The following is a 57,671-nucleotide window of genomic DNA, read 5'->3' on the forward strand; positions in this document are numbered from 1 at the left end:
GTACTAAAAAATGACTACCAATTCAATCGTTTCTTAACACGTGGCAAAAATAGTGTTAAGAATGAGTTCCTTCTTCTTTGTTTTGGTTTCAATATAAATAAATTGCATTCAAAAATACAAAATGATAGGTGCAAAAAACATCTTCATGAAGTAAAAATAGCCTAAGAGTAAGACAAAATTTCTCGAAAAAGTGTTAGGCTTATTTAAGTGCGTCAAAAAATCAAGAATTCATGAAAACTTGGAGTAATGGCCTGTTTTTATAATCGATTTTTATTTGAATACAAAAAAGGAGTGGAGCAAACTACTTTTTAAAGTAGTTTTGCGACACTCCCTATAAATTTAATTATTAAAAATATCTTTACTATTTTTAACAGAGGTGACTTATGAATATAGGTAAAAAGCAATGGCTAAATTACGAAAGAGCCATAGAAAAAGAATGGTTAATGGCTAATGGACGAAGTGGTTTTTGTGGTAGTACTGTAGTAGGAGCTAACTCTAGAAAATATCACGGATTATTAATAGGAGCTTTATCCTCACCAGAGGAAAGATATTTAATTCTTTCAAAGTTATGCGAAACTCTAATAATAGAAGGTGAAGAATATCCTTTATCTACAACTAAATATGAAGATAAAATAGATGAAGGATATAAATATCAACAAAGCTTTTATTATGATGGTATACCTATGTACAGGTACTTAGTTAAAGATGCAATTATTGATAAAAAAATAGTTATGGAGTACAAAAAGAACACGGTGATAGTAGAATATACTATCAATAATGGGGTTAATAAATCATCAATAAATATAGAACCTTGGATGTGCTTTAAGAAGCCTGAACAATGTAATAAAGAAGAGAATTTGAGGTTCATAGTTAATAAGCAAAAAAACGGCTTCCACTTAAAGCCTATGCTAAATAAAAATATTGATATAAATATATTTTTAACTGAAGTAGAAACTATAGTACATACAGATTATATTACAAATAAAGTTTTTTATGATGTAGATATAGCCACTGGAGATAACTATTTAGATAATTTTTATGTACCAGGCATTATGAAAATATCCTTAGAACCTTACGAAGTAAAAAAACTATACTTAGTTTGCACTATAGAAAAAGAAATAAATATTAATCCACAAAAAATAATGGCTTCTCAAAAAGAAAGAATAAATAAATTTAAAGCTATATTTAATGAAGATAGAATTTTAGCTAAATATCTTCCTTTAGCTGCAGATAGCTTCATTGTAGAAAGAGATTCTATAGATAGTAAGACAGTACTAGCAGGTTACCCTTGGTTTTTGGATTGGGGAAGGGATACTATGATAGCTCTAGTTGGACTAACTATGGTTACAAATAGGTTGGATGATGCTAAATCAATTCTAAAAAGCTTTAGCATTTATGAAAAAGATGGTCTAATACCTAATATGTTTCCTCATAATGGGCAAGATCCCATTTATAATACTGTAGATGCTTCCCTTTGGTATGTACATGCAGTATATAATTATATACTATATAGTAATAATACAACTGCTTTAGATTTTGTTAATAAAGAAATTTATCCAACTATTAAGAATATAATTAAAGCTTACGAAAAAGGAACGAAATTTAATATTAAAATGGATAAAGATGGACTCATATCCGCTGGTTCTGGCCTGGATCAAGTCACTTGGATGGATGTAAGATTTGATGATATAGTAGTCACCCCAAGACATGGAAAGCCTGTAGAAATAAACGCTCTATGGTATAACGCCTTAAAAATAGCTGCACTGTTAGATAAAAAATTTGGTGGAGAAGACTTTGAACATTATGAAGATTTATCTCAAAAAGTGAAAAAATCTTTTAATGAAAAATTTTGGAACGAAAAAGAACAATGCTTATATGATGTAATAAAAAATGATAGCTATGATGATAGTATAAGACCTAACCAAATTTGGGCTATATCCTTGCCCTTTACTATATTATCCAAAGAAAAAGAGAAATTGGTAGTAAATAAAGTTTTTGAAAATTTATATACCCCCTATGGCTTAAGAAGCTTAAGCAAAGATCATAAGGACTATCATGGCATTTATTCTGGGAAGCTACAAGATAGAGATATGGCATATCATCAAGGAACTGTTTGGGCATTTCCTATAGGAGCCTTCTTCAGTGCTTATTGTAAAGTAAATGACTACCATAAAGAAACTATGGAATTTGTAAATAGTCTGCTAAGAGACCTAGAAACCCATATGGAAGATCAATGCCTTGGTACTATAGCAGAAATATTTGACGGAGATTCACCTCATCTACCAAGAGGTTGCCATTCACAAGCTTGGAGTGTTGGAGAAATCCTTAGATTTTATTATGAATGTATCTTAGGTAACATTCACACATTAAATTCAAACTGTAAGGAAATTTTCTCTGCAATACATTGCTAAATTATATATTTATTAATGAGCTATGTGTAACTTTAAATATTAAAATGCGCATAAATATAAAATTTAAAAATCCTCTAAAACACCTCAGTAAAATTATACAAAATTTCATTGAGGTGTTTTAAATTTAGCTGCTAACTATCTTCCCGCCATTTATATGTATAGCCTGACCTGTAATAAAGGATGCATCCTCAGAAGCTAAAAAAACATAGGCCTGAGCTAGCTCTACTGGCTGTCCCGCTCTTCCCATAGGTGTATCTGAACCAAATTTCTCCACCTTGCTTTCATCAAAGGAGGAAGTTATTAGTGGAGTCCATATAGGACCTGGAGCTACTGCATTAACCCTTATATTCCTTGAGGCAAGGGATGCCGCCATGGATCTTGTAAAGCTTACAAGGGCTCCCTTTGTGGCAGAGTAATCTATTAAAAGCTCATCTCCTTTATAGGCTGTTATAGAGGTAGTATTAATAATACTACAGCCTGGATTGAAATGAGGCATTACAGCCTTTGTCATATAAAAAGCACTGAACACATTGTTCTTAAAGGTATGCTCTAGCTGTTCCTTAGTTATATCTTCAATGCTATTTTTAGGATATTGCTGGGCTGCATTATTAATCAAAATATCTACTTTCCCAAAATCTGTTATAACCTTATTTATTGCTTCATAACAAAAGTTCTCATCACTTACATCTCCATTGATAAGAAGGCATTTTCTTCCCGAGGCCTCAACCTTTTGTTTTGTTATTTCAGCATCTTGGTGCTCATCATAAAACACTATGGCTACATCTGCACCCTCTTTAGCATAAGCAACAGCCACAGCTCTTCCTATGCCGCTATCGCCTCCTGTTATCACTGCTACCTTGTCTTGAAGTCTTAAAGAAGGCTTATTATAATTTGGGTGATCATAAACAGGGGTAGGCTGCATCATATCCTCTATGCCTGGCTGCTTGTTCTGGTGTTGCTTCGGGAATTGTTTAGGAAAACTTTCACTTGCTATATTACTCATAGTACTTCCCTCCATAAATTATATTTATATAGAGAATTTCTTTTCTCATGTTCATAGTATTTATTTAACAGGCTCCAAAATATTCATAATATTTTTAGTCATCTGAGGAAAGCGGCAACCTTACATAACTGTAAGCTTAATCTTATATTTGTAATCTTATATTATGGATGGAAAAGCTTTTTTATTTTATTATTTATTATATAATTACTTAACGCGGGTGAGGTTTATGAGATTAAAAATAGAGGAATTGATAAAAGAGAGCAAATATATATTATTAGATAAAGTTAATATGAAGGATAATAGTACTTTTATTTCTAAGTATTTTAGAAAATTTACCTTGGTAACTTTCTGTGTAACTTTATTAATGATGGTCAGCTTTTATTTCATGTTAACAAATATACATAGTGTCAATCTAAGTATGTTTAAGATTATGAAAACTTTAATAGCATGCACTTTTACAGCTATAGGTTTTATCCCTGTTAAGAAGCTGATACAGTGCTCTTTATACAGACTGTTTGGGGCTAAAGATATTAGGTTTTATAGGCACTTTAAGCGTTTGTTTTTTAGCCCTGTAGCTGATAACTTTGTGTTATGTGGAAAGGAATATACTATAATTTTACTCGCTCCTATTTTCACCTTGTTTCTCATAGCTTTATGCTTTAGCCTATCGTTCCCAAATCATCATGCCTATGGCCTTCTCATGTTGTTGTTGAGCGTATTGATAAATAAAAAGGAAATGGCTTTATTAAACTATCTATGGTTAAATAAGGAGTATTCACTATTTATCTATAGTGATACCTATAAAAATAAAAGTTATTTCTATGCTTGTTTATAATATAAAAATTAGATTTAGGAGGAATAAAGAATGAAGAAAACTTGGAGCATAATAGTATTGGTTTTAATCTTAGCATTAGGATCTAGCTTTTTATTTGGAAACAAAATCCTATTTCCGTTGAAATACAAAGACTATATTCAGAAATATTCAGCTGAATACAAAATTGACGCTAATATCTTAGCCGCTGTAATAAATAAAGAAAGTGGTTTTAGAGATTTCAAATATGAGCAAGGTGAGAAAAACGGCTTAGGACAATTTAAGGATGAATCCGCCTTAGCAATAGCTAAAAAAATGGATTTAAAAGATTTTAAACCAGAAACCTTAACTGATGCAGAAACAAGCATTAAGATCACTGCCTGGTACTTAGCTGACAATAGAGGAAATAGTATTGATGACATGATTAAGGCTTGGGTAAATAGAAATAACGGCAATCCTTCAGAGGAATATATAGAGTTTTACAGAAAAGATCTTATGAAGGCAAAAGGTTGGTATAAGGTTTTTCATCCCAGTATAAAATAAATATGATATAAACTAAAATTCACAGGCATATAATTTTGCCTGTTATTTTTATATTAATGAGATGCACTTTATTATACTATTTTAGGTTTTAGAGTTAAAATTTTTATATTTTTGATGTAAAATATAAGTAAAATGTCAAAAGATTTATGAGAGGTGAAAAAATGTTTAAGATAATGATTGTAGAGGATGATCCTAAAATCAGAGGAATTGTTATAGAGAATATAGAACGTTGGGGCTTTGAATGTGTTTATGTTGAAGACTTTAGTGAAACCTTTAATGTTTTTGTTAAGCATCAACCTCATCTTGTTCTGATGGATATAAACCTACCTAGCTTTGACGGCTTCTATTGGTGCAACAAAATTAGAGAAGTATCTAAGGTTCCTGTAATATTTGTTTCTTCAAGAAATACTAATATGGATATAGTCATGGCAATAAATATGGGAGGAGACGATTTTATTCAAAAGCCTTTTTCACTAGAGGTTTTAATGGCTAAAATTAATGCCATTCTACGAAGAACCTACTCCTATACAGATACCTCCTCCGATGTAGTAGAGTATAATAATGTGTTTTTAAACCTAAAAGACAGTACTTTAATCTACAATGAGGAAAAGGTAGAGCTTACTAAAAACGAATTTAAGATAATTTATATTTTAATGAAAAACAACGGCAATGTGGTAAGCAGAGACAAGATAATGAGAAGTCTTTGGGAGGATGAGAGCTTTGTGGATGACAACACTCTCACTGTGAATATTAATAGACTTAGGAAGAAATTATCTGATGTAGGTCTTGAGGATTTTATTAAAACCAAGAAAGGGCAAGGATATATAGTCTAATGAAGCTTAGAGATTATATAAAAGATAAGAGATTCTTAATATATTTTATTACCTTTATAATGATTTTTATCTCTTTAGTTATTTACTTAGATGATTCTGTTAAAGTCTCTAGAGATAATGTTATATACATTAATGTAGTAGTTTTCATTCTTTTTATCTTCTATATGTTTTTTGAATTCATGTATTTAAAAAGATATTATTCCGCTTTAGAGGATATCATAGAAAATCAAAGGGATGAGATAACAACCTCTCTTCCTGAAGGCCTTACCTCTGAGCAAAAAAAGTATAATGCATTGATAAAAAAGGTATATAAGCTTCAAAATGAAAGATTAGAAAAGCTTTATGTTGATAAAATTGATAATTCAGAGTTTATCACCTCCTGGGTTCATGAAGTGAAAACCCCCATAGCTGTAAGCAGGTTAATAATTGAAAATAGCATTGGCAAGCCTATGGATGAGGTGTTAGATAACATAGACGAAGAGTTAGATAAAATTGATAATTACGTAGAACAGGCTTTATATTACTCTAAAATTGATGAGTTTTCTAAGGATTACTTTTTAAATGAAATAGAACTAGAAAAGCTGGTAAAGGACCTTATAAAGCGTAATTCAAAGATCTTTATACATAAAAGGATAAGGCCTAATATGCTTAATTTGGAGCTCTCCGTTCTTACAGATAAAAAATGGCTCTTGTTTATAATCAATCAAGTTCTATCAAATGCATTGAAATATTCAGAAGCGGGCAGTCAGATAGATATATATAGCGAAAAAGATGATAAAGAGAAGAGACTAATTATACTTGATAGAGGTATAGGTATAAAATCTGAGGATTTAAACCGTGTATTTGATAAAGGCTTTACAGGGTATAATGGAAGATTAAATAATAAATCTACAGGTATGGGATTATATCTAGCGAAAAAAATGTGTTTAAAATTAGGTCATGATATAAGTATAGAATCAGAATATGGTAATTACACTAAAGTAATTATCCATTTCCCTAAATTAATAGATTATTATAATGTAAGCAAGTGATTTAGTTTCATGGCTAGGAGGTAGCATGTTTCTTATAAAGCTAAGTTTTAAAAATATAAGCAGAAATGCATACAACTACATTTTGTATTTCTTTTCCATAGTTTTTATAGTTATGGTATACTTAACCTTTGCATCTTTACAAAATACTAATATAATACCAAGCAATGATGAGTTTTATAAGGTTATACAACCTGCCTTCTTCACAGCAAATTCTGCATTGTTTTTCTTCTCAGTGCTATTTTTATGGTATAGTAACTCTTTTTTTATAAAAAGAAGAACAAAAGAATTTGCATTATATTCTGTTCTAGGCGTTAAAAGAAATCATATAGGGCTCATTGTTTTCATAGAAAATCTATGTATAGGCGTATTAGCTTTGATATTTGGAATCTTTCTAGGCTCCCTATTCTTAAAACTATTTTTAATGATATTACTTAAACTAATAGGATTTTCCACTTCCTTAGCTAGAGTATATATATCAAATATTTCAATTTCAAATACCATAAAAAATTATTTTATAATATTCTTTATAATATCTATTAGAAATTACATTTCTATAAGAAAGATAAAGCTAATTAATTTATTTAGATATGATGGCTATGAAAATAAAAGGCCAAGAATATCTTTGCTATTATCTATAATATTTGCTCTTTTAATATCCTATGGATATTATGTAGTAATTAAATTTAAAGAGAATGAAGATTTAAGAATTTTTTTAGCCTTGCTCTTTATATTCATAGGCACCTATGGCTTATTTACTCATTTACTAGTATCCATAATCAATATATCAAAAAAATTAAAATTTCATTATTATAAAAATATAAACCTATTTGGTACTTCTCAAATAGGCTATAAAATTAAAAAAAATGCTATAACCTTGGCTACTATATCCATGCTTATAGCTGGAACCATACTGGCTGTAGGAGGAGCTTATAGCTACTATTACAGTTCCACTAAAGAAACGAAAAACACCTATCCATTTACCTTTGCCTTTGTATCATGGGATAAAGATTTAGATAAGGCTGTAGAAGGTGTCATAAAAAAGTATAGTGAAAACTCCATAGAGTCTGAGGTGGAAGTATACTTTGCAAGGCTAGATGCCATAGCTCCTGTGCTAAATGATCTTGCTCACAGCCCCTCTTTGGATAAAATTTCAGTTATATCTCAATCGGATTTTAATAAGCTTTGTAAAGGAGCTAGAATTAATGCAGAAGTAAGTCTTCCTTCAGATGAGGAAGTGGCAATAACTGATGGCTACTATAAGCGCTATAAAAATGATACATATATTAATAAAAACCTATATATAAAAAAGCTGGATAAAAATTTTATAATCTCTGAATTTAGACCTTATTTTTTAATGAATGAGAGTTTGATTTATAGGATTGTAATTGTCAGCGATAATCTATTTAAAACCCTAGCAAAGGATGAAGATTTATTTAGGTTTAGAGGTTATAATATTAAAAATGAAACTCACTCAAGAGAGGTCACCAATGAAGTGGTAAGCAATTTTAGAAAAGTAGTAGAGGATAAAAAGTTAAATGAAAATAGTAAGGGTTACCTTTTAAATAATATATCTTCTTATTACACCACTTATAAAGATCACTTACAAACTTCGGGCTTAATTATATTTATCGGTGTTTTTTTAGGCTTTATACTTTTAATATGTACTGGTAGCATAATATTCTTTAAGCAGATGTCCGATGCTATAGAAGATAAGGAAAGCTATGATATATTAGCAAAGCTTGGTACGCCTAAAAATATTATTGTAAAATCCATCTATAAACAGGTCATCTTCTTCTTTTTAAGTCCTTTAATAGTTGGAATCTGCCATGCATTACTTGCCATAAATCTTATAAATTTATATCTAGTTAATACAAATTTGATAAAGCCTATGATTCTATCCATACTATGCTATAGTTTAATATATCTAGTTTATTGCGTCATAACAGTAAACTCCTACTATAAAATAGTAACCTCAAAATAAATATTACATTAATGTAAGCTTTAAATATATTTTTGTTAGGTAAATAGATGGTTCTATTTACCTTATTTTTATAAAATGAATATGTAAACAAGAAAACATCAAGTTTTAAATATAGGAGGACAAATAAATGAATAATGTATTAGTAGCAAAAAATCTTAAGAAAGTATACGCTTCAAAAGGAGTTACCTACACAGCGTTGCATGATATAAATTTAGAGATAAAAGAAGGTGAGTTCGTCGGAATAATGGGGCCTTCTGGCGCTGGAAAGACTACCTTACTAAACATAATATCTACTATTGATAATCCAACCTCAGGCAATGTTACCATAGGTGGAGATGATATAACAAAAATGAATGAAGATAAGCTATCATCCTTTAGAAGAAAGAAGTTAGGCTTTGTGTTTCAGGATTATAACCTATTAAACACCCTTACTATAAAAGAAAACATAGTATTACCCCTTGCCCTATCTAAAGTTGGAGCAAAAGAAATTGAACACGAAGTGGCAAAAATTTCAGATAAATTTGGTATAAGTGATACTTTAAACAAATATCCTTACCAAGTGTCTGGTGGTCAGAAACAGAGAGCTGCTATTGCTAGAGCTATCATAACAAAGCCTGCTTTAGTTTTAGCGGATGAGCCTACAGGAGCCTTGGACTCAAAATCTTCCGCAGAAATTCTACAAACCTTAAGCGACTTAAATGAAAATGATAAGGCTACTATAATGCTAGTTACTCATGATGCCTTTGCTGCAAGCTACTGTAAAAGGATTCTGTTTATAAAAGACGGAGTACTATTTACTGAACTTAGAAAGGGAAATTCAAGAAAAGAATTCTTCCAAAAAATATTAGATGTATTATCCACTTTAGGAAATACAGTAACAGATATATAGCAAATATTTAAAACAGGGTGGTGATATTTTGTCTTTATTCAGTATTGCATTTAAAAATATTAAAAGAAACTTCTATAATTATTTTTTATATTTCATGGCTATGGTATTTAGCATAATGATATATTTTACCTTTACTTCCATTCAATATAATGAGGAGATTGCAAAGGCCATTGGCGGATCTAAAATGATTTACGGCGCATTTCAAGCATCCTCTATAGTAATAGCAGTGTTCTCAGCTATATTTATATGGTATTGTAACTCCTTTTTCACTAGAAAGAGAAAAAATGAAATTGCTCTTTACTCCATGATGGGGGTAAAGAAAAAACAAATAGGAAGAATGCTATTCTATGAAACCTTATGCATGGGTGTTCTAGCTCTTGCAGTAGGCATTATAATTGGTGGCCTTCTATCAAGACTTTTTATTAATATATTAGTTAAATTAATGGCCTTAGAATCTATAAAATTATCTTTTTCCCTTGTACCTAAAGCCGTTACTCAAACTTCCATTGTATTTTTAGTACTATTTTTTATAGCTTCTATTCATGCCTACACTATAATTTTTAGATTTAAATTAGTGGATCTTTTTAGAGCAGATCAATCTGGAGAAAATACGCCTAAAGCCTCTTTTATTTTATCCATAATATCAGTGATAATGATTGCTGCAGGCTATAGATTCGCAAACATAGATTATATGTTTAAGCTGTTTCCTATTTCTATATTCCTAGTTCTTGGCTTAACCATATTGGGCTCTTACTTATTTTTTAATTCCTGTGTAGTGTTTATGGTGAAAATGTCTAAAAAGAACAAGGGTAGATTCTACAAAGGTATAAATATGATCGGTACCTCTCAACTATTATACAGAATAAAAGGAAATGCTAGATCTTTAGCAACCATAGCTGTATTAAGTGCTACTACTCTCACTGCTGTAGGTACTACCTTCTCCTTTTATTATAACAACGAAAAAGTAACAAAGGATATGAAACCTTTTTCCTATGGCTTTGTTACTAAGGACTCAACACTTATAAAATCCATAGAGGATACTATGGCAAAATATAAAAATAACAGCATAATTGGATCAGAAAATGTAGATGTGACCTTATCCAAAGCTAAGGTTCCAGTGCTGCAGAAAAAATCTTCTAAAGAATATGAAGATAGCACAGTAAATGTTATATCCCTAAGTAAATACAACGCCCTTAATAAACACTTAGGACAAGTTAAGAACCTAGAGTTAAAAAATGATGAAGCCATATTGATAGACAGACAATACATGGAAAATTTTATGAAAAATCCTATTGGCGCTAAGTATACCCTTTACGGAAAGGATAAAAATATAGAATTGAAAATCTCTAGCCTTGAAAAGGAAAGCATCATAAATGATGACTTGCTCATGTTTACTTCAGTGCTTGTAGTACAAGATGAAATATATAATTTTGCTAAGAACAATAACAGCACTAACTATAATATAAGCCTTTATGAGGTTCAAAATGAGAAAAACGCTAAGGAGCTTTCTGAAGAGTTAAGAAAATTAGCTCCAAAAAGAACTAAAGAAGAAAAGGAGAAAACAGGTAATTATTCTAATGGATATTCGGAATTCTATGAATCCTATAGAGCTGGTCTAGAGGGTACTGGATTGATGATATTTATAGGGGCATTTTTAGGATTAGTATTCTTAATCTGTACCGGAAGCATAATATTCTTCAAACAGCTTTCTGAAGCTACTACGGATAAAGGAAACTATGCTATATTAGGAAAGATAGGTGTTACTAAAGGAGAGGTTAAAAGTTCCATTGCAAAGCAACTATTAATAGTATTCCTACTTCCATTGCTTGTGGGACTAACCCATTCTGCCTTTGCATTAAAGCTTCTTGCTCAAATATTAAATACAAACCTCGTAGCACCAGTATTGATATCTTATGCTGTATATTCAGTTATATATCTCTTATATTATATTTTAACTGTAAAATCCTATTACGGTATTATTATGGAGAAGTAAAAATACAACTAAGTTAGATGGAATGAAAAAACTCCATCTAACTTTTTGTGTTTGAGTCATAAAAATAACTATATTAAGCATCGCAAAAAAATAACTAATCAAAGATGCGAAGTATATTTTGGAGATGCCTTAAGATGCAATGATTGAAAATCTACTAACTGTGGTATAATAAGGTATATATAAAATGAAGGCGGTAATGGTCATGGATAAGGAAACCTTAATTATAGAAATGTCAAATTTTTTAAATTCAATTAGTAGAAGATATCCTATAAAGTTAGCCTATTTATTTGGGTCTATGGCTAGAGGAGATAATAATAATATGAGCGACATAGATGTTGCTATAATACTTGAGCATAAATACGAAGCTATGGAAGAAGCTTTTACCATAGGCGAAATCATTGACTTAGCCCAAGCTAAATTTAATAAAAAAGTGGATATAGTCCCCATGGAAAAAACCTCAGTGCTTTTTAAATATTTGATAGTAAAGGATGGAATAGTACTAATAGATTGTTATGAACGAGGAAGTATTGAATCTTTAATTATTAGAGAGTACTTTGATTTTAAATACTATTCTGATATTTATGATGAAGCCTTATTAAGTAGATATAAAGAGCAGAAAGGCGGTAAATAAAGATGGTTAAAAGAGATGTGATAATTTCTAGATTGGATAAACTCAATGAATATATTAAATATTTAAACTCTGTAAAAAACATTGATAAAGATAAATATTTAAAAGAACCAATGATTTATGGCTCTAGTGAGAGATTTCTTCACTTGTCCATAGAATGCGTTTTAGACATTGCAAATCATTTAATTTCCGACTTAAATTTTAGAAGACCAGAAAGTAATAGGGACATATTTGAGATATTATATGAAAATAGAGTTATTGATGAATTACTTAAAAATAGCTTATGTAATATGGCATCTTTTAGAAACATATTAGTACATGACTACTTAAAGCTAAACAGAGGAATAGTTTATGATATCATAATAAATAGTTTAAAGGATATAGAAAAGTTTGAAGGTATTATTATGGGCTACTTATAGGAAAAAAGCGACGAAAGTCGCTTTTTTCAAAGTACAGAGTAAAAAGTTCAGAGTACAGATTTTGAACTTTTTACTCTAAATAAAAATTACTTCGTAATTTTTATTTATTCAACCGCTCCTAAATTTAATACTATAGCCTTTGGCCTAGACATAGCCTCTATAGAGTATCTTATGCCTTGAGTTCCCATACCAGAAGCCTTTACTCCTAAGAATGGGAAGTGATCTGGTCCTCTTTCTGGCTTATTATTTACCTGTACTGTACCTACTTCTAACTTGTTAGCTATATAAAAAGCAGCATCTATGTTTTTAGTAAATACTGAACTCTGTAATCCATAGGAGGATTCATTAGCAATTCCTATAGCTTCGTCTATGGATTTAACCCTAATAACAGGAAGCACAGGTCCAAAGGGCTCTTCCCAAGCTAATCTCATATTTGTATCAACTTTATCGAAAAGGGTTGGATATACTATATTTCCCTCTCTATTTCCGCCTATTACTAGTTCTGCACCTTTTTCCTTTGCATCTTCTATCAATTCCATTACAAAATCGCAAGCCTTACCATTTATTAAGGGACCTACCACAGTACCCTCTTCTCTTGGATCTCCTACTTCCAGCTTAGCTACTTTAGTCTTAACCTTAGCTACTAATTCATCAGCCACAGAATCCATTACTAATATTCTCTTAACCGCAGTACAGCGTTGACCAGAATAGGAATATCCACCAGCTACTATATTGTCTGCTGCTTCATCTAAATCTGCATCCTCTAATACTATAGCTGCATCCTTTCCTCCTAGTTCTAATAGTACAGGCTTCATAGTAGTTATGTTTGATATACGCTTACCTACTTCTGTACTTCCTGTGAAGTTTATGAAATCTATATCTGGATGAGTTACGCAATAATCTCCTATTTCGCTTCCTCTGCCTGTAACAGTATTTAAAACTCCGTCAGGAAGTCCTGCTTTATTAAATATCTCCGCCAAATATAATCCTGATATACTACCTTGAGTAGGTGGTTTGAAAAACACTGCATTTCCTGCTGCTAAGGCTGGGGCAATCTTGGATGCTGCTAAGTTCACCGGATAATTAAAGGGTGATATAGCTAGAACTACTCCTAAAGGTACTCTTGTTACAAAGGATATCTTATTCTTTTTCGTACCTGGGAAGCTATCCCCCGGTATGGTTTCTCCCTCTAATTGTTTAGCAGAATCCGCAGTAAACTTTATATAATCTATAGTTCTATATACTTCTGCTATGGCTCCTCTTTTATCCTTTGCAATCTCTAATACTAACATCTCAGCCAACTCATTAGCATTTTGCTCAAGGATTTCAGCAGCTCTATATAATATAGCGGCTCTTCTATTAATAGGTACTTCCGCCCATAGCTTTTGTGCTTCCTTAGAATTTTTAATAGCTAAGTCTACCTCTTCTTTGCTCATGGATTGAACCTTTCCAAGAAGCTCTCCATTTATGGGTGATTTAATCTCTATGAGTTTATCTGAATTACTTTCTACCCACTTTCCATCGTATAAATTTTTATAAATCTTATCTTCATTAGAAATATCTTTAAAAGATACTTTGATTTCCATACTTTTACCTCCTTCTTATGCCTTATAACTATATGATTTAATATTCCAATAAACAATACTTTTTATAATAGGTTTCACAATTTTATACCTCATAGGGGTATAAACCTTAATTAATAATATATCATATTTTAAAATTTTTTCAATAGAAAATTATTACTCATAGATAATAATTTTCTATATAATTTTATATTACTTAATATAAGTTTTTTTGTGAATTTAATTTTTAGGAGTAGTTTTAAATCAGTATTGATAATTTACCTAAATAATAAAGGGCAAGCCCCCACTTACCCTTTATCATTTGTTAGGTTTACTACCTTTATTTATATTAATGATAAAACATTAAAATGCACCCTACCGTTGAGAAATTTTCAATATTTTCTCTCCAACTGAAGTGCATTTTACTATTAATTATAGGAAGAATAAATCTTATACCTTTATTCTTCCTATAATATTTAGACTACCTATAAGCCCATTCTCTCTTTAATAGTGAATATATATATTCATCCCATAGATTACCTTTATAACTTCCATGTTCTCTTAGCAACCCTTCTTGTTTAAATCCTAAAGTCTCAAGAATACCGCAGGAAGCTTCATTATTAATCATTACAAAAGCCTCTATTCTATTTAAGTTTAAGTCTTGAAATCCATAATTTATTAAAGCTTTTAAGGCTTCTTTCATAAAGCCTTTTCCCCAGAACTCCCTTCCAATTTCATAGCCTATCTCTCCAATAAAATCCTCTTGTTTTAATCCGCTATTAAATCCACAGGTACCTATAATTTTATCTAATTCCTTGCTATGAATAGCGAATCGTATTGCTTCATCTTCATTAAACAAGTTATTTAGAAGGTTTACCATATACATAACCTCTTCTAAGGATTTAAAGGAATTTATATTCATATACATAGTCACTGTATCATCAGACCAATATTCTAATAACTGAGCTATGTCATTATTCTGTATTTTTCTTAATATAAGCCTCTCTGTTTCAATAATAGGAAATTCTTTGTTCATACCTTTCATCCTTTCTTTTTTGTAAAATTCATGAGCTAAAGCTTCCCATCTATTTCATTAATCTCCCCTTTTAATAATGTTAAATTTAATTATATAGGTATAAATAAACAACTTCAACTAAACACCAAGGCTTCTGCTCACACAAGCAGAAGCCTTTCTGTAAAATAATGTAATTTATTAATAATCGTTATTAATTGTTCTTTGCTCTTGAATACTGCTCAGGCCACTCTATATCATATCTCAGTTCTTCTGCTGCTCTCATAGGCCAGTAGGGGCTTCTAAGTAATTCTCTCCCTATGAACACCAGATCTGCCCTTTCATTTTGTATGATTTCTTCACAAATTGAGGCGTTAGTAAGCAATCCTCCTGCTATAACTGGTAAATCACACATAGCTCTTATGGTTTCTGCGAACTTAACCTGGTAGCCTGGAAAAGCTTTTATGTATGCTGGAACCACTGCTCCTGAGCTGACATCTATAACATCAACACCTTCATCCTTTACTAAATTTATCAATTCCGCCGTATCCTTTGAAGTATTACCCTCTTCATTATAGTCCTCTGCAGATACTCTTACAAATAGAGGCTTCTCTTTTGGCCAAACTTCTCTTATAGCTCTTATGACTTCCTTTAAAAATCTTGCTCTATTTTCTGCAGTGCCTCCATACTCATCTTTTCTCTTATTAGTTAAAGGCGACATGAATTCATTTATAAGGTATCCATGAGCAGCATGGATTTCTATCATATCAAAACCAGCTTCCTTAGCTCTTAGAGCTCCCAGCTTAAAATCATTAATTACTGCCTTTATATCCTCCTTAGTCATTTCCTTTGGAGTCCTGCTGTCACTATCAAAGGCTATGGCACTAGGAGCAATGATATCTTCATCCTTTAATAGGCATTTTCTCCCTGCATGACCTAGCTGAATCCCGATCTTAATATCGTACTCCTTTATAGCTTTTACTAATTTTTTCAATCCTTCCACATGGCTATCTTCCCATATACCAAGATCTCTATCTAATATTCTGCCTCTGCTTTCTACTGCAGTAGCTTCTAACATAATAAGTCCTGCTCCTCCAACAGCTCTTGTTATATAATGAACATAGTGAAAATCTTGTATATGACCATTATCATCTGCACTATTCATGCACATAGGAGCCATTACTATTCTGTTTTTTAATTGCATATTTTTTATAGTAAATTCTGAAAATAATTTTGCCATTAGTACCCCTCCTAAAAGTTATTAGCCCAATATGGTTATTGTTTGTTTATAAAAAGATTTAATTCTTATTCTATGAAAACAAATATTTAATATTATTTGGAAAGTTTTATTAGGTATCGTAAAAAAATAGCTAGTCAAAGATGCGAAGTATATTTTGCGTAAGACAAGGACATAGGTTCCATTGATAGTGGAGCTATCAGTGGGTTCTGTGGACGCAGTATTGCGCAAAATAGACGAGTAGACTGACTAGTTATTTTTTGGAGATGCCTTAATTATATTTTACATTAAATTCTATTGTAATAAAGTAAATATTTATTAAAATCTAAAAAATCCTATTAAAAATAGAAAAGTATCCACAAAAAAACTATTGCTTTTATTTTAAATTATATATATAATTAATTCAGATTAAACCGATAGGAATTATATAAATAAACATGCTGACCAGGAAAAGTAAATTGATAGAATCATACAGAGAGGAGCTCCTAGGCTGAGAGAGTTCTATGAACGATATCTTTTGAAGTGCCCCTGCGAATGTTAGGTCGAATTCTTACAGTAGACTGCTACGGGTTCTCCCGTTATAGAGATAGGGCATAGCTTGTGCCTAAATTGAGATGGGCTTTTTTTAGCTTAATCAGAGTGGGACCGCGGAATTATACCTTCTGCCTCTGGATTTTTTCAGAGGCAGAGGGTTTTTTATTGTGTTAGGCTTTGCGCGCAGCCTAATATGTTTAATAAAAATTTTCCCTTTATATAATTCGGTTTAACCATATAAATAAAAATTTTAAATACTTTAAAATGGAGGAGAAATAAAAATGGGTATATTTTTATCTATATTAGCACTTGCTTTAATATATTTTTTAAAAACTAAAAAAGTCAGCTTTGGTAATAGAGTCCTTTTGGCTATGGTGATGGGGGTACTGCTTGGAGTTTACTTCAAAGCAGATGTGGTTTATGTAGAGCCCTTAGGTCAAATTTACGTTAATTTAATAAAAATGTTAGTAATTCCTTTAGTAACCACTGTTATCATATCTAGCATTACATCCTTAGAGGATCCATCAAAATTAAAAAGAGTTGGCGTTAAAACCATTGCATGGCTTCTATTTACTACTGCTATTGCTGCCCTATTAGGTGTAGTTGTTTCCCTTGGACTAAACTTAGGCTCAGGTGTGCAATTTGTTAAGGATGCTAGCTTCAAAGCTAGAGAAATTCCTACTTTTGCTAAGGTATTGGTGGACATGGTGCCTTCAAACCCAGTTTCTGATATGGCTAATGCTAAAATAATACCAGTAATAATATTTTCAGTATTAATTGCAGTAGCAATAACCATAGAAGGCTCAAAAAAGCCTGAATCAGTAAAGGCCGTTAAAGACTTTTTTAACTCCTTTGCACAGATTATGTTTAGAATAACTAAAATGGTACTTAAGGTAACTCCTTACGGTGTTTTTGGACTTATGGCTTCAGTTTCTGCTAAATATGGTTTTGCTGCATTGCTTCCTTTAGGAAAGGTAATACTTGCAGTTTATATAGCATGCATACTTCAAGTGGCAATAGTTCATGGCAGCTTATTAGCCTTTGTTGTAAAAGTAAATCCTTTAAAATTCTTTAAAAAAATATATCCAGCTCAAGTGGTAGCTTTCACTACAAGAAGCAGCTATGGCACCTTACCAGTTACATTAAAGTCCTTAACTAATGAAGTTAAGGTTTCTGAAAGAATTGCCAGCTTCGTAGCTCCTATGGGTGCTACTATGGGTATGAACGGTTGTGCTGGACTATATCCTACTATAGTATCTATATTTGTGGCTAATGTTTTTGGAATTCCAATGGACTTTTCTAAATACTTACTTCTAATATTAGTAACCACACTGGCTTCCATTGGTACTGCAGGAGTCCCTGGTACAGCTTCCATCATGGCTACGGTGGTATTATCAAGCCTAGGTCTTCCTATAGAAGGTATTGCCATGGTGTTAGGTATCGATACTATACTAGATATGGCAAGAACAGCTACTAATGTTACTGGTGCTTCTGTAGTTACATTACTTGTAGCCAATTCAGAAGGTGAATTTGATAGAGAAGCTTTTAACGCCTCATCCTTAGAAGAATTAGAGGTTACAGTATAAAATTAATATATATTTTAAAAATCTTCAGGTCATAAGTAATTATGCCTGAAGATTTTTTGTACTCTAAGTTTTACGTTATTCTACTATGAAATCTTTTAGATTAGAAAGCTGGTAAAGTAGCTCCTTTATATATTTCTTGTATTATCTTTTTAGTTTCTTCTGTTTGATAAGCTTGTATAAGTTTCTTTAATTTTTCGCTATCCTTATCCTTTGTTCTTACCGCAATTATATTAAAATAGTTTTTTACACTATCTTTTTTAGTATCTTCTAAGTAAATTGAATCTTTTAGTGGGGAGTATCCAGCGTCCACTGCCACTCCATTATTTATAACTGCTATATCTACATCCTCTATAGATCTTGGTATCTGCGTTGCCACTAATTCAGATATCTTAAGATTCTTTTTGTTTTCAACAATATCCTTCAAGGTAGGGGTTACGCCTGAGCCATCCTTTAGCTTTATAAGTCCAGCATCTTGAAGCAATATTAAAGCTCTCCCTAGGTTTGTAGCGTCGTTAGGAATGGATACCTTCCCACCCTCCTTTAAATCTTTTATATCCTTTATCTTCTTAGAATAGACACCCATAGGAGCTAATACCGTATATCCTAAAGAGGTTAATTCTAATTTTCTCTCTTTAATAAAATTATTAAAGTACACTATGGTTTGAAAGGCATTAGCATCAATTTCTCCTTCTGCTAAAGCCATATTAGGTCTTATGTAGTCGCTAAAAGAAACTAATTGCAGATCTATATTCTCTTTTTCAAGTTTTTTCTTTATCTCATCCCAAAGCTTATGTTCATCTCCTGTAACTCCTAATTTGATAACTTGTTTTCCTGCCTTTGAAGCACTTGTACTCTTATCCTTTGAAGAGCAACCTGCAAAAACTCCTGTTATTAGTACTGTACTTAATAACCCTATTACTATATTTTTAAATTTCATAATATTCCCTCCAAATTTCATATTTTAATGACTTAATCTTCTTAACAAATACTCTCCTAGTGCCTGTATTATATTAACTACAATGAGAAGAATTATTATAGTTACCACCATTACATCGGTTTTAAAATATTGGTAGCCATATCGTATAGCAAAATCCCCTAGGCCCCCTCCTCCTACAGTGCCAGCCACTGCTGAGAAACCAATTAAGCTCACAGTGGTTATGGTTAAGGCGTAAACTATTCCAGGCAGCCCTTCTACAAGGAGAACTCTAAATATTATCTCTAGGGAGCTTGACCCCATTGCTTTAGCAGCTTCTATGACTCCCTCATCTATTTCTAGTAATGCGGATTCTATCTGCCTAGCCACAAAAGGTACTGTTCCGAATATAAGTGGTACTATGGCTCCCTTAATGCCAATAGTAGTACCCACCAAAAATCTTGTTACGGGTATTATAGCTGTAAGTAATATGACAAAAGGTATGGACCTAAATATATTGATAATGCCCCCTATAGCTTTAAATATAACTTTATTCTCTAAAATATTTCCCTCTCTTGTTACCACTAATATAACCCCTATAGGTATTCCTACTAATGCAGAGACAACGCCTGATACAATCACCATGTTTATAGTTTCCCAAAAGGCTTTTATAAGCTCTGGATACAGATCCACCACATTAGGAATTAAACTATTAAGCCACTCTAGCATGGTAAGTACACCTCCACCTCTATATTATTTTCTTTAAGATAACCTAGGGATTTATGGATATTCTCCTGCTCACCGGTTATATTAACGATAAGATTTCCATAGGGTATTCCTTGAATGTATTCTATATTTCCAAAGATTACACTGGCAAATACATTGAAATCTATAGATATCTTTGATATAAAAGCCTCCGTGGTGGTTTCACCAAAGAAGGATATCTTAACAATAGAGTTATTGCCTCCATTTTTCTCTTTCCTAATATTTTCAATGATTTCTTCAGCCTTATCAAAGCGCAGTGTACTAGCCACAAAAGCTTTCGATATAGATGTTTTGGGCTTTACAAATATATCTGCAAGGCTTCCTTGTTCTACCACTTCTCCATTTTCCATAACCACAACCTTATTACATATCTCCTTTATAACCTCCATTTGGTGAGTTATAACCACAATGGTTATATTAAGTTTAAGGTTTATTTCCTTTATCAAGGATAATATAGATTTTGTAGTTTGGGGATCTAAAGCAGAGGTGGCTTCATCACAAAGAAGTATCTCTGGATCATTAGCTAGTGCTCTAGCTATGGCTACCCTCTGTTTTTGTCCTCCGCTTAACTCAGAAGGATAGGAATTTATTTTATCTTTAAGCCCTACAAGCTCTAATAAGCTTGCTACCTTTTCTTCTATCTGTTTTTTACTAAGTCCTTTTCCCTTTAGAGGATATACCACATTGCTATAGACAGTTCTCCTCTTCATCAAGTTGAAATGTTGAAATATCATTCCAATCTTCTCTCTTCTTTTTCTTAACTCTTTTAAGGGCAATGTAGTTACATCCTCCCCATTAATGATTACCCTTCCCCCATCGGGTCTTTCTAATAGGTTTATGCATCTTACCAGTGTACTTTTTCCTGCACCGCTATAACCTATTATGCCAAAAATGTCCCCTTTACATATATTTAAACTCACATTTTTCAATGCTTCTACGAATGTAGCTTTACTATGATAGGTTTTACTTATATCCTTTAGTTCAATCACTATGCTGTCCTCCTTTTTGAAAAAAATAAATCCTCTTTTCACAAGGAAAAGAGGATTATAATAAACTAGTTATTAATCTCATCCTCATCTCCCAGAACACAGTTCTGCTGGATTTAGCACCTTATATTCCGTAGAATATTGGTTGCTGAAACGTCATAGGGCCAGTCCCTCAGTTTCTCTTGATAAGGTAAATTCATATTAAATTGTGATGGCCATCGGTATGATAGTGATTATAGAATCAATTTTTTTCATTGTCAACAGTTTTTTTAAATAATTTTATTTTTAAAAATCTATTGACAAATGATTTTTTTATATTTATCATTATCATCAAAAGAAAATAAGCTTACATTTCTTATTAAAAATTTATATTTCTTTTTGAATTTATTTTTCTTTTTAAATTTATATTTCTTATCTAGAGAGGTGGAGGGACTGGCCCTATGATGCCTCGGCAGCGGATTCTTTTGAATACCGTGCCAATTCCAGCAAGCTATAGCTTGGCAGATAAGAAGATATTAAAGTGGAATTATTTTTAATTCTCTTTTTATCTGCCTTATTAGATAAAAAGAGAATTTTTATTTTTGAAAGGGGCTTTTAATTATGAATTTTTTTAAAAATGCAATCAATGAATATATAGGTATTAACAGTGACTTATTCTTATCCATCAGCCACAAGATTCATGAAACTCCAGAGCTAGGCAATAAAGAATTTTTTGCTTCTGACTTATTGTGCGGCATATTAGAGAATGAGAAGTTTACTATTGAAAGAAAGATAGCAGGCCATGATACTGCCTTTATAGCTAAGAAAAAGTCAAATAAAGAAGGCCCAAGTATTGTATTTTTAGCAGAATACGATGCTCTTCCAGGTTTAGGACACGCTTGCGGTCATAATATTATAGGTACCTGCAGTGTAGCTGCTGCTATTGCTTTAAGTAAAGTAATAGATGAGGTAGGCGGCACCATCTATGTTTATGGTACTCCTGCTGAAGAAGGCGGAGAGAACGGCAGCGCAAAGGGATCCTTTGTTAAGCATAATCTTTTTCAAGGCATAGACGCAGCATTGATGATTCATCCTTCTAATGACAATTCACTTTCCTCAGAATCCCTAGCGGTGGATCCTATAGACTTTGAATTTATAGGAAAACCTGCTCATGCTGCTGCTTGCCCAGAAGAAGGCATAAATGCTCTAGACGCTCTTATTCTATTCTTTAACGGAATCAATGCTTTAAGACAGCATGTAACAAGAGATGTGAGAATTCATGGCATAATAACTCATGGTGGAGATATGCCTAATATTATTCCTGAATACACTAAAGCCAGATTTTACATAAGAGCGGCTACCAGAGAAGGTAGAGATGAGGTAACAAAAAAAATTAAAGCCATTGCTGAAGGTTCAGCTATTGCCACTGGCTGCAAATGGAATGCCATAGCTTTTCAAAACCCTGTAGATAATTTTATTGTAAATAAGGAATTTGATTTGCTGTTTAAGGAGCAGGCTGAGGAAGCAGGAATCTTCATAGACCATAAAATTAAAACCAGCTTCGGATCTACAGATGCTGGTAATGTAAGCCATGTAGTACCTACACTTCATGCTTATATCAAGATAGGACCAAGCAGTTTGATTGGACATACTAAAGAATTTTGTGAGGCTGCTAAATCCCAGGAAGCAGACGAAGCCCTTATAAAAGCCGCTAAGTCATTAGCTTATACAGCATATACTCTTTTAACAGATAAAGATAGATTGCTTAAAATTAAAGAAACTCACAATAATAGTAAGTAGTAAAAATACTAGGGACCCCTATTTACAAAACACTTGCAGCTTATTGATAGCTGCAAGTGCCAATAATATTGTGAAAATATTTCCCAAGGAATACTTATTTCTTTGTTATTTCTAATATCCATGTAAAATTGTTCATATGTTTGAAGCTCGAACTACAACCTATTTTTTCAGCTTCATGCACTATACTCTCTATGTCGGTATAATATTCATCCTCAATTTGCTCCCAAAGATCCCTGCGGGAACTTGATATAAAATCATCCTTGCATTTATTTCTTTCATTTTCATTAAGAAACATTAAATCTCCTATTATTATGGAACCCTTAGATTTTAACAATTTCACCATATTACCTAAGGCTTTCACCTTCTCTTTGGTGTCAAGATGATGAAAAGCGTAAGTGCTAACTATTATGTCAAAGGAATCTTCTCTAAAAGGTTCATCTAAAAAGTTACCTAGTTTTAATTTCATATTAGGATATTTCTCGCTGCATATTAATAGCATTTCTATGCTTTGATCCATGCCTAAAATATTAATGCTTTCACTTAAGGGGCCACATAAATTGCCAGTACCGCAGCCAATATCTAATATATTTTTAGCATTAAGTTCAATAATTCTATTTCTTATAAAGCTTATTATCCCTTCATAATTTTCAAATAATCTTAATTCATCCCCCTCATTCTCAAGTACAGATTTATCATAGTTTAAAGCCCAAGAATCAAAATTCCACTTATCTATCCATTGCTGTCTCATTACTTTATTCTTCTGAAGGCTATCTTCTATACTTTTCATATATTCTTGAGATTCATTGTAATCTTTATCTAAAAGCATATTTACAGAGTCTTTAAGAGTATCCTTTACGGATTCTAGCTCTGTCAGCTTTTGTTCTATAGCTTTCATTTGAAAATATAAACTTTTAACAGGAGTATTATGCTTATAACTATTTTTTTTGCTTAAAAGTTTTATTTCTTTAAGGCTAAAACCAAGCTCCTTCAAAATTACTATTTCTCTTATTTTAATTATATCTTCCTCAGAATAATCCCTATAATTGTTTTGTGATCTCTTAGGATGGATCAACTCTAAATCTTCATATAATCTCAGGGACTTTTGAGATATATTCAGTTTTTCGCAAATACACTTTGTATTCAAACTTTTACCCTCCAATAAATTATTAACTCTAAAGCTTCAGAGGTTTCTATGACAAGTATAAACCCTGCCCAAAGGGCAGGGTCAATAGTTTTTCTATTTAATTTATGGTACCATCGCTCCACCAGAAGCGAAATAATACCATTTGTTATCTATGAGCTTCCATCCAGTTATCATAGCTCCTGATTTATCAAGATAGTACCATTGTCCATCATAACGCAGCCATCCGGTCTTCATAGCTCCGTTTTCTTTTAGATAATACCATGCATTATTATATTTTACCCAGTTAGTTTTCATAGTGCCATCAGCATTAAAGTAATACCATTGATCTTCTATAGACGCCCAGCCTACTTTTCTGAAACCATTACTATCTAAGTAATACCAAGCATCATTAATAAAGTTCCATCCTTCTTTTGCTTGTATATTATTTAAATTATTAGCTTTAATCCAATTTACTATATCCTCAGTTACTTGTGCATCAACTTTAGACTTAATAAAATATTCGTTTGGATTAGGTATTCCTAGGCCTTTTAAGAATAAATGATTTAAGCCCTCATATAATTTAAAAGTATAATTGATTTTACCCTCTAAGGCATCCTTGTACATATTAAATTGCTCCGCAGGTACTTGATAATCTCTGCTGCCGTTTAATACAAGAACTGGCTTGGTCAATCTCTTGGATTGATCTATGGGCTTATAGTTCTTTAAAGCTAGCCAAAAGCCCTTAGTAATGCCTAACAAATCTTGAGGGCCATATTTTGAATCTTCTGTTAAGCTTTTGATTCTATCTCTTTGTTTAATCACTTCTTGCAAAGCTGCAGTTTCCTCTGATGATACCATACCATCAAGCTTTGCTTGGTATTCAACCTGATAAACTACAAGATCTTCTAATGGAATAGCCACTGAACCTGCTAAGGATATATATCCATCTATCTTAACTTCCTTAGACATTTCATCCATCATTGGTATTAAGAATCCTCCAAGGCTGTGCCCTAAAATGTATATCTTGTTAAACTGATTTTTATCTCTAAAATATTTAACTGCATATAATGCATCCTCTATAGTCTCATCCCAAGGAGTTATATCCATAGCCGCAATTTCAGCACCATAAGTGTAGCTTCTTTTGTCATATCTAAAGGTAGCTATGCCCTTGCTGGTTAAATCCTTGGCTATATCTAAGTAAGGCTTATTAGGTCCTAAGGTAAGGTTTCTATCATTAGCTCCAGAGCCGTGAACAATTATTACAAGAGTATCTGTTTTGCTCTCTGGTAAATTTAAAACCCCATTTAACTTAAATTTATCTCCACCAAATACAATATTTTCTCCCTTAAAAGCTGGGTCGTCTAAGGCCTTAGGTCTTGAGAAATTAAAATCTGCTATTTCATTTTTTTCATTAAATGCTACCGTAAAGGTATACTCTGCATTTTCAGTTAATATAGCCATATTAACTAATTTATAGTTAGCCTTTTGTTCTTCTGCTATAGAGACAACTTTTTTAAACTCTCCATATTGAAGCTTTTTAGTCTCCATGATTATCATGCATTGTTCAGCTGTGATTACCTTCTTCATATTTTCATCATAGGTGTAATTCTCAGCAGCTGCTTTATAGTTTCCTCTACCTAAATCATTGACTAGCTTCTCAGCTATAACCTTTGATTCTTCACTTATTGTACTTGCATAGGCAAGATTCAAAGCTCGTCCACCGTCAAAACCCACCCCTGCAAATACAAATAAAATAGATGCCAGCATTATTGATATAATCTTTCTCATTAATATCACCCCTCATTAATTAGTGGCTTCTAGGATTATATTATATTTAATTCAATATATTGTCAAAGAATTAGCGAAGCCATAGAAGCCTATTAAGGTTAATTATTCCTGATATTAATGATATTTCTATTTATTAAATGCCTTATGATATTTTTATATAAAAAAGCTTTTATATCACTTAAATTAGTTCCAAACTTACCATAGAAATCATCTGGACTATCAAATAGTCCAAAATCTTTGTTGATACCCTTACTTTGTATATAAGTATGGTTTTCATCCCATTCTACAGTAGGATTATTTAAATCCTCTGTGGCTACCCCATAGCCACAAAAATTAGTAGTACAGCTATTAAATCTCTTTTGAAGGCTTCTTAAATATAAATTATCTATAATAAGGCCCTCCATATTAAACCACTGATTATTATAATAGATTTCTACCCAGCTATGAATTATTTCTTTAGGAGCTATAGCATAGGCAAATTTAGTGAGTGCTCCTTTTTGCAACTCCTTATTGATAGTAAAGCCATGGAATCTGCACTTAATCCCTACTGCTCTTAAAAGGGCCATGAATAGAGTGGCTTTAGTATTACACTGTCCATATCCATCCTTTAGCACCTGGGAAGCCTTTATATCGTCTGAAGCATTGTATCCAAAAAGAATATCATCTTTTACGTAACTATAAATACCTTTAATTTTTTCATAATGGCTTAAATTCCTCCAGTTTTTTTCTATTATAAGTTTTTGTATTACCTCATCTGTATAATCAAGTAGCCTAGTCTCTTTTAAATACTTATCCATAAACCTACAACCTTTCTTGCTTTGTTTATAGGAGGATATGAAAAAAGGTATTCTATAGGTTTTCCTACACCGCGCGTGGAGCCCCACCAGCGGCCCGTGAAAAAGAACACCTATATTTTTCACACCCTCCTATAGATATCCTATCATTTTGTGCTGAAAAACAATTGAATGAACTTGCTATTTTTAATAACTTCAGTTATTGAAAAACCAAACATTCTTCTAAAGGTTCTGGAAAGATGTGCTGAATCAGAAAAACCACTGTTATAGGCCGCTTCAGTGAAGTTATAATTATTGTACATTAATCTTAAAGCTTTTTGTATTCTTATCCATAGAATATATTGTCTTATAGGTATGCCTATTTCCTCTTTAAAAAGATGTATTAATCTGCTTTCAGATAAGTATACCAGCTTTGCCATATGCTTTACTGGAATATTTAACTCCTCTGAATTCCTCATAAAATCTATTAGATACTGTACTCTTGAATCTAAATTCCTATTAATTCTTATATCCCTTATAAAAGTTCTCATTATATTTTCATATAATTCTTCAACATTTCGTTCTTCTTCAATAAGACTTAGAAAATCCTTGCTTAATTCTCTAATATGATCAATTTCTTCTTCTCTCACTAGATAAAGGCTTTGCTCCTTTAATAAGGTTTCTTTTATTCTTATACCTTCCTCAGACTCCGGTGAAATAAGTACCAATAACTTATTGCAATTTTCTCCATTCAGCTTATGATTATAATCACTATTAATAATAACACCTTTATAGCTTTGATTGTTGTCCATTATCTCCAAATCAAATTGATTTTCTAGAGCAATAGTCAGCTGTATATAATGGTGCTCATGCTGAGTATTGTCCAAAATTTCACCTAAGTACAATATAAATCTAGTCCCTAGATATATAACCGATCTATTGTCTTCTACTAAATTCATATAATTCTCCTAAATCATTTTTATTCTTTATTCTCAATTATACATAATTTATCCAGTGTCTGTAATACTTATAGACATTATGAATTTATAAAAGGAAAGTTGACCCTATGGGCCGCCTTTCCTTCCTTAATACTAACTCTCATACTTTTCTTCATCAAAAGGGTTGTTGTCATTTATTACTTTTAGATTTTTATAGATTCTATCATATATTCTAAATATTCCCCACATGCCTAATTCTACATCCCAACGGAATATTCCAGATCGATATGCGTAATCACCTGGTTTTTCATTGGCTCCACCTTCTAATAAAACATTAAATACATTACCAACGCTTATTGCTCCTTGCACTGATATAATATCAGAAAATGGATCTGAATATTGAGCTCTCCATGAATGACCATGCAATACAAAGCTGTGATTTCGTGGTTTATCTGCTGGCATAAGGAGTCTTATTCTTATAGGATCACCAGGATATGATTTAAAAATAGGGGTAGCTGGATCCCCATGAATTTTTGAACTCATTACAAGATGAACTCTCGGATCTTCCTTCAAACGATTTTCAAAACGCTCAGATCTGTAGTTAAATCCCTTTTGGCCTTGATCTTCAAAGTCAAGACGAGCCATATCATGTCCAGCGTCAATTGGGTCTGGTATTGGTTTATCATCTTTATCATATAAGCTTATACCATCTTGCATAAACACTACAAATTCTCTAAAGTCTGGTATACCAGGATTAGATATTACTATCTGTTCTTGGTAACCAACCTTTAACTCCTCACCAGTTTGTGGATGGACATATTTAGATCCTGTAGGTTCTATTATGATAGCTCCAAAAAGCCCATGATGTCTATGGTTGCGTATATCTCCAAAGCCAGTAAGCATACATGCACCTAATTCAGAATCAGCAAACCATCTATAGGTTATACTTTCTCCAGGAGCAATACTTTGGTCATAGTTGAAACCTACTGTTGCCCCATCAGATACTAGAACATCATACTTTAGTAATTGCGCATGAATAGAAACTCTATTTGATGGGGGAAATGGTGTATCTACAGGAACTCTAGGGTGCTCATCTTGTGTTATTGGGTTAAAAATATGATTTGTTAAAGTTATTTCTATACAATCTCCTGCATTTGCTCTTAATATTAAAGGTTTCGGTATCATAGTTCCATCCATAATTGCCTTTTCATGTTCTGCCAATATAAACATCAATCCATTTGGATCATGATCTCCAAATTTATTGTAAATAATATCCTTTTGTATAGCAACAATATCAAATTTTCTTATATTAACGTTTTTAGTACAAGGATAATCAAAACACTTTGCTATAGGTGGCGGATTTCCTGTTTTACAAGGCAAAGGTTTTGTTTGTTTTGGTGGCAAAGGTCTATCACCAAGAGGCAATAGGTGAGAAACTTGTTCTTTATGAACCCTTAATATCCCCCATAAGCCAAGCCATAAATCATCAATTCCTCCAAAGTAATATAAATAATCTCCATTTTTATAATCTTCATCTATTTCTATATTAAAAGCTTCTGATATGCCTAAAGTTTGTGACTGGATAAGAGGAGACGCCATATCCGTAGGCTCCTTTCTCCATCTTAAGCCATGAAGATTAAAAGAGTGTTGTTCTTCATGAGCTCCATCAAAAAGCCTTATACGTATAGGATCTCCTTCGTAACTCTCAAGAAGAGGCGTACTTGGATCTCCATGCATATAGGAGCTAAAAACATAAGCTGGATCACCTTTTCGGAATTGGAAAGGTTCATTCTTATAGTTTATACCCATAACTCCTGGATCATCGTGTGAACCTGGGAAAGGAGGTGGATTTAAAGGTTTTCCATCCTTATCAAATAGCAGGGCAAAATCATGAACTGCTAAAACAAATTCTCTAAAATCAGGCTCACCAGGTCTTTTTATTATAGCCTTAGTTCCACACTTTATTTCATTACCGGTTTCAGAATCATGATAAGTGGAGTTATGAGGTTCAATAATCAATGCACCAAATAGCCCATGCTGCTGGTGTGAGTTTGGAAATAAGTGGTCGTGAAAAAATATGGTTCTTAATTCTGTATCTGCATAAAATCGTTCAATAATAGTATCACCAAAATCAGCGGATGAATCATTACACCATCCGTTAGCACCTCCATCAGAAGCAATGGTGTCAAATTTAACTAGGTGTATATGCCAACCTGTTTCAGTGGTTTCACTCTTCAACTGAAAGGCATTTCCACCTATTGTTTTAGGAAGTTTATTTGTAAGTCTAATTTCTATACAATCTCCCACATTTGCTCTTATAACAAATGGTTCAGGCTCTTTTTTACCATCTCTAATTTCTTCTTCATTCTCTTTTAAAACAAATATCCTTCCCTCAGGATCATGCCATCCTTGACTATTATATTTTATGGGGACTTGTATAGCCACCACTTCAAAAACCTTAGTAACTGTATCTGCGGGACAAGGATTGGAATATAAAGCTCCTGGTTTTGCATCTTGAACAAAGTTTGACTGTTCTATTTCAGTGGGCTCTCTGCCATCTACAATTCCTAGTGGGGGCTTAAAAGCCTTTTTCCCAAATTCACCTGTTATAAATCGCGGATACCCTGGATGCTCATCATCTGGTGGCAATGGTGGAGTTCTATCTGGCAGTGGAATTAGTGCAGGTACACAGCTGCCATCAGGAAGCACTTGCCTTCCATCTTCTAATCTATCTAGTATTCTCCATAAACCCCACATTCCTTCCATAAAGTGCGGGTAAAGATGGCAGTGCCATATAACATCACCTATACATCCATTTAAGCTTCCTGCTCCAAATAAAGGTTCAATAGTAAAGCTTTGTTGAGGACTAAAGGATATAGAGTCAATTATAGTAGACTTAGGATCATTAGGTTCTAATCTCCATTGGTGATTATGAAGATGGAATACATGAGTTTCCTTTATTCCAGCGTTAATCACTCTAATCTTAGAAGGGTCCCCTTTATAGGCACGCAATACAGGCGTATCTGGGTCTCCAAAAGGCCATGAGCTCATTGATATTTCTTCGCCAACTCCGCCTGTACCATGAGGATGACGATTTCTCATGGGCTCTGCTCTATAATTTATAGCCATAGTGGATTCTGGCATTCCAGTTTCGTGACTCACAGGTGGATTTCCGTTAACATCTTTTATCTCTGGTTCATCGTGAAATATTGTAACGTATTCTCTAAAGTCTGGTAGTGAAGGATGGTGTATATCTGCATATAGACCGCTTTTAATTTCTTTGCCTGTTACGGGGTCGGTCCAGGTAGCTCCTACAGGTTCAACTATTAATGCTCCGAAAAGCCCGTGACCATTTGTAGATTCTTCAGAGCTTCTAGGATCAGACATATCGTGGAAGAAGAATACTCCTTCCTTATCAGCCACCCATTTATATCTTATTTTCTCCCTAGTTGTAGTATTAGGATTAAGGCCTATAGAAGCACCATCAGAATTTAAAACATTATACTGTATACCTTGAATATGAATAGATGCAGGCCTATCTAATTTGTTTTCAAAGTCTATAATCAAAAGATCTCCTAAATTTGCTCTTATAACTAGAGGCTGTATAATATCTACAGGAGTAAAAGGATTTTCTTCTACTTCTTTTCTTAAAATATCTTCATTTTCTTTTAACACATACATTAATCCATTGGGATCGTGATCTCCATGAATCTTGCCTCCGGTTTCATTGGATATAGCCTTGTTATATACGATTTTAGTAGATATAGCAAGAATATTAAATCGTCTAACTTTTAAATATCTTCCTTTGTAATAAAGCTTATCATCATAGGGTTTATAACTTTTTTCACTCATTGTTTTATCACTCCTCGTATGGTTTCATTAAAGGGAGTAATCGACTATTCATAATATCTAAATTTATATTTTCTCATACTATATATTATGAAAAAAGTATAATATGTTTCACATAACACCTTTTCACCAAAGTCTTTATACAAAGTTATATATTTAAATCAGTTTCATTAGACTATTCTTATCCTTCATTTTCAATTATACACAATTTATCCAGGGTCTGTAATGCTGTTCTATATCCTTTTTTAGTAAGGTCATTATCATAAAGCTCTTCATAGCTCATAGCATCAATGTCCTTAGACAGAATCTCTTCAAAATTGCTTCCATAAATCTTCTTAAGTATATCCTCATAGCCACCTATAATCTTTTTAAAACAGTTTTCATCATATAAATCACAATTTAGAATATCATAATTAACCTTTTCTATAATTCCATAGAATTGATAAATATAGCTCAGTTCTTTAAGGGTATACTTATCCGTAAGAGTGGAGACAACACAGGAATAGTCTTTATTTATAGGGATGGGATATTTATTTTGTAAATCACCCTTTCTATAATCTTTTAAAGTTCTTATACTTTGAAATAGGGCAGTGCATATATCCAATCTCACTATATTAGCGTTGGCACAAAAATCTCTTTGCTTATGAAACTCTTCGTAACTTCTATTTTCTTTCATTAATTTATATTGCTCTTCAATATTTCTTACAGTGGTTTTTTTACTTATTATCCAACTGAATAAAGCTCCTATTAAGGTTCCCATTAGTATAGCAGTTGCAGATATAATAGTATTTATCAAATGTACAGGAATCCAAATATAAGATAGCAATTTTAAAACCCCTCTCAAAATATAAGTTTATAAAATATATTCTGTAAAAGCTCATGTTTTTATTCCCTTAAAGGTTGATAATCGTTTAAATGCAAAAACTGCCAGAAGCAATGCTCTCCTGACAGTTTTCTAAGTTTATATCTCTTTACAACTTTCTCTTATTACCAACTTAGTAGGTATAACTACTCTCTTACTTATTTTTCGTTCATCTCTTATTCTTTCCATCAACATCTGTATGGTAGTTTCACTCATAAACTCTGTATATATTCTTATAGTGGTTAAGGCTGGCACTATATATTTAGCGGTGGATATATCATTAAATCCTATTATGCTTATATCATCTGGGATTTTTAGCCCTTTTTCTAGTATCGCCTTATAAGCACCTATGGCCATGGAATCGTTGGCTATAAAGAAAGCCGTAGGATACTTTCCAGTCTCCAATATATCCTTCATGAGCTTATATCCGCTGGCAGGGGTAAAACTTCCAATCCTTACGAATTCTTCCTTAAGCATTCCTTTTGAATTCATATACTCATGGTAGTATCTCTCTCTTATGTCTTTGTCCTCTTCTCTGTCCTGCTCCGAGGAGTCTCTCCCTCCTATAAAACCTATGGACTTATGACCTAAAGATATTAGATAATTCAAAGCCTTCTTTACTGCCCTTCTTATATCTACCACTACGGAATCAAAATCTTCTTCCTCAGGACTATAATCCACAAAAACAATATTACGATCCCAACTTCTAAGGTTATTCATTTCAGCATTAGTAAACCCCCCAATGGCAATTATACCATCTAGTTCCTTTACCCTTTCAATGGTTTCTTCTTTTCCTATAATAGAATATTGTATTTTTTCCTCCTCAAGAAGCTGCTCAATAGAGTGTCTTATGAATAGATAATAGGTATCTTCTATTTCCTCTATTTCCGAATATCCTTTTATTATACCTATTCTTAAGGAAGGCTTTTTACTCTTTCGATTTTTAGTAGTAACATATTCCAGCTCTTGAGCTATTTCAAAAATTTTTTTTCGGGTAGTATCTGCTACATTTAAACTTTCATCATAATTTAGAACTCTGGAAACCGTAGCTAATGATACCCCTGCTCTTTCCGCTATATCTCTAATGGTGGCCATAAAATCACATACCTTTCTTACCCCTATATTATCTTCTAATCTTTAGTTTTTAAAAAAGAAAGCTTTGTTTCCGTAATCAGTATTGCTAAGAAAATTATACCACAGCCTATAATCATTTTTGAATTAAGTTTTTCACCTAAAATAATTATTGAAGCCAAAGTTCCAAATACCGCTTCCGTAGATAATATTATGGCCGTCTTCGTAGCACTGGTGTATTTTTGCGCTATATTTTGAAGCAAAAAGGCTATGGTAGTGCTTACTACGCCTAAATATATAATGGCGAGGCTTCCTTTAGTGGTTAAAGGCGCAGTATCCTTTACAAATATCAAAGATATAGCTGATAATATAAAGGCCATTATCATCTGTATTATTGTTAACTGTATAGGACTATATTTATTACTATAATATCCAATGGAAATTATATGCATGGCAAAGCCCAATGCACAAATAAGTGTTAAGGAATCTCCTGCTTTTATGCTAAAGGAACCCTCTAGGGTTAAAAAGCTTATACCCACAATGGTAAGCAAAGCCCCAATCATAGAATATTTATCTGGTGCTTTCTTAAGTATTATCCAATATAAAAAAGGCACTATTACTACATTAGTAGCTGTGAGGAAAGCATTCTTTGATGGAGTAGTATACTGAAGTCCTATGGTTTGAAAAGCAAAGGCTACATATAGAAAAAATCCGATTATAGCTCCTGCTTTAACCTGTGGAAATCTAATTCCTTTAAACTCCTTCCAGAATATTATTACCATCAAAAGACTCGATATAAAAAATCTATAAGCCATTATCTGAAAGGGATATAAATTGGCATCTAAAGCCATTTGCGCGGCTACAAAGCCTGTTCCCCATATCATAGCCACTAGCGCTAATGACAAATCTGCAGTAGTTTTTTTCATAATATTATCATCCTTCATTTTAAATATTCATTAGCTAGCATTAAAAATACACTAGAAGTCCAAGTAAATGCTGGATCTACCAAGCCTCTTCCTGTTAGAGGATCAAAGTTTTCCGCCATGCCTCCCATTAAAGTAGCATTACAGAAACGTTTTGCTAGCTCTTTTGCAAACTCTTCTTCTCCGCAATTCTTTAAGGAATCTACTACCAGCATCATCACAGGTGCCCATATAGGTCCAAGCCAATAGCCATTTTCTTTATAATACTTACTATCCATGGCTTCTGTAGCAAGGCCATAGGGACTTAGGTATTGTCCCTCTTTCTTAAGTTCTTCTAAAAGCTTACTCTTAATATGTTCTGGAAGTCTGTTTCCCAAAACTATAGGCATCATGAGAATTAAGCTTTTTCCATCCTCTATATACTCTTTACTGTCCACTTTTATAGCTGTAAATTTCTCCTTCTTCCAAAGTTCTTTAATAAACCTTTCTTTAAGCTCTTCTGCCTCTTCCTCCCATAGCCTAGCTTCTGCATCCTTCCCTAGATTATCCGCTAGTTCAGATAAAATATACATTTGCTTGACCAAATGAGCACTTAAATCTGGTGCTGCTACAGGTATTCCTTTATGGAATACGGAGGCGTTATCCCAACCGGAGTCATTGCCATGTTTATAGAAAGGTAGCTCTTCTTCATTGTATCTTCTATATTTTAACCAATATTCTGTATTTCGGCATAAAGATGAATAAACCTTCTCTACTATTTCTTTTTTCTGAAAATATTCATTTTTACTTTGCATATACTTAAAGGCCCAACCATGGATAGGAGGTTTACAACAACTAAAGGATATGTATTTATCATTGATAAAATCTGCATAAACCCCGCTTTCATCTTGATGCTCTATAAAGATCATGAGTTGACTCAAGGCAAGCTCTGGATTATTCTCACTTAATGCCATAGCGTTAAAGCAATTATCCCAGCTCCAAATATTATACATCCAATTTTTAGACATATACATGGCTGGACTTGAAAGAATACCCTCTGCCTTAACCACGGAGGACCATGTTATATAGGAAGCTAGGTCTCTACTTTTTTCATAGTCCTTTGGCACTTCTAAAACCTTGTTCTTCCAATGCTTATACTCATTTTCAACCTTATGATGTGACTCTTCAAAGCTCTTATATTCTTTAGCTTTCCAAACAGTTTTGTAGCTCTCTAAAGCAATATCTGTTTCCTCTCCACTAAAGTCCATTATTACATGAGTATTACCTATGACATCCCAAGGTGCGTCTAGAGACAGTTCTCCTTTAAGCTTTGTTAACATAAGCTTTATTTCCTTGAAATAGTTATGAAACTCTAATCTATTGTTCTCATAGGGCATTACATTATCATACTTCTTCTTTTTCATTGTAAGCCTCATGCCACAATGTTTTGTCCTTATTCTCATCACTTCATAATCCGGAAGGCATATCTCAATATACCTTTCTTTATCCTCAGCAGCATAAATGGTTAATTTTGTTTCATTTGCTTCTATGGAGAAGCTCTGAGGAGCTTCCCCCTCCATGAGCTCTAATTTAAACAATTCACTTGGCGACTCATCTCCACCATGTACGTCTCTTATATAAATCTCTTTATCCGCATCATTACAAGAAACAGCAAAGTAGGATCCAAATCTGCTAAAAGGTATTTTACTAATATCAAAATTCAAATCTATCCCTCCTCAAGAAAGTATATTTTAATAATGCCTTGCTTAGTTCAACTTCACCTATTTCTCCTCTTGCAAAAGCTGATAAGGTTAAATCGAAGCTAAAATTAGTTAACTGAAGCTTGTATGGTGGCAATTGTTCTTGTCCATAACTATTGCGTCCCAATTCATTTTCTTAAGGTTGTGATTATGGTTAAAACTTCTATATATAGAATATATAACTTTTAGTAAAATGTCAACGTTTCTTTTGCGCATTTTTACTATATTTTACTTAGTATTTTAGTAAAAACCACCTATTCCTTTTGCAAAATTTACTATTATCTATGAAAGGAAGTATAAATCAATGCTAAATTGTTCATAACTAATAGTATTATTATAGATAAATAGTTTTTAATTACTTTTAAAGACTATGGTTCTAAATTATTAGGAGGTAAAACATGAAAAAGTTAATTTATCTTTTATTAACCTTATTACTACTAATGCCTTTAGGTGCCTGTACTCCAAAAACTACTCCAAAGGAAGATGTAAAAAAGGAAACGTCTGCTATAAAATATAAAGATGGAAGTTATACAGCTCAAGGAGATAAATGGCAAAATGGTCAGGAAGAAGCTGTAGTAGAAATAAAGGATAGCAAAATCACCTCAATCATTTTAAAACGTCTTGATACCAGCGGAAAAGAAGTAGACTATGAAAAATGGCAAGGACAAAAAGATGAAAGTGGAAAGGTTTATCCTAACTTGAAGCAATATAGGATGGATATGTCCAATAAAATGTTAGAAAAACAAAGCCCCGATGTAGATACAATAAGTGGAGCTACCACCAGCACAAAGAACTGGAAAATAGCTGTTCAAAGAGCTTTAGATAAAGCAAAAAAATAGCATATAATTTTCATGCATAAATATGCATTTGAAAGATGCGACTTTATATTTTTAGGTCGTATCTTTTATTTTATTTACTTAGTAAATACTTTATCTTACAAGCATTTATAAATTATATATATTTTTTGTAATCTATTATTGTACATTCTGCATGATTATGCAATAATAGATTTAAATTATTGAAGGGGGTTTTTTATATGTCTGCCGATACTAAGAAAAAAAGTTTTACTGTTCCTCATACTTTTGTAATCATATTTAGTATTCTTATTATTGTTACTATTGCTACTTGGCTTATTTCTGGTGGAGAATATCAAAGGGCTAAAAATGCTCAAGGTAGAACTATAGTTGTAGCTGATTCTTTTAACTATGTAGATAGCGCTCCAAGAAATGTAGGAGACATGCTGATGGCACCGCTTAAAGGTTTTGCTGCTAAAGCTGATGTCGCAGGCTTTATACTAATAGTAGGTGGAGCCTTTGCTATAATTCAAAAAACTAACGCGATAAATTCTGGCATCATGCGAGTTGTTAAAGCTCTAAATGGTAGAGAGATCCTTTTAATTCCTATTGTTATATCTCTGTTCTCTTTAGGTGGAGCAGTAATAGGCATGGCTGAGGAAACAATACCCTTTGCAGCTATATTTGTACCCTTGGCTTTAGCCCTAGGCTATGATTCTATGACTGGAATGGCAATGTCTTTCATGGGCGCAACCGTAGGTTTTTCTAGCGCTATGCTTAACCCTTTCACTGTAGGTATCGCCAAGGGAATAGCGGAAACTCCTATCAAGGCTGGTATTACCTATAGAACTATAGTGTGGATAATCTTTACCATCGCTTCTATAGTATATCTTATGTACTATGCAAAAAAGGTAAAGAAGAACCCTAAAAGCAGCATTTTGTATGAACATGACTTAAAGAGAAAAGAAGAACTAAATTTAGATAAAAATATGGATTTAGATTTTACCTTCACCCATAAAATGATTCTACTTGTTCTTTTAGCTGGTATGGCATTAATCATATATGGAGTTTTAAAGTATGAATGGTATATAGGTGAAATAGCCGCTGTTTTCCTAGCCATCGGAGTAGTTTCTGGTTTTGTAGGAAAATTGTCAGCTAACGATATTGCTGAGACCTTTATTACCGGAGCTAAAGACCTCATAGGTGCCGCTATGGTGGTAGGTTTAGCTAACGCTATAGTAATACTATGCAATGATGCTAAAATAATGGATACTATACTATATAGCTTAGCAAAAGTTATAGAGCCTCTTCCAAGGCTTCTTTCTGGCTATGCTATGCTTTTTGTTCAATCTATAATTAACTTCTTTGTAGGCTCTGGTACAGGTCAGGCAGCCCTAACTATTCCTATAATGTATCCTTTAGGAGAGCTAGTAGGTATAAATAGAGAAACTACCATTTTAATATACCAATTTGGTAATGGATTTACAGATTTAATTTTCCCAACCTCTGGAACTCTTATGGCAACTTTAGGACTTGCTAAAATTCCATATGATAAATGGGCTAAATGGATATTAAGAGTATTAGTAGTATTGCTTATTCTTCAAATAATATTAATTACTCCTCCATTATTATTCCCATCTCTACTTAACTAAAAAGTTAAGCATAGGGTTTCAACTTCTATTGTCTGCAGTGCTCATATACTTACAGATAATAGGACTTAGAACCCTATAGGAGGATGTGAAAACCATAGGTGTTCTTTTCACAGGCCGCTGGTGGGGCTCCACGCGCGGTATAGGGAAACCTTATAGAACACCTTTTTTCACATCCTCCTATATATTAATGATACAGAAAGGATGCGATGACAAAGAATGGATTTAAAACAATTAATAAATTCAAAAATAGATGAGATAAAAGAAATTAGAAAATTATTAAACGAAAATGCGGAACTATCTTATCAGGAGTTTAAAACTCAAGGTATAGTAATGGATATACTAAATAGAGCTTCAATTTATAATTTTAAATGCGCCAATACTGGAGTAGTAGGAGTTCTAAATGAAGGAGAAGAATGCATTGCAATAAGGGCGGATATGGATGCATTGCCTGTAAATGGAGTATTCCATGCTTGCGGTCATGATTATCATATGGCAGTAGCCTTAGGCTGCGCCTTAGTATTGAAGGAAATTGGCTATGACAAGTGCGTAAAATTTATATTCCAGCCTGCTGAAGAAGCAGAGGGTGGCGCAATACCTATGATTAAAGAGGGCGTACTTGAAACTCCTAAGGTTAAAAACATGATAGGTTTTCATGTTTGGCCTGATGTACCTGTAGGCTCTATAGCAATTACAGATGGTGCTTCCATGGCTTCTATAGATGACTTTTATATAACAATAAAAGGCAAAGGCGGTCATGCCGCTATGCCTCATCTATGCAAAAACCCTATATTCCCTGCCATTGAGATAATAGATTCTGTTACAAAAATATGTAAAGCAGAAATAGACCCATTAAATTCTCATGTAGTTACTTTTTCTACTATAAATGGCGGAAAGGCATCCAATGTAATACCTGATGAAGTTATCATGTCTGGCACTGTAAGAACCTTTGACAATGAGCTTAGAAATACTATATGTAAGATCATAAAGGAAACCTCCAATCTAACTGCTGAGAAGTATGGCTGTAGTGCCGAGATAAAATACAACTTTGAATATGAACCTTTAATCAGCGACAAAAATTTTACCGCTAAATTCATAGAATGCACAAAAGAGATTTTGGGTGAAGAAGCTATTCTACCCCTTGTGAAGACCTTTGGTGGGGAAGACTTTGCTTTCTTTGCTAAAGAGGTACCTTCCGTGCATTTTAGATTAGGTATAAGCAATGGAAAAGAAGGTATATATAATCTTCATTCTCCTAATTTCTGTGCTGATGATAATGCTTTATTCTATGGAATATATGCTATAACTAATTTTATACTTAAATTATAAGATAAGCGTACTGCTAAAGTTAGCAGTACGCTTATTTTGATCTATTTTAGTTTTTCTTCCCACTGTTCTTCCTTAAAGCCCACTAAAATCTCATTATCTTTTACTAGTATAGGTCTTTTTACCAGCATGCCATCAGAAGCTAGCAGCTCTAGTAATTCTTCTTCAGATGAGATCTTCACCTTATCCTTTAGATTCATCTCCTTATAAAGCCTGCCGCTGGTATTAAAAAACTTTGCTATAGGCAAGCCACTGCTTTCTATCCAGTGTTGAAGCTCTTCCTTATTAGGCTTTTGCTCTACTATAGGCCTATCAATGAAGTTGATATTATTGTTCTCTAGCCACTTTTTAGCTTTTCTACAAGTACCGCATTTTGAATAATTTATAAATTGAATCTCCATTTTGTCACCTCATATTTAACTTTCAATAATAATCTCTTCTCTTCCATCATCATATTCTTTAATGACTTTAGCTATATCATAAGGACTCTTTAACCTGCTTTTATCCTTCACATGGCTTGAGGTGTCCCAAAAAGGTGTATTCATACCTCCCATATATACTCCTGTAACTTTAAATTCCTTGCCCTGAGACTCCTTTTGAAGTGCCTCCGTAAAGCCTCTTACCGCAAATTTGCTAGCACAATACACCGTTTCATTGACCTTTCCCCTTAAACCTGCTGTAGAAATAATATTTAAAATTCTCTCTTTAACAAAGGGCAAAAGCATCTGAGTAATATAAATTGTACCTTTTACATTAATATCTATCGCCTTATCTATATCAGTCTTACTTAATTCACCAAGGGCTCCAAAGCATCCTACGCCTGCATTATTTATTAAGTAATCAATACTTCCATAATCTTTTTTAATCTCATCTTTTAGTTTTAATACCTCGTCATAATTACTTATATCGCAAGAAATAGCCTTAGCTTCAATTCCCATGGAATTTAATTCTTTTGCAGCCTTTAAAAGCTCCTCTTTTCTTCGTCCCACCAGGATTATCATGCCTTCTTTGCCATAAAGCTTTGCTAGCTCAAAGCCTAATCCTGTAGCAGCACCTGTTATTATATATTTTTTCAAGGAATCACCCCTTACTTTTAGTATTTACTATATATTTAATACTAAAAAATAATAATTATCAAGCTATTTTATATTTCATAATCCTTAGTTTCCTTTTCAAGCCTTCTTACTCTTGGGTTTGAATAAGCTATGATGGTAGCTGTTATTATAATTAATCCTGTAAAAGAGAGTAAAAATCCCATACCCGCTCCAGGTTGGACTCCAAACATAGGCTCTAATACCTTCCACCAGCCTTTTCCTACATTAGGTTCGAGAATCTTATCTACTATAGGACCTGTAATAAAAAAAGATACTGGGGTTGCTACGAAGGAAAGCTGAGACATCAACGCAAATACCCTCCCTTGCATGTAGGGTGGAATCTTCACCTGCACTATAGACGTTATTAAAGCTCCAGTAATAGGCAAAGGCATCATTAATATAAACAGTGCTATAAACAATAACACCTTTGCTCTAGTTATACCAAAAATTATTAGGAATCCTCCAGTTATCAGCATACCTATCATTATAGTATGAATTCTAGTCTTAGTGCCTCCCCAAAGAGATAATAGCAGTGCTCCTGAAAAAGCACCAATACTCATTACACTCATAAGCATAGAAGTAAATAAATCTTCATTAAACAATCTAGTGGAATAAGCTATAACAAGGTCCAGAGGGCCATTTAAAAGAAAATTAATAAAGCTGTAATATAATATTAGACTCATTAATCCCTTTTGATTTACTAAATACTTTAATCCAATCTTAAACTCTTCCAAGAAACCTTCCTGTTTACCTTCTTCCTGCTCTTCCTTTGCCGGATCAGGAATACTAATCTTAAATAATACTGCTACAGAAATTAAAAAAGTCATCATATCAATTACGATTATCCCCACTAAACCAACTAAGGGATATAAAAAACCTGTAAAAGCCGGCGCCATAATGCCTGCTAAGGGGAATATCATCTGTTTTACTCCATTTATCTTCTCTCTATATTCTTTAGGTGTAAGCATAGTGGTCGCTGCATCCGCTGCTGGACCTTGAAACATAGAGAAAAAGCCTTGCATAAAAACCACAAAATATAAAATGCTAATCCTGAATCCGCCTAAAGCCAGCGTAATCAAAAGAATCAAGCTGCCTAGAAATTGTCCAAAATCTCCAAGGATCATAGCCTTTTTTCTGCTCCATCGATCCACAAAAATACCTGCTATACCTCCAAAAAGCATCATGGGTATTTCATTAAAGAAAGGTACTAATAGTAAATAAGTGGTATTCCCGGTATTTTTAAATATCCAAAGAGCTAACGCCATAGAAGTCATTCTGCTCCCTATTAAAGATAATCCTTGAGTAATTATAAGCATCCACAAAGTATATATTTTTTTCATAAAATCTCCTCCAAATAAATAAAAAGCTATTAGTGAAAAATAATCCACTAATAGCCCTAGCTTTTGCTAATCTATTAATACACATATATTACAACAAAGTTCTTGTATTATTCTAATCAAATTTAATTGAACCTTTGTAACATATATAGAATTATATATCATCCCTATCCTAACTAGTAAAATTTCAATTATTGTATCACAAATAAACCTTTATTAAAGTCAATTGAAATTTTACAAATATGCAGTTAACATACTTAGTTAAGATTAGTGATGAGGATGCTTATCATTACTTCTGATTCTCCTTTATAGCCTTTTCTATTATTATATTATAATAAGTTGTTTTCGGCAAAGAATTTTATTGATATTTTAGCTCAATAAATACCTTAAACAAATCTCCCTCTACCTCTATATTCATGCTGCCTCCATGCAAGTCTATGATGCTTCTTGCTATAGCAAGCCCTAGGCCTGAGCCTTCTACAGAGGAGGTTCTTGATTCATCAGCTCTTTTAAATCTTTCAAAGAGCTCTGCAGTTTCAAAATCTATTTCATAGGCAGAGATGTTTTTAAAGGATAGGTTTATCCCGTTATCGCTTTCTTTAATGTCTATATAAACTCTGGTATTCTCCATAGAGTATTTTAAAGCATTGGATATCAAATTTTCAAATACTCTTGAAATCTTTTTGCCATCTAAGTTCATAATTATACTGTCTTTAAAGCTATTGACCTTGAATATTATATTTTTATGTTGATAAAGATTAGAAAACTCACCTAAAGCTTGCTGCAATAGCTCTACTATATCCACTTCTTCCTTTTCCAGCTCCACCTTACCGCTATTCATCTTGGATACTTCAAACAAATCATCGATTAACAGCTTTAGCCTATGACTCTTGGTATTAAGAATCTTTAGATAATCCTCTTTTTCCTCTTCAGTTATATCTTTTCTCTGAAGTATATCTATATAATTGATTATGGAGGTTAGAGGCGTCTTCAAATCATGAGATACATTAGTCACTAACTCACTTTTTAATCTTTCATTTTTTATCTGCTCATCAATAGATACTTTAAAACCTGTTTTTATTTTGTTTATGTTGTAAGCTAGCTTAGCTAAGTTCTTTTCTCCTTTTTCCTCTAAGCTGATTTCTAAATCTCCTTCTACTATCTTGCTACTACCTATGATTATACTGTTTATTCTGTTTATGAACTTAACTGCCTTAGGCAAAATAATTATAAGATATAATGCGGGAAGAATAAACCATAAAATATTCCATAGCTGAAAATTATAATATATATCATAAATGACCCACCGCGTATTTATTACCATATATATATTAACAGCCGTAATCAAGGTAAGTATTGTATATATTATAAATTTTATCCCTAAGCCTACTATGCTAAATAACCCAGCTATAGCCCTCAAAGATTTAGAAATAATATTGTTCTTTAGCTTTTCTATAAGCTTCTTAGGTCCCGTAACCAAAATCATAATTATAAATAATATAGAAGCCATATAATAATATGTTATAAATTTCTTATTATTTTCTATTTGTTTTTGATTGTTGTTTACCTGCTCCCAATCAGTAAAATAAGTTTCAGTAGCTAATCCTACTTTGGTGAGCTCATTATCCGGAGATCTAGAAAGCCAATAAACCTCATAGAAATCATTAGGCGATGTTATATAATTTAAATGATTATTAAAGTTATCCACCGCTAAAGAATTTCTTGTATAGCTCATGTAATAGAATTTATCTATGGGAGTAAGATTAATGGCCTCATTTTCTATGATATCCTTTGATATCTCTTCATTCCTGTCCTTATAACCACTAATTATATCTTTCATAGTTCTATTGTTAGTTAAATACTTTCCTGATTTAAAATCATAAATTACATATTGTACAATTTTATTTCCTAAAGAATCTCCTAAATTATTCAATTCCTCTTGGGGCAGCTGCTTAATTTTTTTTAAATAATCCGTTTCCTTATATATATCCACATTTACATTAGTAGCATAATTTCTTATCCATTCATCAGTATTGTATCTATATCTTACCTGATTTGTAGCATGCTTAATATTATCTTCGTAATAAGTAATCTCCCGATTTTTAGAAGAAGCTGTAAGAGAATATATTACAAAGGCTATAAGTATGAAGTTAAAAAATTTATAAAATATATTCTTTGCAACCTCTAAGTATTTATTAGCTTTTTTATTTAAAGTCTTTACAGTATTTTTTGTTTTCTCATCCAACACCTTGCACCACCTTTATATTCGCCTCTTCTACTTTAAATTAATGAACACCTTAAATAAATCTCCCTCTACTTCTATGCTCATACTGCCTCCATGCAAGTCTATGATGCTTCTTGCTATAGCAAGCCCTAGACCTGAGCCTTCTACAGAGGAAGTTCTTGATTCATCAGCTCTTTTAAACCTCTCAAAGAGCTCCGCAGTTTCAAAGTCTATTTCATAGGCAGAAATATTTTTAAAGGATAGATTTATCCCATTATCATTTTCTTTAATATCTATATAAACTCTAGTATTCTCCATAGAATACTTTAAGGCATTGGATATCAAATTTTCAAACACTCTGGAAATCTTTTTACCGTCTAAATTCATAATTATGCTATCCTTAAAACTATTGACCTTAAACATTATATTCTTATGCTGATAGAGATTGGAAAACTCACCTAATGCCTGATGCAACAGTTCTACTATGTCTACTTCTTCTTTTTCCAAATCCACCTTGCCACTATTCATTTTAGATACCTCAAACAAGTCATCGATTAACAGCTTTAGTCTATGGCTCTTAGTGTTAAGAATCTTTAAATAGTCCTCTTTTTCCTCTTCAGTTATATTTTTACGTTGAAGTATGTCTATATAATTGATTATCGAGGTTAGAGGAGTCTTCAAATCATGGGACACATTGGTTACTAGCTCACTTTTCAATCTTTCATTCTTTATCTGTTCATCAACAGATACCTTAAAGCCTGTTTTTATTTTGTTTATGTTGTGAGCTAGCTTAGCTAAATTCTTTTCTCCTTTTTCCTCTATGCTGATGTCTAAATCTCCCTCTACAATCTTGGTGGTACCTATAATCATACTATTTATTCTGTTTATAAACTTAACTGCTTTTGGTAAGACAAATATGACATATAAGCTAGGTATAATAGCATATAAAAGGCTCCACAAATGAAAATTATAATATAAATCATAGAAATATCCTCGCTGAATAAATATATAGCTATTTATAAAAGCTGCTATAGTAAATGCTAAAAAAATTACGAACTTAATTCCTAGGGATACTACTGCAAAAAGTCCTGCAATAGTTTTTACTATTTTAACTACTATATTATCCTTTAGCTTTAATATGAGTTTTTTAGGTCCCGTAATTACAAATAGTGCTATAAAAATAATCCCTATTAGAAAGTATATATTTAAAAATACTTTTGCTTTAGATATCTGTTCATTATCACGCTCTATCCTAGGCCAATCTACAAATTTTCGTTCTTCAGCTAATCCCCTCTTTACTAAATCATCACTGGAGTAGCCTGATATCCAATATAGTTCAATAAAATCATTAGGAGTTTTAATATAATTTAGATGATCACTAAAATTCTTTACCGCCAAGGAGTTTTTAGAGTAACTTACGTAACTAAATCCACTTATAATAGTTCTATTTGCTACTCGATTCTGTATTTCTTCAATATCATTTGGCTTTCTATTTCCATCGTTTTTATTTATAATACATTGCTCTACTGAATCATATCTATCGTTAGTCAAATACTTATTAGTTTTTACATCATAAATTAAATACTTTACATACTTATTACCTAGAGATTTTCCTAGTACATCTAATTGCTCTTGTGGAAGCTCTTTTAATTTACTCAAATACTCGGTTTCCCTGTAAATGTCTACATTGGCTACTGTTGCATAATTAGCAATCCAATTTTCCGGGAAATATTCTAAACTAACTTGATCTTTAGCATAGCTCTTATCTTGCTCATACATAGATATATTTAATTTGTTATTATAAGCAAAAACAGAAGATATTATAAAAGCTACTAGTATAAAATTGAAGAATCTATAAAATATATCTTTTATAATATGTAAATATTTGCTGCCTTTTTCTTTTAAATCTTTTATATCTATATCACTTTTCGATTTTATATCCAATGCCCCACACCACCTTTATGTACTTTGGCTCCTTAGGATTTATTTCAATTTTTTCTCTTATCCTTCTAATATGTACTGCCACAGTGTTCTCGCTCTTATAAAAGGGTTCATTCCAGACATTTTCATAGATCTGTTCTATGGAATAAACTCTTCCTGGGTTTTCCGCCAGGAGAAGCAGTATATTAAACTCTATAGGCGTTACCTTAATTTCTTCACCATCTACAAAGACCTGTTTAGAGCTTTTACTTATAACTAGCCCGTTTATGTTTATCTCATCTTCCTGTACTACATAATTTCCAAAATTCATATATCTTCTTAATTGAGATTTTACTCTTGCTATAAGCTCCAAGGGATTGAAGGGCTTGGTTATATAGTCATCTGCTCCTATGTTTAACCCTAAAATTTTATCTGAATCCTCACTTTTAGCTGAGAGCATTATTATAGGTATATTCCTCTTTTCTCTTATCTTCATGCAGGTTCTTATGCCATCAAGTCTAGGCATCATTATATCTAATATCATAAGATGTATCTCTTCCTCTTCTAATTTTTCTAAAGCTTCTATACCATCCTTGCATTTTATGACCTGAATACCTTCTCCGCGAAGATATATTTCAATAGCATCTCTTATTTCCTTTTCATCATCTACTACTAATACCTTAAAATCATTCACTATTCTCGTCCCCTTTTAATTAATATCCCTTAAATTATAAGATTAATTAATAGATTTTTGCAAGGCGGCTCATTAAAGCTCTTATACTAATTCTATTTTATAAATTAATTATTACAAAAACTTTTAGGTATTTATTAAGAATTTATTAAGAAAAGAAGTGCAAATATTAGACAAGCAAATATTATTAAGTTATTATATAGTAGTACTTTTCATTTGGAAATGAGGTGTTTATTATGGAAAGTAAAAAGCTTTTTTCTGAGAATCCCTACAAAATCATTATTTCCCTAATAAGCTGTGTATTGTGGGGCAGCGCCTTTCCTGTTCTAAAAATAAGCTATACCGAAATGAATATAGCTCAAAATGATATGGGTGCTCGAATTGTATTAGCAGGCATGAGGTTTTTCTTAGCTTCTATACTGCTGTTTTTATTTATTAAATTTGCAATGAAATTATCTCTAAAGCTTAGTAGGAAAGACTTGTTTAACATGACTATGTTAGGGTTATTTCAAACAGCACTATACTACTTTTTATTTTATAATGGAGTAGCAAATACTACTGGATTAAAAGCATCAATTATAGGTGCTTTAGAGACCTTCTTTACTGTAATCGTAGCTAGCATGTTTTACTCTAATGATAAAATTGATCTTAAAAAACTCATTGGCCTAACTACAGGCTTTGCAGGTATCATCCTTGCCAACTGGGGACAAAAATTTGGTTCAGGCTTTTCCTTTCTAGGGGAAGGTTTGTTAATTTTAAGTTCTTTAATGGGAGCCTTTTGCTCCATATTTGTAAAGAACTTCGGACAGAAGATGCATCCTTTTATAATTACAGCCTGGCAGATGTTTTTAGGTTCTTTAATGCTTCTGCTATACGGGATTCCTAAAATGTCTCAAAGTACCATGAATTTTACGCCTATGGCTACAGGTCTTTTAATTTACTCAGCTTTTCTTTCTGCTGTGGCTTTCTCACTATGGTTTGCTTTATTAAAGCACAATAAGGCTGGAGAGATAAGCTTATATAGATTTATGATCCCTGTATCCGGTGCCGTACTCTCCGCTATATTTGTACCGGGAGAAAAATTCACTATTTACATATTATTGTCCTTATGTTTAGTAGTACTTGGAATAATCTCTTTAAATCTCCATTCCAAGTTAAAAAAGGAGATTAACAGCTATGAAAGTTGAGGAAAAAAGAGTATATGATATTTTGGAAAAACTAGATATTGGCTTTGAAAAGTATGAGCACAACGCTATATTTACAATAGAAGAAGCTAATGAACTAGCTATAGATATGAAAGGCGCCCATTGTAAAAATCTTTTTATCCGCAACCGAAAGGGAAATCAACACTATCTTGTTATACTAGAAGAATCTAAGACTGCAGATTTGAAGGCTCTTTCTTCTCAAATAGGTAGTACTCCCTTAAGCTTTGCTTCTGAAGAAAGATTATACAAATATTTAAACTTAACCCCAGGTTCTGTTACTCCTTTTGGATTAATCAACGATAGTGAAAAGCATGTAAGAGTTTTAATAGATAATGATTTAATACACTCTGAATACATAAGCTTTCATCCTAATATAAATACAGCTACTATCACCATAACTTATGATGACTTTGAGAAATTTCTAAATTGGTGTGGAAATAATGTAACTTATGTTAACCTATAGGAGGCTGTGAAAAAAGGTGTTCTATAGGTTTCACTACCCCGCGCGTAGAGCCCCACGAGCGGCCCGTGAAAAAGAACACCTATGTTTTTCACATCCTCCTATAATTTATTCAAAGAAACAATACCTTTGCTTCTTTTTAATTTACAAATAATAATAATTATTATATTATTAGATTAAAGGATTAAACATTTAAACCTATATACTTTTAAGGAGTGTATACATGATAGATGAAGATATAGTTTTATTTAAACTTAAACAATGCATACCAATATTTACAGTGCTGGCAGATGAAAACCGTCAAAAGATAGTAATGATGCTGAGCAGAGAGCCTGAAGGCTTAAATGTATTAAATATAACGGAAAGCCTCCCTCTTTCAAGACCTGCTGTATCCCATCATCTAAAGCTTCTAAAAAACGCTGGTCTTATAGCTGTAAATAGAAAAGGTACCGAAAACTATTATTACTTAACACTAAAGACTCCTTTAGTTAATTTAAAGGATTTGATTAAGGATATAGAAATGTTCTGTGACATTAAATCATTATAGAGGTGTTAAAATTATGGGTGAATCAAATATCATCATAAACAAAGATCAGGTCAAAAGCATTATAGACAAACAAAAACAATATTTCTTTACTAATGAAACTAAGGATATAGCCTTTAGATTAAAGCAGCTTTCTAAGCTGAAGGATTCTATAAAGAAAAATGAAAAAGCCATTTTGGAGGCTCTATACAAAGACTTAAGAAAATCAGAATTTGAGGCTTATTCCACAGAAGTTGGATATTCTTTAGATAGCATAGGTTATGTGATGAAGCACTTGAAGTCTTGGTCAAAGGTAAAAAGAGCTAAAACTCCCATCCATCAGTTTGGAGCAAAAAGTTATATTTACCCCGAACCTTATGGATCGGTGCTTATTATAGGTCCTTTTAACTATCCTTTTCAACTTCTTATTGAGCCCTTAATAGGGGCTATAGCCGCAGGAAACTGTGCAGTATTAAAGCCTTCAGAAAGTACGCCTAATGTGGTTAAGATAGTAAAAAAAATAATCAGTGAGGCCTTTGATGAAAAATATATAACAGTGGTAGAAGGAGAGAAGGAAACTACCTCTGCATTAATAAATTCACCTTTTGACTATATTTTCTTTACGGGCAGCGTGCCCGTAGGAAAGATAGTAATGGAGGCGGCTAGCAAAAATCTTACTCCTATTACCTTGGAATTAGGCGGAAAAAGCCCTACTATTGTAGATAAAACCGCCAATCTAGATATTGCAGCTAAAAGAATAGCTTGGGGAAAATTCATGAATGCAGGTCAAACCTGTGTAGCACCTGACTACTTGTTAGTGCATAAAGCTGTAAAAGAAGATTTTATTAAAAAATTAACCTATACTATAAGGCAATTTTTTGGAGAAAATCCTTCTAAAAGCCCTGATTTCTGCAGAATAGTGAACGAAAGGCAATTAAATAGACTTATCAATGTATTAGAAAAGGATAAGAGTAAAATAATCTTTGGCGGCGATTATGATAAAGAAGACTTGTATATTTCTCCCACTATAATAAATGATGCTAACTGGCAGGATGGCTCTATGGAGGATGAGCTTTTCGGACCTATTTTACCTATATTAGAATATGAGCATATTGATGAAGCCATATCCATAATTAATAAAAGACCAAAGCCCTTAGCACTATATGTTTTTACAGAAGATAGAAGCATTGAAGCATTAGTACTTAAAAGCACTTCCTTTGGCGGAGGCTGTGTAAATGACACTATATCCCACGTAGCTTCTCCCTATATTCCTTTTGGAGGAGTTGGTAATTCCGGCTTAGGCTCTTATCATGGCAAAGCTAGTTTTGATGTGTTTTCCCATAAAAAAAGTATTATGAAGAAAACCACAGCTTTTAGTATTAATATAATTTTTCCACCCTATGGGGATAAAGTAAAACTAGTAAGAAAACTATTAAAATAAGAACTATAAATATAAAGCTTATTCTGAATATCAGGATAAGCTTTATATTTTTTTCTTAACACAGTTAAGAAAAATGCTTATATCAATCATATATTTATATCTCTAGCATCTAATACCGACATATATAGAATCACTATGTCTATTTGCTTTTTTTAATAAACTTCTCTTGATTTACCGAAAAGATATGACTATCTCTCATTAATCCATCTAAGAATTTAATATGCATAACGTTGTCTTGTTTAAATATACCCTTCATGAATTAATATTCAAATCTTAGAAAATTTTTTCCCTTCAGCATACATGAATTAAATCTATATTTTAAATCTTATTGAAGCTCCAGAAAAAAACACCTTATTATCTTTCAAAAATACAGCATGTTTTGAGAGGTTTCAAAGGATCATTTTAATATAACCCGATTTTTTTAAAAAACATACTTTTTCAAGATTTGCAACAAATATTAAATTTTTATACATATTTTCATATTAACATCTTAATTTCCATTATCTTTATTTTTTGGTTTACATTATTACATTTTTTTATTTTTAATATAAAAATGGTGTTTATACGGAGGGTTAATATGAAAAATTTATGTGAATCTATAACTTTATGTAAAAATGGTCATAAAAATATACTATTAGAACTTATTGATGCATTTAGTCCTCTAATAAATAAGTATTCTAGATTACTTATTTATGAAGACGCAAAATCAGATTTAATTTTATTTTTCATAGAGCTTATTTATAAATTTCCTATTGATAACAAGATTTTTATTAAGGATGAATATGTAGTATCTTATATAAGCAAAGCGATAAAAAATAAATATATACATTTATCTAAGAAAAAAGTAAGTATAGAAAAAAATGAGGTAGAGCTTAACCTGGATATAGCTAATAATTTTTTTTATAATAATTCAATCGATGATAAATTATACATTAGTGATTTATTTCAATATCTCACTAAAAAAGAAAAAGATGTATTAATATTAAAATATATAAAGGGTTACAGTGATGCTGAAATATCAAAATTATATAAAATTTCTAGACAAGCTGTAAATAAAACGAAAAATAAAGCTTTTAATAAAATTATGCTTTCATATAATAATTCAATTTAATAGAATTAAAACCCATAGACAATTTTGTCTATGGGTTTTAGTACATATTGCATATTGATTTATTTAAACTTAAGTATTTTTACAATAGATTCCTCTGAATACCAAACATGGTATTTTAAATTATCTAAATTTATTTCATAAGATTTTGAAATATCTGCTTTAGCTTTCAAACTTACATTATTTAATGTGTCTTTTTCAATCTTAATGTTCATTTGATTTAATATTTCTATAATAATTAAATCAAATAGTTGCTCGTATCTTAAATCTTCTTCATTATATTTCATGTTTCGGTACATTATATTATCTTTATCAATAAATATAGTTTTTCTATTACCTAAATCTAGACCATATGCATTAGAAGCAGCTTTAAATACATTTTTATTCTTTATAGGTAATATATCAAAGTCAGTACAAAGATTATTATAAGATTTAATCATAGTATTTGTAGTAATTACTTTCGCAAATATTTTGCTATTTAGTTTTATATAAAATATACCTTGTTCTATAAACTTAAAGGTAATAAGTAGTATTATAATAAGCATTACTACTATTCTAATTTTTTTAATTTTCATAAAAAACCCCCTATCAATGGCATTTTACCATTAATAGGTAATTTTTTTCAACTAGCTATAAATATAATCAGTAAGAGTGCATACAGTTTCACCTGTGGAAATATTTTTAATTCTTACTGTATATTCATGTTCCATATAGCTTCTAGTTGTTGAACCACCTTGAATTTGTCCTACACTATACATTTTATACGATAATTCTAATCTGTGACTAATTCCTCCATAGTTACCAAAAGAAATTAACCAACTATAAATTCTATCTTTATGTTGTGCAAAAGCAACCTTTGAAACAGCGTCAGCAAGAAAAATTGCAGCTGTAACTTTAAACTTCAATGAAGATTGTTATAAAAGTCTTTCTAAAATCTTTTTTGCTTCTTTTATAATTTTAAATGTACTTTTTCTTTTTTATTACTGCTAAACTAAAACTCTATAGAATATACTTTCTATTCTATCTTATTAAACCTTATTCGCTTCTTTCGAGGGATTAAAAGGAATGTTAGAATCTATGGAATTACCAAAAGCATAGGCTAGTTGTTCCCAGGTTAGCTTAGACCATATATCAATATCTTTTTTGCTATCACAAAAACATACTTCAAATATAATGTTAGGAGCTTTAACATTCTTCATTTCAAAGTATGTTGGTTGAAACTTTAACCCTCTATTGAAAAATCCTAATTTGCTAAAATTAATCAGTAAATTTTTAGCATAGCTATTAGCTCTGCTATCCTCTCCATAAGTTAGAGCTTCAGTTCCAAAAGCTTGACCGTTGCAGCTATTCATGTGCAAACTTATAAATAAATCTACCCCAGCATTATTTGCCTTTACTACTCCCTCATATAGTTCTGTATTTGGGCTATTGGCATTACTATTACAATCAATTACGGTATGATTATAATTTTCAAATACCTCTCTAACATAAGCGAAAAATTCCATCATGCTTTTATGTTCATTTCTTAGCCCTACAGCACCTAAGCAATTTGGGCTATGCCCTGCCCTTAATCCTATTTTCATAATAAATGTCTCCTTACTTTATTAAACTTTTTTATGTTTCATAAAAGAAAAAGCAACTAATCTCTTGATTAGCAACCTAATTAACTATTTTATATGTATAATTTAACTAAATTATATATATAAAGATTGCCAATTTTGACTTCATCTACTCTATCATTCTGTTTCATTTTCTCTATGTTATATTCTTGATTGTTAAGTTTTTTATGTTTATCTAATTATATCAACTTAGTTTTTAAATACTGCTACACAACTAACAAAAATATATAGAATCTATTGAAAACTCCCAAGATTTTTTAAAATCTTGGGAGTTTTCAACAATTAAAGATGTATTATTTTATTTTTTAGTTTTTTATTCAAAATCATATAAGTTTATTATTTTAAAATACATAACCTGACTTAGTATTTTTACCTTTACCTGTATTACATACTAAATTAATAATTATTAATTTAATACTCAAAGTTTATGAATTTTCTTATATATTTAATTAGCATCTCTTTTTCAATTTCATCTTTTAATTCCCTAATTGGAATAATAAAGGCAGATGAATAATTAACATATATAAATATATGATCTTTTGTAACAGTAACCTTTTCAATATTAGACCACAAAACTTTAGAAATATTCCCAGAACAGTTTTTTGTTATACCCTCATCATCAATTATTAAATCTATTTTTTCATTTATGTCAGTATTTTTAGATTGTCTAATTTTTTTTAATATCATTTTTTTAAAAGTATATTGAGTTAATATAGGATAAGACACAAACCAAATTATAGATATTGCAAAAGCTATAATAATTGAAAACAAAGTATAGATTTTAAAAATAAAATAAAATATACCTAATAAGGCAAATAGCGCGATTGGTATTAGAACTCTAAGAAAAACTGTTAAATACCTTGAGTTAGGATCATTTTTTAAATTATATATATTTAAATCAACAAAATCCCTTTCAGTCATAAAATAACTTATTTTCATTTATATACCTCCTAATAAATATTTATACATTACATAAAAAAAAAGGTTATATATCATATATTATAAAACATATTATATATAACCTTCAATAACTTTTTTTAATTCATGCTATTAACTTGTTAAAAATATTTCACAGAATTAATTATCTATATGCTAAAAGTGTCAACGCCCTTCTTGCTAGTTCTTTCAAAACAAAGGCAGTCCCTAATATAACCATTATAACAGCTACACTAGCATATCTATAGTCAGAAAGGCTATATGATTTATAATAAGCTTGCTGTCTTAAATTATTATCTTCATCATTTGCTTTTATTTTAATTTTACAATATAAGCTACTTACTGAAATCGGTGTTTTAATAAGGTTCACGCTTATTTCCATGACAAATTCGCCTTTTGAACTTATAGTAACACTTATATTACCACTCCTTATTTTTGCAGCTATTTCATCAAGTCTGGTTTTTAATTTAAGAAAATCTAATATAGGGAAATCACTAGGTGCTAAACTTACAGTTCCATTTGTTACTGAAAAATTAAATAGCTTTCCGGCTTCAGTTGCTATTGTTGATGATGTTCCTATAGAAGCACTTATTTCTGTGTTACCAACTATAATACTGGCTATAGGAGTATTTACATCTATTGTTCCTTGAAAGCCCATACTCCATAATATATATCTTAATGCATCTAATCCATCAGAATATGTTTTACCAGGTGGATTAGGCTCTGGATTAGAATCAAATCCAGTAAAACCTCCATTATATACAACATATCCAGACTTGGTATTTAATCCTTTGTCAGTACTATAAACAACATGCATCTTTCCACCTTTTTTATATAAAGGAGTAGCTTTTTCCCATGGATTTAATGAGCCAAGTACATTTCCATATTCATCATATACAGTTTCTGAAGTAGAACCATTTACATAATGGTCCTGATAGTAATACTGTATGCAATTAGTAGCGTTAGTTACATAACCTGTACTAACTCCCGAAGGTGTTGGATATTCAACAAGAGCTAGTTGTTTTGAATAACTAACGTCCAAAACAGTAATGTTATCCCCCATATCTACTCTTCTACCTGAAATAATATTACCATTTGCATCTCTTACATATAAAAAATCATTAATAACCCTTGCATTATTTGCATAACTAAATCCCATTTTTAATACCTCCCAAAATAATTATTAAAATCAAGCTTGATCTTGTTACACTAAATAAGAATAAATTATTTAGTAAATTGTAAACTTTAAATTTATTAATAATAAAATTTTTATATTATTACTTAAACAACTCTTTTTTTATTTCTTCAATATCATCTTTAATAACTGGTAAAACATTAGTTAGTTCTTTTATTATTGTTTGATAGTTAGTTTCTCTTTTACTATTCTCCTTCAATACGTAGAAAAGAAGATAGCAAAACAACATAGCGAACACTCCCTGGGTGACCATAACTTTAAATATTTCACTTTCCATATTTAACCTCCATCTATAATTTTATAGCTTCGATATAAATAAAGTAGTTTTAAGTATATTTGTAAACTTAATAGTCTTTATCTATTTTTACTAGATTTAATATAGTAATAAAAATTAAACATTAGTCTTATCTTTTTTCTAATCACATATGGCTTTAGACAACATCTTTTCGCTAACTTTGATTATTTCATTATCAATTCGAAATATGTATTAGGTTCATATTAAGTTCTCTTTACCTTAAATATGTTATTGTAATATTATAGATATATATGTAACATATAGGTGTAAAGTATTATTTTTATATATTTGAAAGGAGTTTTACATATGAAAGCCTTAATATACAATAAGCTTAATGAAGTGAAGTTACAAGAAGTTGAAAAACCTAAACTAATAAACCCATCCGATGTGATTATTCGCGTTACCATGACTACTATTTGCGGTAGCGATGTGCATCTGGTGCAGGGTCATATACCTACTACTCCAGGCTATGTTTTAGGTCATGAGTATGTAGGGGTCGTTGAGGAAATAGGTTCTCAGGTTAAAAATATAAAGATAGGTCAAAGAGTAATAGGCCCCGCAGCACCCTACTGCGGTCAATGCTTCAACTGTAAAGCTGGGCATATAGAGCATTGTATTAATGGAGGGATTCATGGAAGCGGTGCTGAATTTGGCAATCTCCCTGGTTCTCATAGCGAATATATGCGTATTCCTTTTGGGGATACAGTCCTGTTACCTGTTCCTAATAATATAAAAGATGAACAAGCGCTATTTGTAGGAGATATCTTATCTACGGGATTTTTCGCTGTAGAAAAAGGTGATGTTAAAGTAGGAGATACAGTAGTAATCTTTGGTGGTGGTCCCGTAGGTCTTGCCGCTGTAGAATGTGCTAAACTCTTCTCTCCAGAAAAGATAATTCTAGTAGGGAGAAAGGATAAATTCCGCTTAGAAGTAGGCAAAAACCTTGGAGCTACTCACATTATACTATCTTCTGAGGAGGACCCATTAAAAAAAATACAAGAATTAACCGGTGGTAAAGGTGCTGATGTTGCCATAGACGCTGCTGGCTCAGAAATTACCCTTCAACAGGCAGTGAGATGCGTAGGTGTAGGGGGAAGAGTATCCTTAGTAGCCTTATATGGAGGCAACATATCCTTACCTATGAACGAAATCTGCATAAAAAATATTCGTATAGAAATGGGCTTAGGCTACCTAGGTCATATGGAAAGGTTGCTCCGCATGATAGAAATAGGAAAAATAGATTTAACTTCTATAATCACTCATCACATGAAGCTATCTGAAGCTGAGAAGGCCTTTGAGCTTTTCCAAAGTAAAAATGAAGATGTTATAAAAATCGCTATTACTCCATAACAAAAAGATATAACCCTTTTTTAAGGGTTATATCTTTTTGTCTATATTTCTATTCTTTAAATCTAGGTTATTTAAAATTACCTCCATTTTATCTATATATTTTATCCAATTATCCTCTTTAGCTAACTCATTATTAAGCATATATAACTCTCTTATTTCTTGAAAAGTTTTAGTTAACATATCTATTCTTATTTTACGTTTCTCATTGATTTCATACTTTTCTTCACGATTATTGTTATTATCACCCTTAATATCGTAGATAACCATGCTCACACTAGTAGCTGCAATATTGGACTCTAAACTTACTCCATTTTTTTCTTTTTTGCCTGTTTGTTTAAGAGTCCTTATACTTGATAAATGTTTAAAACGCTCTCTTATCCTTTTTTGAGTAAATTTTATATCTTCAAAGTCTTCCTCTGTGAAATAACCCTTATTTGATATATTCTTTAGTGACTTATCTAAATCATTCATATTATCTACAAAATCTTCAAATAGAGCCCATATATTTATGTCGAAAGCCTG

Annotated in this window: 51 protein-coding genes, 2 riboswitches and 1 other annotated feature (1 of these 54 cut by a window edge); of the genes, 22 read left to right on the forward strand and 29 right to left on the reverse strand. The window is 32.0% G+C overall.

What is annotated here, in order from left to right:
* Both BN2665_RS26585 and BN2665_RS24830 read left to right on the forward strand, forming a co-directional pair.
* A partial coding sequence (locus BN2665_RS26585) for a transposase (RefSeq protein WP_195892636.1) occupies positions 1-165 on the forward strand: 165 nt, incomplete at its 5' end.
* Between the two features lie 218 nt (positions 166-383).
* A complete protein-coding gene (locus tag BN2665_RS24830) occupies positions 384-2,411 on the forward strand; it encodes an amylo-alpha-1,6-glucosidase (protein WP_055669763.1) in 2,028 nt (675 codons plus the stop codon).
* A gap of 124 nt (positions 2,412-2,535) precedes the next feature.
* On the opposite strand, the gene BN2665_RS24835 is transcribed toward BN2665_RS24830, so the two are convergent.
* Positions 2,536-3,414 carry an SDR family oxidoreductase gene (locus BN2665_RS24835; RefSeq protein WP_055669764.1) on the reverse strand — a complete coding sequence of 293 codons (879 nt, stop codon included), beginning with the start codon at positions 3,412-3,414 and terminating at the stop codon, positions 2,536-2,538.
* 226 nt (positions 3,415-3,640) lie between these two features.
* Between BN2665_RS24835 and BN2665_RS24840 the strand changes: the two genes are divergently transcribed.
* The 9 genes from BN2665_RS24840 (at position 3,641) to hepT (ending at position 12,542) form a co-directional block, all read left to right on the forward strand.
* On the forward strand, positions 3,641-4,249 hold the full coding sequence (locus BN2665_RS24840; protein WP_055669765.1) for a hypothetical protein: 609 nt from the start codon (positions 3,641-3,643) through the stop codon (positions 4,247-4,249).
* A gap of 30 nt (positions 4,250-4,279) precedes the next feature.
* On the forward strand, positions 4,280-4,768 hold the full coding sequence (locus BN2665_RS24845; RefSeq protein WP_055669766.1) for a transglycosylase SLT domain-containing protein: 489 nt from the start codon (positions 4,280-4,282) through the stop codon (positions 4,766-4,768).
* Between the two features lie 161 nt (positions 4,769-4,929).
* Complete coding sequence (locus BN2665_RS24850; protein WP_055669767.1) at positions 4,930-5,601, forward strand: response regulator transcription factor; 672 nt, start codon at positions 4,930-4,932, stop codon at positions 5,599-5,601.
* Positions 5,601-6,632, forward strand: coding sequence for a sensor histidine kinase (locus BN2665_RS24855; RefSeq protein ID WP_055669768.1), 1,032 nt, complete (start codon positions 5,601-5,603; stop codon positions 6,630-6,632). Before BN2665_RS24850 ends, BN2665_RS24855 begins: the two co-directional genes overlap by 1 nt.
* 25 nt (positions 6,633-6,657) lie before the next feature.
* Positions 6,658-8,613 (forward strand): FtsX-like permease family protein, encoded by a 1,956-nt coding sequence (locus tag BN2665_RS24860; RefSeq protein ID WP_055669769.1) that lies wholly within the window; start codon positions 6,658-6,660, stop codon positions 8,611-8,613.
* A gap of 127 nt (positions 8,614-8,740) precedes the next feature.
* The gene (locus BN2665_RS24865) at positions 8,741-9,502 is read left to right on the forward strand and encodes an ABC transporter ATP-binding protein (protein WP_055669770.1); all 762 of its coding nucleotides are present in this window, start codon (positions 8,741-8,743) and stop codon (positions 9,500-9,502) included.
* 28 nt (positions 9,503-9,530) lie between these two features.
* Positions 9,531-11,495, forward strand: coding sequence for an ABC transporter permease (locus BN2665_RS24870; protein WP_055669771.1), 1,965 nt, complete (start codon positions 9,531-9,533; stop codon positions 11,493-11,495).
* 202 nt (positions 11,496-11,697) lie between these two features.
* Complete coding sequence (gene mntA / locus BN2665_RS24875; protein WP_055669772.1) at positions 11,698-12,126, forward strand: type VII toxin-antitoxin system MntA family adenylyltransferase antitoxin; 429 nt, start codon at positions 11,698-11,700, stop codon at positions 12,124-12,126.
* 2 nt (positions 12,127-12,128) lie between these two features.
* Positions 12,129-12,542, forward strand: coding sequence for a type VII toxin-antitoxin system HepT family RNase toxin (gene hepT / locus BN2665_RS24880; protein ID WP_055669773.1), 414 nt, complete (start codon positions 12,129-12,131; stop codon positions 12,540-12,542).
* 104 nt (positions 12,543-12,646) lie between these two features.
* Here hepT and BN2665_RS24885 read toward each other — a convergent pair whose 3' ends face one another.
* The 3 genes from BN2665_RS24885 to namA form a co-directional block, all read right to left on the reverse strand.
* Positions 12,647-14,128 carry an NADP-dependent glyceraldehyde-3-phosphate dehydrogenase gene (locus BN2665_RS24885; protein ID WP_055669774.1) on the reverse strand — a complete coding sequence of 494 codons (1,482 nt, stop codon included), beginning with the start codon at positions 14,126-14,128 and terminating at the stop codon, positions 12,647-12,649.
* Between the two features lie 457 nt (positions 14,129-14,585).
* Complete coding sequence (locus BN2665_RS24890) at positions 14,586-15,140, reverse strand: GNAT family N-acetyltransferase (protein ID WP_055669775.1); 555 nt, start codon at positions 15,138-15,140, stop codon at positions 14,586-14,588.
* Between the two features lie 190 nt (positions 15,141-15,330).
* Positions 15,331-16,356 carry an NADPH dehydrogenase NamA gene (namA, locus tag BN2665_RS24895; RefSeq protein WP_055669776.1) on the reverse strand — a complete coding sequence of 342 codons (1,026 nt, stop codon included), beginning with the start codon at positions 16,354-16,356 and terminating at the stop codon, positions 15,331-15,333.
* 428 nt (positions 16,357-16,784) lie between these two features.
* Positions 16,785-17,026: a binding site (T-box leader), on the forward strand.
* Between the two features lie 142 nt (positions 17,027-17,168).
* Here namA and BN2665_RS24900 point away from each other — a divergent pair.
* A complete protein-coding gene (locus BN2665_RS24900; protein WP_055669777.1) occupies positions 17,169-18,473 on the forward strand; it encodes a dicarboxylate/amino acid:cation symporter in 1,305 nt (434 codons plus the stop codon).
* Positions 18,474-18,573: 100 nt separating this feature from the next.
* Here the strand turns inward: BN2665_RS24900 and BN2665_RS24905 are convergent, their stop codons facing one another.
* Genes BN2665_RS24905 through BN2665_RS24915 form a run of 3 tightly spaced genes read right to left on the reverse strand, consistent with a single transcriptional unit; the run spans position 18,574 to position 21,140 of the window.
* Complete coding sequence (locus BN2665_RS24905) at positions 18,574-19,410, reverse strand: MetQ/NlpA family ABC transporter substrate-binding protein (protein ID WP_055669778.1); 837 nt, start codon at positions 19,408-19,410, stop codon at positions 18,574-18,576.
* A 24-nt stretch (positions 19,411-19,434) separates the two neighbouring features.
* A complete protein-coding gene (locus BN2665_RS24910) occupies positions 19,435-20,115 on the reverse strand; it encodes a methionine ABC transporter permease (protein ID WP_055669779.1) in 681 nt (226 codons plus the stop codon).
* Complete coding sequence (locus BN2665_RS24915; protein WP_055669780.1) at positions 20,109-21,140, reverse strand: methionine ABC transporter ATP-binding protein; 1,032 nt, start codon at positions 21,138-21,140, stop codon at positions 20,109-20,111. Before BN2665_RS24915 ends, BN2665_RS24910 begins: the two co-directional genes overlap by 7 nt.
* An 81-nt stretch (positions 21,141-21,221) precedes the next feature.
* Positions 21,222-21,329: riboswitch (SAM riboswitch) on the reverse strand.
* Positions 21,330-21,545: 216 nt separating this feature from the next.
* Positions 21,546-21,648, forward strand: a riboswitch (SAM riboswitch).
* A gap of 89 nt (positions 21,649-21,737) precedes the next feature.
* Here BN2665_RS24915 and BN2665_RS24920 point away from each other — a divergent pair.
* Positions 21,738-22,916 carry a M20 family metallopeptidase gene (locus BN2665_RS24920; RefSeq protein WP_055669781.1) on the forward strand — a complete coding sequence of 393 codons (1,179 nt, stop codon included), beginning with the start codon at positions 21,738-21,740 and terminating at the stop codon, positions 22,914-22,916.
* Between the two features lie 94 nt (positions 22,917-23,010).
* On the opposite strand, the gene BN2665_RS24925 is transcribed toward BN2665_RS24920, so the two are convergent.
* The 10 genes from BN2665_RS24925 to BN2665_RS27215 all read right to left on the reverse strand — a co-directional run bounded on the left by BN2665_RS24925 (position 23,011) and on the right by BN2665_RS27215 (position 36,109).
* Positions 23,011-24,060: a MerR family transcriptional regulator gene (locus BN2665_RS24925; protein WP_055669782.1), complete on the reverse strand. Its 1,050-nt coding sequence runs from the start codon at positions 24,058-24,060 to the stop codon at positions 23,011-23,013.
* Between the two features lie 102 nt (positions 24,061-24,162).
* Positions 24,163-25,827, reverse strand: coding sequence for a serine aminopeptidase domain-containing protein (locus BN2665_RS24930; RefSeq protein ID WP_055669783.1), 1,665 nt, complete (start codon positions 25,825-25,827; stop codon positions 24,163-24,165).
* A gap of 98 nt (positions 25,828-25,925) precedes the next feature.
* Complete coding sequence (locus BN2665_RS24935; RefSeq protein ID WP_055669784.1) at positions 25,926-26,624, reverse strand: transglutaminase-like domain-containing protein; 699 nt, start codon at positions 26,622-26,624, stop codon at positions 25,926-25,928.
* 143 nt (positions 26,625-26,767) lie between these two features.
* Entirely contained in the window at positions 26,768-27,559 is a 792-nt protein-coding gene (locus tag BN2665_RS24940; RefSeq protein ID WP_055669785.1) for a helix-turn-helix transcriptional regulator, read from the reverse strand.
* A 132-nt stretch (positions 27,560-27,691) separates the two neighbouring features.
* Positions 27,692-31,390 carry a multicopper oxidase domain-containing protein gene (locus BN2665_RS24945; protein WP_055669786.1) on the reverse strand — a complete coding sequence of 1,233 codons (3,699 nt, stop codon included), beginning with the start codon at positions 31,388-31,390 and terminating at the stop codon, positions 27,692-27,694.
* A 178-nt stretch (positions 31,391-31,568) separates the two neighbouring features.
* Positions 31,569-32,213 carry a hypothetical protein gene (locus tag BN2665_RS24950; protein WP_055669787.1) on the reverse strand — a complete coding sequence of 215 codons (645 nt, stop codon included), beginning with the start codon at positions 32,211-32,213 and terminating at the stop codon, positions 31,569-31,571.
* A gap of 135 nt (positions 32,214-32,348) precedes the next feature.
* On the reverse strand, positions 32,349-33,344 hold the full coding sequence (locus BN2665_RS24955; protein ID WP_055669788.1) for a LacI family DNA-binding transcriptional regulator: 996 nt from the start codon (positions 33,342-33,344) through the stop codon (positions 32,349-32,351).
* Positions 33,345-33,379: 35 nt separating this feature from the next.
* The gene (locus BN2665_RS24960; RefSeq protein WP_055669789.1) at positions 33,380-34,246 is read right to left on the reverse strand and encodes a DMT family transporter; all 867 of its coding nucleotides are present in this window, start codon (positions 34,244-34,246) and stop codon (positions 33,380-33,382) included.
* Positions 34,247-34,260: 14 nt separating this feature from the next.
* Positions 34,261-35,946: an amylo-alpha-1,6-glucosidase gene (locus BN2665_RS24965; protein ID WP_074042403.1), complete on the reverse strand. Its 1,686-nt coding sequence runs from the start codon at positions 35,944-35,946 to the stop codon at positions 34,261-34,263.
* The gene (locus tag BN2665_RS27215; protein WP_154675029.1) at positions 35,936-36,109 is read right to left on the reverse strand and encodes a hypothetical protein; all 174 of its coding nucleotides are present in this window, start codon (positions 36,107-36,109) and stop codon (positions 35,936-35,938) included. The genes BN2665_RS24965 and BN2665_RS27215 overlap by 11 nt, the downstream gene beginning before the upstream one ends.
* 271 nt (positions 36,110-36,380) lie before the next feature.
* Between BN2665_RS27215 and BN2665_RS24970 the strand changes: the two genes are divergently transcribed.
* The 3 genes from BN2665_RS24970 to BN2665_RS24980 all read left to right on the forward strand — a co-directional run bounded on the left by BN2665_RS24970 (position 36,381) and on the right by BN2665_RS24980 (position 39,754).
* Complete coding sequence (locus BN2665_RS24970; RefSeq protein WP_055669791.1) at positions 36,381-36,821, forward strand: FMN-binding protein; 441 nt, start codon at positions 36,381-36,383, stop codon at positions 36,819-36,821.
* A 197-nt stretch (positions 36,822-37,018) separates the two neighbouring features.
* A complete protein-coding gene (locus BN2665_RS24975; protein WP_055669792.1) occupies positions 37,019-38,428 on the forward strand; it encodes a YfcC family protein in 1,410 nt (469 codons plus the stop codon).
* 216 nt (positions 38,429-38,644) lie between these two features.
* On the forward strand, positions 38,645-39,754 hold the full coding sequence (locus tag BN2665_RS24980) for a M20 metallopeptidase family protein (protein ID WP_055669793.1): 1,110 nt from the start codon (positions 38,645-38,647) through the stop codon (positions 39,752-39,754).
* Positions 39,755-39,795: 41 nt separating this feature from the next.
* Here the strand turns inward: BN2665_RS24980 and BN2665_RS24985 are convergent, their stop codons facing one another.
* From BN2665_RS24985 to BN2665_RS25010, 6 genes are all read right to left on the reverse strand, one after another.
* Positions 39,796-40,152: an arsenate reductase family protein gene (locus BN2665_RS24985; protein ID WP_055669794.1), complete on the reverse strand. Its 357-nt coding sequence runs from the start codon at positions 40,150-40,152 to the stop codon at positions 39,796-39,798.
* Between the two features lie 15 nt (positions 40,153-40,167).
* The gene (locus tag BN2665_RS24990; RefSeq protein ID WP_055669795.1) at positions 40,168-40,827 is read right to left on the reverse strand and encodes an SDR family NAD(P)-dependent oxidoreductase; all 660 of its coding nucleotides are present in this window, start codon (positions 40,825-40,827) and stop codon (positions 40,168-40,170) included.
* A gap of 68 nt (positions 40,828-40,895) precedes the next feature.
* Positions 40,896-42,185: an MFS transporter gene (locus BN2665_RS24995; protein ID WP_055669796.1), complete on the reverse strand. Its 1,290-nt coding sequence runs from the start codon at positions 42,183-42,185 to the stop codon at positions 40,896-40,898.
* Positions 42,186-42,540: 355 nt separating this feature from the next.
* On the reverse strand, positions 42,541-44,427 hold the full coding sequence (locus BN2665_RS26590; protein ID WP_242866016.1) for a sensor histidine kinase: 1,887 nt from the start codon (positions 44,425-44,427) through the stop codon (positions 42,541-42,543).
* Between the two features lie 30 nt (positions 44,428-44,457).
* Positions 44,458-46,350, reverse strand: coding sequence for a sensor histidine kinase (locus BN2665_RS27435; RefSeq protein WP_055669798.1), 1,893 nt, complete (start codon positions 46,348-46,350; stop codon positions 44,458-44,460).
* Positions 46,328-47,020: a response regulator transcription factor gene (locus BN2665_RS25010; RefSeq protein WP_055669799.1), complete on the reverse strand. Its 693-nt coding sequence runs from the start codon at positions 47,018-47,020 to the stop codon at positions 46,328-46,330. Before BN2665_RS25010 ends, BN2665_RS27435 begins: the two co-directional genes overlap by 23 nt.
* 233 nt (positions 47,021-47,253) lie before the next feature.
* Here BN2665_RS25010 and BN2665_RS25015 point away from each other — a divergent pair, with 233 nt between their 5' ends.
* The 5 genes from BN2665_RS25015 (at position 47,254) to BN2665_RS25035 (ending at position 51,757) form a co-directional block, all read left to right on the forward strand.
* Positions 47,254-48,204: a DMT family transporter gene (locus tag BN2665_RS25015; RefSeq protein ID WP_055669800.1), complete on the forward strand. Its 951-nt coding sequence runs from the start codon at positions 47,254-47,256 to the stop codon at positions 48,202-48,204.
* Entirely contained in the window at positions 48,194-48,685 is a 492-nt protein-coding gene (locus BN2665_RS25020) for a prolyl-tRNA synthetase associated domain-containing protein (RefSeq protein ID WP_055669801.1), read from the forward strand. Before BN2665_RS25015 ends, BN2665_RS25020 begins: the two co-directional genes overlap by 11 nt.
* 220 nt (positions 48,686-48,905) lie before the next feature.
* Positions 48,906-49,229, forward strand: a complete 324-nt coding sequence (locus BN2665_RS25025) for an ArsR/SmtB family transcription factor (RefSeq protein WP_055669802.1) — start codon at positions 48,906-48,908, stop codon at positions 49,227-49,229.
* Between the two features lie 13 nt (positions 49,230-49,242).
* The gene (locus BN2665_RS25030; RefSeq protein ID WP_055669803.1) at positions 49,243-50,646 is read left to right on the forward strand and encodes an aldehyde dehydrogenase; all 1,404 of its coding nucleotides are present in this window, start codon (positions 49,243-49,245) and stop codon (positions 50,644-50,646) included.
* A 577-nt stretch (positions 50,647-51,223) separates the two neighbouring features.
* Complete coding sequence (locus BN2665_RS25035; RefSeq protein WP_055669804.1) at positions 51,224-51,757, forward strand: sigma-70 family RNA polymerase sigma factor; 534 nt, start codon at positions 51,224-51,226, stop codon at positions 51,755-51,757.
* A gap of 59 nt (positions 51,758-51,816) precedes the next feature.
* Here the strand turns inward: BN2665_RS25035 and BN2665_RS25040 are convergent, their stop codons facing one another.
* The 5 genes from BN2665_RS25040 to BN2665_RS25060 all read right to left on the reverse strand — a co-directional run bounded on the left by BN2665_RS25040 (position 51,817) and on the right by BN2665_RS25060 (position 55,781).
* Positions 51,817-52,329, reverse strand: coding sequence for a hypothetical protein (locus tag BN2665_RS25040; RefSeq protein ID WP_055669805.1), 513 nt, complete (start codon positions 52,327-52,329; stop codon positions 51,817-51,819).
* A 453-nt stretch (positions 52,330-52,782) separates the two neighbouring features.
* Positions 52,783-53,337 carry an N-acetylmuramoyl-L-alanine amidase gene (locus tag BN2665_RS25045; RefSeq protein ID WP_074042404.1) on the reverse strand — a complete coding sequence of 185 codons (555 nt, stop codon included), beginning with the start codon at positions 53,335-53,337 and terminating at the stop codon, positions 52,783-52,785.
* 447 nt (positions 53,338-53,784) lie between these two features.
* Complete coding sequence (locus tag BN2665_RS25050; protein ID WP_055669806.1) at positions 53,785-54,312, reverse strand: YcxB family protein; 528 nt, start codon at positions 54,310-54,312, stop codon at positions 53,785-53,787.
* A gap of 142 nt (positions 54,313-54,454) precedes the next feature.
* A complete protein-coding gene (locus tag BN2665_RS27685) occupies positions 54,455-55,468 on the reverse strand; it encodes a hypothetical protein (protein WP_242866017.1) in 1,014 nt (337 codons plus the stop codon).
* A gap of 118 nt (positions 55,469-55,586) precedes the next feature.
* A complete protein-coding gene (locus BN2665_RS25060; protein WP_055669807.1) occupies positions 55,587-55,781 on the reverse strand; it encodes a BhlA/UviB family holin-like peptide in 195 nt (64 codons plus the stop codon).
* A gap of 324 nt (positions 55,782-56,105) precedes the next feature.
* Here BN2665_RS25060 and BN2665_RS25065 point away from each other — a divergent pair, with 324 nt between their 5' ends.
* Positions 56,106-57,149 (forward strand): zinc-dependent alcohol dehydrogenase, encoded by a 1,044-nt coding sequence (locus BN2665_RS25065; protein ID WP_055669808.1) that lies wholly within the window; start codon positions 56,106-56,108, stop codon positions 57,147-57,149.
* Between the two features lie 27 nt (positions 57,150-57,176).
* On the opposite strand, the gene BN2665_RS25070 is transcribed toward BN2665_RS25065, so the two are convergent.
* Positions 57,177-57,671, reverse strand: partial view of a hypothetical protein gene (locus tag BN2665_RS25070; RefSeq protein WP_055669809.1) — the 3' portion only. The gene runs 129 nt beyond the window's last position; the window shows 495 of its 624 coding nt (coding positions 130-624); the start codon falls outside the window, past its right edge — the gene reads right to left on this strand; its stop codon occupies positions 57,177-57,179.

The sequence above is a fragment of the Desnuesiella massiliensis genome (genome assembly GCF_001403615.1).
Classification (GTDB): domain Bacteria; phylum Bacillota; class Clostridia; order Clostridiales; family Clostridiaceae; genus Desnuesiella; species Desnuesiella massiliensis.

What these genes read in the sequence shown, in the direction of transcription:
- BN2665_RS24940 (WP_055669785.1), bottom strand. Translation starts at nt 27,559, where the DNA reads ATGAATTTAGTAGAAGACAATAGATCGGTTATATATCTAGGGACTAGA.
- BN2665_RS25060 (WP_055669807.1), bottom strand. Translation starts at nt 55,781, where the DNA reads ATGGAAAGTGAAATATTTAAAGTTATGGTCACCCAGGGAGTGTTCGCT.
- BN2665_RS24975 (WP_055669792.1), top strand. Translation starts at nt 37,019, where the DNA reads ATGTCTGCCGATACTAAGAAAAAAAGTTTTACTGTTCCTCATACTTTT.
- BN2665_RS25020 (WP_055669801.1), top strand. Translation starts at nt 48,194, where the DNA reads ATGAAAGTTGAGGAAAAAAGAGTATATGATATTTTGGAAAAACTAGAT.
- BN2665_RS24970 (WP_055669791.1), top strand. Translation starts at nt 36,381, where the DNA reads ATGAAAAAGTTAATTTATCTTTTATTAACCTTATTACTACTAATGCCT.
- BN2665_RS24840 (WP_055669765.1), top strand. Translation starts at nt 3,641, where the DNA reads ATGAGATTAAAAATAGAGGAATTGATAAAAGAGAGCAAATATATATTA.
- BN2665_RS24890 (WP_055669775.1), bottom strand. Translation starts at nt 15,140, where the DNA reads ATGAACAAAGAATTTCCTATTATTGAAACAGAGAGGCTTATATTAAGA.
- BN2665_RS24985 (WP_055669794.1), bottom strand. Translation starts at nt 40,152, where the DNA reads ATGGAGATTCAATTTATAAATTATTCAAAATGCGGTACTTGTAGAAAA.
- BN2665_RS24960 (WP_055669789.1), bottom strand. Translation starts at nt 34,246, where the DNA reads ATGAAAAAAACTACTGCAGATTTGTCATTAGCGCTAGTGGCTATGATA.
- BN2665_RS24850 (WP_055669767.1), top strand. Translation starts at nt 4,930, where the DNA reads ATGTTTAAGATAATGATTGTAGAGGATGATCCTAAAATCAGAGGAATT.
- BN2665_RS24955 (WP_055669788.1), bottom strand. Translation starts at nt 33,344, where the DNA reads ATGGCCACCATTAGAGATATAGCGGAAAGAGCAGGGGTATCATTAGCT.
- BN2665_RS24910 (WP_055669779.1), bottom strand. Translation starts at nt 20,115, where the DNA reads ATGCTAGAGTGGCTTAATAGTTTAATTCCTAATGTGGTGGATCTGTAT.
- BN2665_RS24935 (WP_055669784.1), bottom strand. Translation starts at nt 26,624, where the DNA reads ATGGATAAGTATTTAAAAGAGACTAGGCTACTTGATTATACAGATGAG.
- BN2665_RS25040 (WP_055669805.1), bottom strand. Translation starts at nt 52,329, where the DNA reads ATGAAAATTAAAAAAATTAGAATAGTAGTAATGCTTATTATAATACTA.
- BN2665_RS24905 (WP_055669778.1), bottom strand. Translation starts at nt 19,410, where the DNA reads ATGAAATTTAAAAATATAGTAATAGGGTTATTAAGTACAGTACTAATA.
- BN2665_RS27685 (WP_242866017.1), bottom strand. Translation starts at nt 55,468, where the DNA reads ATGGGATTTAGTTATGCAAATAATGCAAGGGTTATTAATGATTTTTTA.
- BN2665_RS24860 (WP_055669769.1), top strand. Translation starts at nt 6,658, where the DNA reads ATGTTTCTTATAAAGCTAAGTTTTAAAAATATAAGCAGAAATGCATAC.
- BN2665_RS25025 (WP_055669802.1), top strand. Translation starts at nt 48,906, where the DNA reads ATGATAGATGAAGATATAGTTTTATTTAAACTTAAACAATGCATACCA.
- BN2665_RS25045 (WP_074042404.1), bottom strand. Translation starts at nt 53,337, where the DNA reads ATGAAAATAGGATTAAGGGCAGGGCATAGCCCAAATTGCTTAGGTGCT.
- BN2665_RS24835 (WP_055669764.1), bottom strand. Translation starts at nt 3,414, where the DNA reads ATGAGTAATATAGCAAGTGAAAGTTTTCCTAAACAATTCCCGAAGCAA.
- namA (WP_055669776.1), bottom strand. Translation starts at nt 16,356, where the DNA reads ATGGCAAAATTATTTTCAGAATTTACTATAAAAAATATGCAATTAAAA.
- BN2665_RS24900 (WP_055669777.1), top strand. Translation starts at nt 17,169, where the DNA reads ATGGGTATATTTTTATCTATATTAGCACTTGCTTTAATATATTTTTTA.
- BN2665_RS24995 (WP_055669796.1), bottom strand. Translation starts at nt 42,185, where the DNA reads ATGAAAAAAATATATACTTTGTGGATGCTTATAATTACTCAAGGATTA.
- BN2665_RS24930 (WP_055669783.1), bottom strand. Translation starts at nt 25,827, where the DNA reads ATGAGAAAGATTATATCAATAATGCTGGCATCTATTTTATTTGTATTT.
- BN2665_RS24855 (WP_055669768.1), top strand. Translation starts at nt 5,601, where the DNA reads ATGAAGCTTAGAGATTATATAAAAGATAAGAGATTCTTAATATATTTT.
- BN2665_RS24885 (WP_055669774.1), bottom strand. Translation starts at nt 14,128, where the DNA reads ATGGAAATCAAAGTATCTTTTAAAGATATTTCTAATGAAGATAAGATT.
- BN2665_RS25015 (WP_055669800.1), top strand. Translation starts at nt 47,254, where the DNA reads ATGGAAAGTAAAAAGCTTTTTTCTGAGAATCCCTACAAAATCATTATT.
- mntA (WP_055669772.1), top strand. Translation starts at nt 11,698, where the DNA reads ATGGATAAGGAAACCTTAATTATAGAAATGTCAAATTTTTTAAATTCA.
- BN2665_RS24830 (WP_055669763.1), top strand. Translation starts at nt 384, where the DNA reads ATGAATATAGGTAAAAAGCAATGGCTAAATTACGAAAGAGCCATAGAA.
- BN2665_RS25065 (WP_055669808.1), top strand. Translation starts at nt 56,106, where the DNA reads ATGAAAGCCTTAATATACAATAAGCTTAATGAAGTGAAGTTACAAGAA.
- BN2665_RS25050 (WP_055669806.1), bottom strand. Translation starts at nt 54,312, where the DNA reads ATGAAAATAAGTTATTTTATGACTGAAAGGGATTTTGTTGATTTAAAT.
- BN2665_RS24980 (WP_055669793.1), top strand. Translation starts at nt 38,645, where the DNA reads ATGGATTTAAAACAATTAATAAATTCAAAAATAGATGAGATAAAAGAA.
- BN2665_RS25030 (WP_055669803.1), top strand. Translation starts at nt 49,243, where the DNA reads ATGGGTGAATCAAATATCATCATAAACAAAGATCAGGTCAAAAGCATT.
- BN2665_RS24920 (WP_055669781.1), top strand. Translation starts at nt 21,738, where the DNA reads ATGAATTTTTTTAAAAATGCAATCAATGAATATATAGGTATTAACAGT.
- BN2665_RS24945 (WP_055669786.1), bottom strand. Translation starts at nt 31,390, where the DNA reads ATGAGTGAAAAAAGTTATAAACCCTATGATGATAAGCTTTATTACAAA.
- BN2665_RS24865 (WP_055669770.1), top strand. Translation starts at nt 8,741, where the DNA reads ATGAATAATGTATTAGTAGCAAAAAATCTTAAGAAAGTATACGCTTCA.
- BN2665_RS24845 (WP_055669766.1), top strand. Translation starts at nt 4,280, where the DNA reads ATGAAGAAAACTTGGAGCATAATAGTATTGGTTTTAATCTTAGCATTA.
- BN2665_RS25035 (WP_055669804.1), top strand. Translation starts at nt 51,224, where the DNA reads ATGAAAAATTTATGTGAATCTATAACTTTATGTAAAAATGGTCATAAA.
- hepT (WP_055669773.1), top strand. Translation starts at nt 12,129, where the DNA reads ATGGTTAAAAGAGATGTGATAATTTCTAGATTGGATAAACTCAATGAA.